Genomic DNA, 47,931 nt, shown 5'->3' with positions numbered 1-47,931 from the left:
ACACTTCGTCGCGGACGCGACGGCCACTCGGACGCGAGCCGGGCCGCGAACGGAACATGCACGGTCTCGCTTCGCTCGGAACCTGCGGTTGAGCCGGTGTGGTAGTGCTGGGCGATAGGTGCAGATTCGACCTTGCCGGATCGCTGGCGGCGGCGGGGAGGGCGGATACGCGTCTACGGGGTCACTCGGATGGGCAAGGTCCGACAACGAAGTTTGCCGGGCTGGACTTCGGAAGTTTGGGGGCCGCGTGGTCACGTCGACGGCGACTGCGCTTCTGTGCGCCCGAGGCGTTGGTCGGGTGGCCGCCATCCCCGCGGGCTGGATCCACGGTCGGGCTGCGGCCGGTTTCGCCGTCGGCGGAAACAGTGTGCGTCCGGAATCGACTTGAACTCAACCATTGTTGAGGTCTTAGTGTCGGTGGCCAGGTCTTGAATGGGGTGGGAAGCGAGAGGGAGAGCAACGTGAGCATCGAATCCGTGGCGTGGAGCCAGATGTACCGGCGGGTGAACGCGCCGCAGGAACAGCGGCCGTTCCGCTTCGCCACCGCCAGGCGCATCTTCCGGTTCGCGGCGCCGCACCGCAGGAGGATCGGGGCGTTCTTGGTGTTCAGCGTGGTGTCCGCGGTGCTCGCCGTGGCGACGCCGGTGCTGGCGGGCCGGGTGGTCAACGACATCGTGGGCGGCGCCGCGCCACGGGTGGTGGCCGTCCTCGCGCTGGTGATCGGCGCGCTCGCCGTATTCGACGCGGGGCTCGGGCTGGCGACCCGATGGATGTCGGCACGGATCGGTGAGGGCCTCATCCTCCATCTGCGCACCGCCGTGTTCGACCACGTGCAGAAGATGCCCGTCGCCTTCTTCACCAGGACCAGAACCGGCGCACTCGTCAGCCGCCTGAACAACGACGTCATCGGCGCGCAGCGCGCGTTCAGCGACACCCTGTCCGGCGTGGTGGCCAATCTGGTCACCCTCGCGCTGACGCTCGCGGTGATGCTCAGCATCTCGTGGCAGATCACGTTGCTCGCGCTGGTTCTGTTGCCGGTGTTCGTGTTCCCGGCGCGCCGGATGGGCAACCGCCTGGCGGACATGCAGCGAGAGGCGGCGCGGCTGAACGCGGCGATGAGCACCCAGATGACCGAGCGGTTCTCGGCGCCGGGCGCGACGCTGGTCAAGCTCTTCGGCCGTCCGGAGCAGGAGTCCGACGAGTTCGCGCTGCGGGCCCGCCGGGTGCGCGACATCGGCGTGCGCACGGCGATGCTGCAGACCGTCTTCGTCACCTCGCTCACACTGGTGTCGGCGCTGGCGATCGCCCTGGTGTACGGGCTCGGCGGCTGGTACGCCCTGCGCGGCCAGTTGGACGCGGGCGCGGTGGTCTCGCTGTCGTTGCTGCTCACCAGGCTCTACACACCGCTGACCGCACTGGCGAGCGCCCGGATGGAGATCATGGCCGCGCTGGTGAGCTTCGAGCGCGTCTTCGAAGTGCTCGACCTGAAGCCGCTGATCGAGGACGCGCCGGGCGCGAAGCCCGTCCCGGCGGGCCCGGTCGCGGTGGAGCTGGACGCGGTGAGCTTCGGCTACCCCTCGGCCGACAAGGTGTCGCTGGCCTCGCTGGAGGACGTGGCGAATCTGGACACTCGCGGTGGAGTGGAGGTGCTGCACAACGTGTCGCTGCGCGCCGAGCCCGGTCAGCTGATCGCACTGGTCGGCTCGTCCGGTGCGGGCAAGTCGACGATCGCCCAGCTGGTCTCCCGGCTCTATGACGTCGACGGCGGCGCGGTGCGGATGAACGGCACGGACGTGCGCGAGCTGACCACCCGGTCGATCCGCGAGACGGTCGGACTGGTCACCCAGGACGGGCACCTGTTCCACGAGACCATCCGAGCCAATCTGCTGCTCGCGCGACCGGAGGCCACAGAGGCCGAGCTGTGGGACGCGCTGGAGCGTGCCCGGCTGCGCGACCTGGTCGCGTCGTTGCCGGACGGACTGGAGACCGTGGTCGGCGAGCGCGGCTACCGGCTCTCCGGTGGCGAACGCCAGCGTCTGACCATCGCCCGCCTGCTGCTCAAGCAGCCGCGCGTAGTGATCCTGGACGAGGCGACGGCGTCGCTGGACTCGACCTCCGAAGCCGCCGTGCAAGAGGCGCTGTCCGAAGCACTGGAGGGCAGGACCGCGCTGGTGATCGCACACCGGCTGTCCACGATCCGCGCTGCCGACCAGATCCTGGTGCTGGAGGAGGGCCGGGTCGTGGAGCGCGGCACGCACACCCAACTGCTTGCCGCCGACGGCCGCTACGCGGAGCTGTATCGCACCCAGTTCGCCGAGGAACCCGTCACGGCCGCGGCCTGACCGGCCACCACCAGCAGCACCATCGAGAACGTGCCGGCGAAGTGCACCACCACGCCGTCGACGATCAGCGTCCTAGCTCGCCGTCCGGTCCGCGGTACAGGTGGTGTCGGTGTCCGGCAGGGTTCCCGCGCCGAAGTAGACGTTGATGGCGTTGTTCACGCAGCTGCTCAACTCGGGCCGGAAGGTCATATGGATGCGGACATCTTCCAGGGTGACCATCCGCGACGCCGACAGGTACTCGTGCAGCCGGACGGCGTGGGCGTAGGGAGTGCGCGGATCTCCCGTCGCCTGCACGATGAGCGCGGGCACCGCATTCCGGACCACCGTCGGCGGTTCGACCGGCCGAGGCCAGAAGGCGCACGGCTGGATATTGCCCGCCAGCGCGCCGAACACCGGTTGCGTGGCCCGGCTCTCCTCGATGTTGCGCCAGTACCACGTGGGATCGATGGGCGCACCGACATCGCCGCAGGCGATCTGCGCCAGGACGGAGTTCTCGTTGTCCCGCAGCGCTGCCACGATGGCGCGCAACCGCGGCGTGCGGGAGGTGGTGGGCGGACCGCCCGCGTCGTCGGCGAGCTCGCGCACCGTCGCGGCCAGTGGTTCGTTCAGCCGGAAGTTCCACAGCAAGGCGTGCAGGATGAACGGCAGCCAGTGGTCGTCGATCGCGAAATCGTCGATGACGATCGGCCGGCGGTTGACGACGCGGACCAACTCCTCGACCTTCGCGCGCACCTGCTGCGGCGTCGCGCCGAGCCGGAACTCTTCGTCCCTGGCCGCGGCCCACACCGCCCAATCGTCCAGCGCGATCTCGTCCGAGGGACCCCAATCCTGGACCAAGCCCTCCCAGTACCGGTCCGGGTCGATCGCGCTGTCGAGCACGATTCGATCACTGCGCTCGGGGAACATCTGGGTGAACACCGCCCCGAGATACGTGCCGTAGGACAAGCCGTAGAAATTGATCGTCTGTTCGCCCAAGGCGGCTCGGACGACGTCCATGTCCCGTGCCGTGTTGCGGGTGGTGAACTGCCGCACCAGCTCTGGATCGCGGATCACGCAACTAGCGGCCATGCCAGCGGACTGGACGGTGTCGTGCACGAAGCCGAGCGGGTCGAGTCCTGCCGACCGGATCATCTCGCCGACCGGCCACCCGCACCGCGGGCTCCGGCTCGACTCGCCGACCCCGCGCGGGTCCATCCCGATCAGGTCGTAACTCGCCAGCACGTCCGGCGACAGCACATCACCGAGCAGATCCACACTGTCCAGACCCGGGCCGCCCGGACCGCCCGGATTGGACAGCAGGATTCCCCGCCGCCGAGCCGGATCAGCCGCTTTCACCCGGGATATCGCCACGGTGACCGTGCGATCGCCGGGCCGCCCGTAGTCGAGCGGCACCAGGACGTTCGCGCACTCGCCACCGGCTTTGTCCAGATTCTCGACGCCACACGGCTGCCATTCGAGCGTCTGGTGATAGAACCGGTCCAAGCCGTTCGGCTGCGCGTCGGCCACCGGATCGGCCCGGCTGTATGTGGGCGCGGCGAGCAGTGCGGAAGCCGCCACTATCGACATCGAACGCCAGAACAGATTCGCGGACAACGAAGTTCGCCTCTCGGCCGGGTGCGATCACGTGCTTGCGGAAGAACCGTATCGGATCAGGGCCCGCGACGGTGGCAGCGTCTTCCCCCGCGCGGCGTGTTCCGATCGACGGCTGATCAGGGTTCCCGTCCGACCGCCACGTAGCGGTGAAGCGCGGTCGCCGCCGCATTCGAACGGGCACCGAGCGGGCGCCTGGGTCGTTCGAACCGGCGAAGCCCGGCTCGAACGCATCGAGCCGGGCTTCGCTCAGTGTCATGAGGCTGCGGTCCGTACATCCGAAACGGACACGGCGCAGTTTTCGTCCGAGTTCTACCGAAGCACGCCGAGAACTGGCGGGTCAGAATTCGCCCAGGACGCCGATCACGGTTCGGCCCCGGTGGCTGCCGCTCTGGATGGAGCGCAACACCTTCTCCGCCTCGGTGATCGGAACATGGTTCACCAGGGACGAAAGATGCTGTGGGCGCAACTCTTTGCCGAGCCGTGACCACACGTCGCGGCGACGGTCGATCGGGAGGTTGACCGAATCGATGCCCTCCAGCGCGACACCGCGCAGGATGAACGGCATCACCGTGGTGGGCAACTCGGCGCCACCGGTGAGCCCGCTGGCCGCGACTACGCCGCCGTAGCCGATGGCGCTCAGCACGTAGGCGAGCGAGGCGCCGCCGACGCTGTCCACGGCCGCGGCCCACCGCGCTTTGGTCAATGGTCGCGGCTTGGCATCCGGGTCCTCCGGCAGCCTGCCGATCACCTCGTTCGCGCCGATCTCGCTGAGCAGATCGTTCGCGTCGGCCTTGCCGGTGGAAGCGATGACTTCGAAGCCGAGACCGGAGAGGATGTCGACGCTGACGCTGCCGACTCCGCCGGTCGCACCGGTGACGAGCACCGGGCCCGCGTCCGGGGTGAGGCCGCGGTCGAGCAAGGCCTGCACGCTCAGGGCCGCGGTGAAACCCGCGGTGCCGAGCGCGGCCGCGTCGCGCAGGCTCAGGTCCGCCAACTTGACGACCCATTCGGCGGGCACCCTGGCGTATTCGGCGAAGCCACCGTTGCGCGAAACGCCGATGTCGTATCCGTGCGCGATCACCGGGTCACCGGGGGCGAAATCGTCGTCGGCGGAATCGACCACCTCGCCCACGAGATCGATCCCGGGCACGATCGGGTAGTTGCGCACCACCCCGCCGCCCTTGGTGATCGCCAGACCGTCCTTGTAGTTCGCGCTCGAGTAGTGCACCTTGATCGTCACGTCGCCCGGCCCGAGGAAATCCTCGTTCACCTGCTGCCGGGTCAGGACGATCCCGCTGTCCGTTTCGTGTGCCACCATCGCCCAGAACTCCATGCGGACGAGCATACGAGGGTCGGGAAGGGTCCGGGAGCTAGCGCGGCAGGAGTTCCAACCGGACGCCGAGCAGACGAACCGGGCGGTCGAGGTCGAACCGATCGATGATGCGCAGCGCGGTCTCGGCGATCCGCGCGACGTCGCTGGTCGGTTCCGGCAGTTTTTCTTGCTTGCTGCGTGTGTAGAAGGTGTTGGTGCGCACCGTCACGGAAACACGGGTGCCGATCCGGCCCGCCGCGGCCATCTCCTCGGTGACCTCGGTGGCCAGCCGCACCACCTGGGCGCGGATCTCACCGCGATCGGTCAGGTCGTGCGGGAATGTCTCGGACTTGCTGCGGCCCACGGGTATTCGCGGTTCGGTGGTGACGTCCGTATCGCCCTTGCCGTGGCCGAGCACCCAGAGGTACGGCCCGGTGTTCGGCCCGAACTCCGCGGCGAGTCGCTGCCGGTCGGCGGCCATCAGGTCGCCGACGGTTCGAATGCCCAGCTCGGCGAGCCGGGCGGCGATGCGAGTGCCGATGCCCCACAACGCGTCCGTCGGGCGATGGGCCATCACTTCGATCCAGTTCTCGGCGGTGAGCCGGAAGACGCCCGCGGCCGCGCCGGCGTCGGCGACGGGCTCGGCCGAAGCCTTGCCCGCCGATTTGGCGAACCCGGTCGCCAGCTTGGCGGTGAGTTTGTTGTCCCCGATACCGATCGAACAGGTCAGCTCGAGTCCGGCGATGGCACCGCGTACCCGCTGCGCGAGGGCCTCCGGGTCGTCGGTGTCCGCGGCGAGGAAAGCCTCGTCCCACCCCCACACCTCGACCCGTCCCGGAAACGTGCGCAGCAGCGCCATGACCTCGTCCGAGGCATCCTCGTAAGCGGTCATGTCCAACGGGAGAAACACGCCCTCGGGGCACTTGCGCTGCGCGCTGCGCAGCGGCATCCCGGCCCGTACGCCGAACCCGCGCGCCGGATAGGACGCGCAGGTCACCACCTTGCGCGGTTCGGTGGGATCACCGTTGCCGCCGACGATGACCGGCAGGCCGCGCAGTTCCGGATGACGGCGGAACTCCACCGCCGCCTGGAACTGGTCGAGATCGACGTGCAACAGCCATCTGGCCACCTTCCGTTTCTACCCCAGGGCTGCGACATCGCGCATTGCGCCGGTCACGAAACAGAACTAAATTCTGGATATGAAGATTCGAGATCGGTTACTGTTGTCGGCCGAGCGCCAGTTCGCCGAACACGGGGCCCTCGACGCGACGCTGACGCAGATCCGCGATGCGGCGGGCGCCAGCGTCGGCGCGCTCTACCACCACTTCCCGGACAAGGCCGACCTGTACCGGCAGGTGTGGGCCAACGCGCTCGCGGACTACCAGGAGCATTTCTGGGCAGCAATCGGCGACAGCACCGACGCGCGCGCGGGCGTCACCGCGGGGGTGCGCGAGCACCTGCGCTGGGTCGGCGAGAACCAATATCGCGCAACCGTGCTCACCTCCGCGCGTCCGCCAGGAGTGCGCGAGAGCGAGAGCAATCGACGCTTCCTGTCCGACGTGACGCGATGGTGGCGCACGCACGCCGGATACGGGGCGGTGCGCGATCTTCCGATCGATCTGGTCTACGCACTGTGGCTCGGCCCGGCGCAGGAATACACGCGACAGTGGCTCGGCGGCGAGATGCGCATCGCACCGGCCGAAGTCGCGGGCGAACTCGCCGACGCCGCCTGGCTAGCCCTCGCCGCCGATCGCACCCGAGCCGCGGCTGAGGTCTCTCGATGACGACCACCATGACCCTCGACCTCGACAGCGCCGAGAAGATACTGGCCGCGCAACCCTTCGCCACCCTGGTGGGCACCGAGATCACCGCGTTCGGCGACGGCGCGGCCACCCTGGTCATCCCGCTCCGTCGCGAATTGACCCAGCAGTTCGGCTATGTGCACGGCGGCGTGCTCGCCTACGCCGCCGACAATGCCCTCACCTTCGCCGCCGGAACGGTGCTCGGCGCGAACGTGCTCACCGGCGGTGTCACCATCACCTACCTGCGCCCCGCCGCGGGCGACCGATTGCGCGTCGAGGCAGCCGTCACCGGCGCGACACGCCGCCAGGCGGTCGCCCACTGCGAGATCTACGCGGAAAGCGAGGGCCACGAACCCGTTCTGTGTGCGGTGGCCCAGGGTACGACCCGGCTCGCGGAAGCCGATCTGACCGGTGCGGACACCAGCGGCTGACCAACGGTGCCGCGTACGAGAAGTGCCGTCCGAGCCGGAGCGCGTCGGCACCGGGCACCGGCTGATCATCGGCGGCGGCCGGCGGGGCTGTGCTTGCGCGAATTCCGGAGCGGTGAATGATCGCAACCGTCAGCTCGCCGCCCGTACATCGGCATGTTCGGCGGGATGAGCCGCACGACCCGTTCCGCTGCGGCGCCGCCGGGCGCGCAGTGGCGTACGCACGGCGATCGGTGAGCCGCCGTCCATGGCCGCACAGCGCGCGTCCGGCCGCACGCTCGGCAGCATGCGAACGGCCGGGCACGGAGTTACCGTGCCCGGCCGTTCCAGCCCAGGTCAGGCAGTCGCCGCGAAGGCGGGCCCCAACGCGGGTTCGGCGACCGGTTCGATGGCGTAGGCCAGGATGTCGGCCACGTCGGCGACGGGGCGGACATCCAGCGCGGCCAGCACTTCCGCCGGGACGTCGTCCAGATCCGGCTCGTTGCGCGCCGGGATGAACACCGTCTTCAATCCGGCCCGCTGGGCAGCGAGCAGCTTCTGCTTCACGCCGCCGATCGGCAGCACCCGTCCGTTCAGCGTGACCTCACCGGTCATGCCGACGTCCGATCGCACCTGCCGTCCCAGCGCGAGGGACACCAGGGCGGTGACCATGGTGACGCCCGCGGACGGGCCGTCCTTCGGCACCGCGCCGGCCGGGAAGTGGATGTGGATGTTGCGATCCAGCACCGTCGGCTCGATGCCGATCTCCTCCAGGTGCGAGCGCACGTAGGTCAGCGCGATCTGCGCGGACTCCTTCATCACGTCGCCGAGCTGACCGGTGAGGGTCAGCGAGCGCTCACCCTCGGCGGCGTTCGCCTCGATGTAGAGCACGTCGCCGCCCGCGCCGGTCACGGCGAGGCCGGTGGCCACGCCCGGGACGGCCGTGCGTTCGACCGAATCGGGGATGAAGCGCGGACGACCCAGGTAGTCCTCGAGGTCGTCCAGACCGATCGTCAAGGTGCCGGTGTCCACCTCGTAGCCCAATTCGGGGTCGTAACCCGCTGTGGCGGGAACGGTTTCACGCTCGGACAACCGGGTGGCCGCCTTGCGCAGCGCCTTGGCGATCAGCCGTTCCATCTGCCGAACGCCGGCCTCCCTGGTGTAATTGGCGGCGATCTCGCGCAGCGCGTCCTCGCCGACCGTCACCTCGTCGGCGGTCAACGCGTTGCGCTCCAATTGCCGCGGCACGAGGAAGTCGCGCGCGATGGCCACCTTGTCGTCCTCGGTGTAGCCGTCGACGGTGATCAGTTCCATCCGGTCCAGCAGCGGCCCGGGAATGGTCTCCATGACATTCGCGGTCGCGATGAACAGCACGTCGGACAGGTCGAGGTCCAGATCCAGGTAGTGGTCGCGGAAGGTGTGGTTCTGCGCCGGGTCCAGCACTTCGAGCAGGGCGGCCGCCGGGTCGCCGCGGAAGTCCGAGCCGACCTTGTCGATCTCGTCCAGCAGCACGACCGGGTTCATCGATCCGGCTTCCTTCATGGCGCGGACGATGCGGCCGGGCAGCGCGCCGACGTAGGTACGGCGGTGGCCACGGATCTCGGCCTCGTCGCGCACGCCACCCAGGGCCACGCGGACGAACTTGCGGCCCAGAGCGCGAGCCACGGACTCACCCAGCGAGGTCTTGCCGACGCCGGGCGGGCCGACCAGCACCAGCACCGCGCCGGACCCGCGTCCGCCGACGACCTCCAGGCCGCGGGCGGCCCGCCGCGCCCGGACGGCCAGGTACTCGACCATGCGGTCCTTGACCTCGTCCAAGCCGTGGTGGTCGGCGTCCAGCACGGTGCGGGCGGCCGAGACGTCGGCGCTGTCGGTGGTCTTCACCGTCCACGGCAGCTCCAGCACGGTGTCCAGCCAGGTCCGGATCCAGCCGGATTCCGGGCTCTGATCGCTGGCCCGCTCCAGCCTGCCGACTTCGCGCAGCGCCGCCTCGCGGACGGTCTCGGGCAGGTCGGCTTGCTCGACGCGGGTGCGGTAGTCATCCGCGCCGTCCGGCTCGTCCTCGCCGAGTTCCTTGCGGATGGCGTTGAGCTGCTGGCGCAGCAGGAATTCGCGCTGGCTCTTCTCCATGCCCTCGCGAACGTCCTCGCTGATCTTCTCGCTGATCTCGGCCTCGGCGATGTGCGCTTTGGTCCACTCGATCAGCGTGGTGAGCCGCTCGGCCACGTCGGGGGTCTCGAGCAGTTCACGCTTCTGCTCGGCGGTCAGGTACGGGGCATAGCCCGCGGTGTCGGCGACGGCCGACGGGTCGTTGAGCTGATTGACCGCATCGATGATCTGCCAGGCCTCGCGGCGTTGCAGCACCGAGACGACCAGCTTCTTGTACTGCGCGGCCAGTTCCTTGGTACGGCCGTCCGGGGTGGGCGTCTCGACCGGCTCGGCCTCGACCCACAGCGCGGCGCCTGGGCCGGTGACCCCGTGCCCGATCTTGGCGCGCCGTTCGGCCTTGAGGACGGCCGCCGGGGCTCCGCCGCGCATCCGGCCGACCTGTTCGATGGTGGCGACCACACCGTAGGTGGCGTAGCCCTCGTTCAGCCGTGGCGCGAGCAGCACGGCGTCGGTTTCGGCGGCGCGCGCGGCATCGATCGCGGCCTGCGCCGATTCGTCCAGTTCGATGGGCACGACCATGCCCGGCAGCACGATCGGATCGGTCAGGAACAGCACCGGCAGGTTCTGTGGTGTAGTCACGTCTTCGACCTTCCAAAAGTTGAGCGATGCCTACTCAACCCCGGGGCGTTCGGGTTTGTTCCACCCCGACCGGTCCGTTCGCTGACGGCGAAGTCCCGCTCCGCGTTGACACCCCCTCCAAGGCAATGAGAACGTGGGGACCTTGGTATCTCATACCGGCGGTACCGCCGGATCGGCTTAGGGAGTCCCATCGATGTCGTCGCTCGCCGCTGGCGTGTTCATCGACTGGGAAGGCTTGACCGGGCAACCGAAGTTCGTGGTCGACCTGATCACGTTTCCGATCTTCAGCGCACTGGCGGGCTGGCTGACCAACTGGACCGGCGTGCTGATGCTGTTCTGGCCGATCCGATTTCGCGGCGTCCGCATTCCCGGCCTGTACGTGCTTTACCCGTACTTCCCGCGCCGGGTACAAGTGTTGCCGACCTTCTCCGGCGACGGCCGCCGCCTCGGCTTCCAGGGCTTCATCCCGGCGCGCGCGGAGAAGATGGCCAGCATCTGCGTGGACAAGGCTCTGATGCGGATCGGCAGTCCGAAGGACTTCATCCACGAACTCGATCTCGACGGTATCGCCGACTACATCGCGGTGCTGGCGCGGGAGCAGGTGCGGCCGCTGGTGGACGAGCTGATGTACCGGGAGAACCCGGACCTGTGGCGCAGCGTGCCGCGCGCCGCCAAGCAGCTGATCTACCAGCGGGTGGACCGCGAACTGCCCGCTCTGTCGCGCCGCGCGTTCGCCTCACTCGGCGACAACGTCGACCAGCTGATCGGCATCAAGAGCTTCGTGATCCGCTACCTGCAGGACAACCCGACCATCCTCAAGGATCTCACCACCACCATCGCGGCGCCCGAGCTGCGCTTCATGGTGCGCATCGGCTTGCTCGGCGCGCCCTTCGGCCTGATGCTGGCGTTGTACCTGCATGTGCACCACAACATTCCGGTGCTGGGCTGGGTGCCGGGGTGGGTGATCGTACTGCTCGCCTCGGCGGCGATCGGTGTGGCCGTGAACGTCATCGCGGTGAAGATGGTGTTCGAGCCGGGCGACCCGCAACCGAGGTACAAGTACCTGTGGAAGCAAGCGCTGCTGGCGAAACGGCAGCCGCAGGCGGCCACCGACCTGGCGCACATCCTGGCCTACCAGGTGCTGACGCTGCCCAACTTGTCCAAGGAACTGCTGGAGGGCCCGAACGGCGACAAGACCAGGCAGCTGCTGGAGCGCTTGATTGCCGACGAGATCAATCGTCAACTCGGCCCCACCACCACTCTGGTACGGGCCGCGTTGGGACGGCGCCAGTTCGACAACCTCACGGTGGGCGCGGCGGGTGCCGCGGTCGGCTTGGCCCCGACCCTGGTCGAGGACGAGGAGTTCAACCGGGAGCAGGCCAAGACCATCGATGAATTCGCGGCGCGCAAGTTGCGGCGGCTCACGCCGGGGGAGTTCATGGAGATGTTCTACGCGTCCGTGGAACAGGACGCGTGGCTGCTATATCTGCACGGCGCGGTCCTCGGCCTCGTTGTCGGAGCCACCCACCTGTTGATTTTCGGCTGGTAGCAGGCCCGCGCGGCCAAGATAAAACAAGCACGCTTGCCTTTTTTTGACCTCGCTGCGATGCTGGACGACGGCGGCACACGAGGCGGTGTGCCCGTAGCGGCAGGGGAACGGATGGCTGACCTGGAGGCGCTGCTCGGCGACTTCGCCGACGAATGCGCGGACCTGGAACGACTCGTCGGCCCGTTGGCGCCGGAGGAGTGGGCGCGCGCCACACCGGCGCCCGGCTGGACCATCGCCCATCAAATCGGCCATCTGGCCTGGACCGACGAGGTCGCGACGATCGCCACCGCGGATGCCGCACGCTTCCAGGAGTTGCTGGCCGAAGCGGGGCCTCGTGCGCTCACGTTCGTCGACGAGGCCGCCGAGAAGGCCGCGACCGAACCACCCGCCGATCTCCTCGATCGTTGGCGCCGCGGACGCGCGTCACTCGCCGCCGCGCTGCGTGCCGCACCCGCGGGCGCCAAGTTGCCGTGGTTCGGTCCGTCGATGAGCGCGGCATCGATGATCAGCGCCCGCATCATGGAGACCTGGGCGCACGGGCAGGACGTGGCCGATGCACTCGGCGTGCACCGCACGCCGACGGGGCGGCTGCGCACCGTGGCCCACATCGGCGTGCGCACCAGGAACTTCGCCTACACCGTGCACCGAAAGACGCCGCCCGAAGCGGAATTCCGCGTCGAATTGACCGCGCCGGATCGCACGACCTGGTCGTGGGGTCCCGAGGACGCCGAACAGCGGGTGACCGGACCGGCGCTCGACTTCTGCCTGCTGGTGACCCAGCGCCGTCACCCGGACGATCTGGCGCTCGTGACGCACGGCGACGAGGCCACGGAGTGGCTTACTCTGGCACAGGCTTTCGCGGGTCCGACGGGTGCGGGAAGGACAGCGGGCCAGTTCGCCTGACCCGCCCACACCCGACCCGATCGACGACGATTCGGGAGCGGGCGAGCGCCACACTTGGGTGCGCCGTGTTCATGTCGACGGCCGGACGCCGTTGGCCGGGTGTCTCGAGTGGCAGTCGAGAATGGCGCTCGCCAGCTACCCGACTATTTACCCGTCCGTGCGTTCACGGAAACATCGACGCCATGTACGCCGCGGAAATTTCGGTCATTCCGATGCGCCCACGCTGAGCTGCGCGGACCGGCATTCGACGCCGCGCCTTCGCGCGCCCGCTGTGATCCTGCTCTCTTCGATGCGGCACCTCGCCGGACCACCGAGGTAATCTGGACGGGCGTACAGCTTCCCATGGTGCTGGTCGCTGTGGGGAGCAGCGTCGCAGCGAAAGGAACGCATCGTGACAGCACATCGACCTGCCCAGGTCGCGCGGCATGCCGCCATCGTGCTCGCCGGTGCCGCCAGCTTGAGCCTGACCGTCGTGGCCGGTACCTACGTCGTCCAGCAAATCGCCGGCATGCAACGCCCGGAGCCAAGGATCGCCGCGCCGGTCATCCCGCCCGCCCCGGATGAGCCCGACCACGGACGCCGCTACATTTCCTATCCGGTACTGACCGGCAGCAGCTTCGTACTGCCCGTGGCGGATTCGGTTCCGCGCGACACCGAGCCGGAAATTACCGAACCACACGCTGATTCGCCTGCCGCGCCGACCGCGCCAGTACCTGTCGGCGGCAAAGTGCGACTCGGCGACGCCTACGTCGGCGCGCATGTCGCAAACGTCGAGGCCGACACCGTCACGGTCACCGTGGACACGAACGCCTTGACGATGCTGCCCGGATATCTCCGCTCCGATCCCGCGTCGGAGAGGCCGGGCGTGACCACGATGCGCACCGACCTCGATACCCACAGCGGCGAAGTGCGAGTGGCGTTTTCCGATCCGCGTCTGGGCGAGCACGACCTGCGCTTGAACCGGCACACCACGCCCGCGCACGGCGGAGTGGATTCCGCCGCCGTGTGACCTACCGCTTACCCTGCTGGGCATGAGCGCCTACGACTTCTGCGTCATCGGCGGCGGCATCGTCGGGGTCGCGACCGCGCACCGGATCCTGGCGCGCAATCCCGGCGCGAGCCTGGTGCTGCTGGAGAAGGCCCAGCGGCTGGCCACCCACCAGACCGGGCACAACAGCGGAGTCATCCACTCCGGCATCTACTATCCGCCGGGCAGTCTGAAGGCCACGCTGTGCCGCCGTGGCGCTCGCTGGACCAAGGAATTCGCCGCAGCGCATGACATTCCGTACCGCGTCTGCGGGAAACTACTGGTCGCCACCGACGACGCCGAGTACGAACGCATGCTCGCGCTGCACGAACGCTCGATCACCAACGGCGTGGCCGTCGAGCTGATCGACGCCGCGGAACTCACGCGGCGGGAACCGCGCGTCACCGGCCTCGGAGCCCTCTTCGTTCCGGACACCGGCATCATCGACTTCACCCGGGTGACCGAAGCGCTCGCCGAGGAAGTCCGCCGCGCGGGTGGCGAATTGGAGCTGGGTGCCGAAGTCACCACGCTCACCGAGACTTCGGACGCGGTGATCGCCGCGGGGCCGGCCGGCTCGTGGACGGCTCGCCGCTCGGTAATCTGCGCGGGGCTGCAAGCCGACCGGATGGCACGGGCGGTCGGGCTGCGCACCAACTTTCGCATCATTCCCTTCCGCGGCGAGTACTACCAACTGCCGGCGGAACGCAACGGGCTGGTCAGCACATTGATCTATCCGATCCCCGATCCGGATTTACCGTTTCTCGGCGTGCATTTGAGCCCGACCATAGATGGAGTGCTGACCGTGGGGCCGAACGCCGTGCTCGGACTCGCCAGGGAGGGCTACCGCAAAGGCAGTGTCGACCTGCGGGACGCACGAGAAGTGCTCGAATTCGCCGGATTCCATCGCGTCGCCAAGGCGAACGTCCGCACCGGACTGCGGGAACTGCGCAACTCGCTGTTCAAGCGCGGCTACCTCGCGCAGTGCCGCCGCTACTGTCCGGAGCTGACGCTCGCCGATCTGCAACCCCGGGAGGCGGGCATTCGCGCACAGGCGGTCCTGCGGGATGGAACTATGGTGCATGACTTCATGATCGAGCGCACCGAGCGCTCGGTACATCTGCTCAACGCCCCCTCACCTGCGGCCACTTCGGCCATGCCGATCGCGGAGCACATCGTCGACCAGCTCTGAGGGCGCTGCGAAAGACTCCTCTCCCAAGCAACCATTCGGTCGCAACCTGGCGAAATATCGGACGAAAATCCCGCAGATCCCTCGAATAAAGAGGAGAGCTGTAGTACTTTTAACGCCAGTCGTGGGACAGGGAGGGCCTATGGGCCACATCAAGTACGCGAGTGACGTCGGAGCGCCCGTCGAGGTCGCTTTCAGCTACACGGACAACCATCTGTTCGTACCGGATTGGATGTTCGGCATCGCGGACTTCGCACCGACCGGCGACCGGGACCGCGGACTCGGCGCGGTCTTCGCCACCACCACCCGCCTGGCGCTCTGGCAGCCGACTTCTACCTGCGAAATCACCGAATACCGCCACAACGCGGTGATCGGGTACACGTTGCGTGGACATTTCTCCGGCACGCTGAGGCTGCGCTTCGACCCGCTCGGCTACGGGCGCTCGGTGCTGACCTCCGAGGCGGAATACAGTCCGCCTCGCGGAGTGGTCGGGCGCCTGAGCGCCGGCCTGGTGGACGCCGCGGTCAAATCGGCGCTGCGGCGTACGGAATCCTGTTTACGGAGGGAGATAGAGGAATTCCACGGTACCGATCTTGTCGGTCGGATTGCGTAGGGTGCCACCCATGATCATCGTGAGCACCGACGGATCCTGCCTCCGCAATCCCGGCGGCGCCATCGGCTGGGCTTGGGTCAATCATCAAGGCTCCTCGGCCAGCGGGGGAGCCGCGTCCGGAACCAACCAGGTCGCGGAGTTGCGCGCGGTGCTGGAGGCGATCGTCGCCCACCCCGGCTCCGAACCCTTGCTCATCGAGAGCGATTCGCTCTACGCGATCAAATGCGCCTCCGAATGGGTATCGGGCTGGCGGCTCAACGGCTGGCGCACGTCCACCGGTGGCGCGGTGAAGAATGTCGAACTCGTCCGGCAGATCGATCGGGCCATTGCGAGCAGGCCGGGGCCGGTCCGCTTCCGCTGGGTCCGCGGTCATGTCGGCAATTACTTCAACGAGCAGGCCGATGCACTGGCCGGAGAAGCGGCTCGGCAGGCCGCGGTCACCGCGGCTGTCGCCGAGGCGAACACCGTGGAAATGCTCGCGGTGACTGTGGAGGAAGCGTCGACGGCGCCGGAAGCGCCGAAAGACGAGGCCGCGGGGAAGGCGGCCGCGCCGTCGGCGCCACAGGCTTTGACGCTGTTCTGATCCGCCGAATCGGCGCAGGCTGCCCGAATGACCTCCGGCGGTGGTGGCTCGGCCCACCGCCGGAGGCGCTCGGCTAGTTGCCCGGCTGCGGCGCGGGCTGACCGGACGGTGCCTGCTGCGGAGCGCCGCCCGGGGCGGGAGCGCCCGGCAGGCCGGTGCCCGCACCCTTGAGCATCGGCGAATCGAGCTTCTCGACCAGCCACTTGTCGCCGGACTTCTGCAGCTGGGCGATCACCACGACGAACTGCCGCTCGGGGTTGGCCTGGGTGAAGTTGGTCCGGTACTGCGTGAGGGTCACCAGCACCTTGGCCGAGGTCTTGTCACCGGACTGGTAGCCGCACTGCACGTCGTCGGCCCAGGACTTGACCTGCGCCTGCACCATGGCATCTTTCAGCGCCTTGGTCGCGTCGTCGAACTCCTTGAGGAACTCGCCCGTCGAGCCGTCCTTCACCGTAGTGAAGTAGTCATCGAGATTCTTCGAGTAGTCGTAGACCGAGACGTCCTTGCCGAATGTGCACGCGGCGCTGGTCGAGTCGCGAATCGCGTCGAGCTTGTCGCCGCGATCCTTGCCCTGCATGAAGAACACCACCACCGCGGTGATCGCCGCGACCGCGAGCACGCCGGCCACGAACGCGGCCACCACCGGAAGCGAGGTGGATTTCTCCGACCGTGCGGGGGCCGCCGCCTTGGGCGAGTCGCTCTTCGCGGCCGGCTTCGCGCCGGCCTCGGCCTTGTCTGCCTTCTCCGCCTTGGACAGCTCGGGCTTCGCCGCGCCGGCGGCGTCCTCCGACTTCCCGGATACCGCGTCGGTGCCCTTGTCGGAGGTGGCGGCCGTGGTCTCGGCGTCCTTGTCGTTCTCGGCGTCGTCGGTAGACATCGATAAAACCTGCACTTTCCCGGCACGCATCGGTGCGCACCGATTGGCTTCAGCGGCCCGCGACAGCGAGCCTTACGCGTTCCACCGGCGAGTATGCCCGGCCGACGGGAGGACCGCCGGGCCGGGTACGACTCACCGCACCGGAGGCAGGGTCCGCTCGTTCGGATCCACACCCGGCGGCATGTGCGCGCCGTTGTTGGGCACGTCGGGCCGCGGTGCGTTGGCGGCACCGCGGATCTGCTGACCCGGCGGCGGGTTCTCGCAGTAGTTCCACATCGGAATCGTGCCGTCCTGCACGACCTCGTTGCGGATCTTCGGGGTGTTGTAGGTGCAGAACGGCCGCGGCCAGATGTCGATCATCGCGTGGAATTCGCCGTTGTGCGCCGGGACGCCGAGCGCCTCGCCACCGAGCGCGAGCGAGGGGAACAGCGCGCGCAGCGCGGGCAGCCGCAGCTGCGCCGCCTTCGTGATCGCCTGGAAGTTGGTCGCCAAACTGGTGATCGGATCGGCCGTCCGGTCCACCACGGCGCCGAGGCTGGTGAGCTGGCCCGGCGCTTGGTCCAGCACGCGTTGCAGTTCCGCGTTCGCGTTGTTGAACTGCTCGAACAGCACCCCGGAGTTGCGGGTCAGCGTGGCCAGGTCGGGCTGCGCGTTGGAGGTGGTGCTCGCGATGGTACGCAGGTTGGTGATCAGATTCGTGGTCTGCGGCAGCAGCGAGTCCAGACCCGCCATGGCCAAGCTGATCCCGTTCACCATGCCGCGCAGCTGATCCGGGCCGCCGCTGAGCGCGATGTCCAGCTCGTTCAGGATGACCTGGAAGTGCTCCGGATTGATCTGCGCGATCAAGGTGCTGGAGTTGTCCAGCACCGACCACACCGGCGTGGGCGTGTGGATCTTCTCCGGATCGAACTCGATCACCGCTCCGTTGGCCAGATACGGCCCCTGCTCGGCATTCGGCCGGAAGTCGATGTACTGCTCACCCGCGCCGGACAGGGCCTGCACCGCGATCTGGGTGTCCACCGGGATCTTGTACTTCGACTCGATCTGCGCGGTGGCGGCGATGGCCTGACCGCGATCGGTCAGCTCGATCGAGGTCACCTTGCCGATGCGCCACCCGCGCAACGTCACGTCGTTGCCGGGCTGCAGACCGCCGGAACGGTCCAGATTCACCGTGACGGTGTAGTCCGACCGCAGCGGGTTCACCCGCATGACGTTCAGCAGCAGGTACGTGGCGCCGATCAGCAGCACGAGCACCAGGCCCACGTTCGACAGGAAGATCTTGCTTCCGAACAGTTTGCGCGCGGAGGTCATCGGTGTCCTCCCCCTACCCGGCCCTGCACCAGTTGCAGCACCTGGATCAGGCTGCCCGCGAAGTCCTGTAGGTCGTTGAGGTCCTGGATCTTGCCGTGTTCCGGATCGGTGAGCGCGCTGATGTCCAGGTTGGTCGCGGTCGCGTACACCGCGAAGCTGCTGCCGCGGAAGGTCGCGTCGACCTTCGGCCGCAGTACCCGCAGGCGATCCAGCAGAACGCCGAAGCCGTCACCGGTCGCGGCTATCGCGTCCATCAACTGGTGGGTGTTCTCCAGCAAACCGTTCAGGTTCTCGGTCGAGGTGTTCGCGTAATCGCCCAGCGCGGCGCTGGCGGTGGACAACTTGGCGAGCAGATCGCCGAGAGCCCGGTTGTTCTCGGCGATGGCGCCGATCATCTGCGGCAGCGTGTCGGCCACCTCGCCGAGCTGCGACCGCCTGCCCTCCAGGGTGTTGGCGAGGGTGCTGAATTCACCGAGCACACTGTCCACCCGAGCGGAGTTGTCGTTCAGACTGCCGACTACGCCGGTCATCTCGGTGATCAGATGGGCGAGCTGCTCGCCGCGGCCGCCGACGATGGAGTCCAGCTCGGAGCCCAGCTTGGACAGGCTGGCGATGCCGCCGCCGTTGAACAGCATGGAGACCGAGATGAGCAACTGCTCGACGGTCGCGCCCGCGGAGGTGCTGTCGAGGGTGAGCGTGTCGCCGTCGTGCAGCATGGCCGTGCCGGGCTCGGTCTTGGGCTTGGACACCGCGACGAACACGTCTCCCAGCGGGGTGGCCTGACGCAGTTCCGCCGTGCTGCCCTCGGGCAACTCGATGTCCTTGCGGATGGTCAAGTCCACGACGGCCTGGAAGTTCTTGGTCTTGATATCGGTGACCACGCCGACGTCCGAACCACCGATCTTCACCTTCGCCTGGTCGGGCAGGTTCAGCGCGTTCTCGAAGACCGCGTGGATCGTGTAGGTCTCGCCGCTTTGGCCCGGCTCCGGCAGCGGCAGCTTCTCCACGGTGAGCCCGCAGCCGGAGGTGACCGCCACACCGGCCACCGCGGCCACGGCGACCAGCGCCCTGCGTGCCTTGATCGTCATTCGGTACGTCATTTCGTCAGTCCGAGCAGTGCTGCGGTGAGCCCGTAGTCGGGTCCGAAGTCCTGCATGTTTCCGGTGCGGCAGCCGTCGGCCTTCATCTGGATGCGCTCGCAGAACAGGCTGACGATCTCACCCGACAGTGCGGTGCCGATCACCGCGTGCAGCCGGACGTACCCGTGCTCGCGGTTGACGATGTTGTCGACGTTCTGCATGACCATCGGCGCCAAGTCGGCGACCTCGGTGAGGCCGTATGCGTTGTCGCGCAACTGCTGGGTCACGTTGGTCAGGCCGGTCATCGTGCCGGACAACTGACTCTCGTACTGCGTCAGCGTGGTGCTGGTGTTGCGCAGGAAGGCGAGCAGCTGATCGAGCGTGGCCTGCAGGCCCGGCGCTTGATCGGCGAGCAGGCCGGTCATCTGGGTCACCCGGTTGCTGAAATCGCGCACCGACTGGTCGTTCTCGGCCAGCATGGTGGTCAGGTCGTTCAGCTTGATGATGATGCTGGAGATCGCGTCCTTGTTGTCCACACCGACCTTCAGCGCGCTGGACAGCGCGTTGAGGGTGTCGCGGATCTTCTCGCCGTTGCCGTTGAGCATCGGGTAGAGCACCCGGCCCGACAGCGGGCCGATGCTCTCCTGGCCCGGCTCCGGCTTCAGTGCGGCGGCGAACTGATCGATGGTCTTGATCATCGTGTCCAGCTCGACCGGCGTCTTGGTCCTGGCCTTGGGCAGGTGCGCGCCGTCGGACAGGGACGCACCGCCGGTGTAGACCGGGGTGAGTTCGATGTGCCGATCTGTCACGATGGACGGCGAGATGATCGCGGCGATCGCGTCCTTGGGGATCTTCACGTCCTTGTCGATGGACATGTGCACCTCGATCAAGGTGCCCTTGGGCACGATCTTGTCGACTTTGCCGACGTCGAGCCCGAGCACCGTGATCGGATTGCCCTCGTAGATGCCCGCGATGTTGTCGAAGTCGGCGGTGATCTGCAGGGTGGTGCCCAGCGCGTCGTTCACCGAACTCGGCAGCAGTGAGCAGCTGCCGATCGTCAGTGCGGCGGCGCTGATCATCAGCGCCTTCGCGACGGTCTTCAGCGGAAAGCCCGTGCGGAATCTCATCCCTGGCACCCCTCGATGACTTGGGCGAAGCACAACCAGTTGTCCGGGAACAGCCACGGCAGACCGACGTCGCCGTACGGACCGCTGCCACCCCAGGAATTCGCCAGGTAGCGCAGGGTCGGCGGCATGATCGACAGCATCCGATCCAGGTTGTCCTTGTTCTTCTGCAGACCCTCGGCCATGGTGTTCAGCTGCTGGATGGTCGGGCCGAGCTGATCGTTGTTCTCCGCACCGATCGCCTCGAGCTGCTTGGTCAGCGCGGCGACGTTGTCCAGCAGCTGGCGCAGCAGCGCCTGGCGCTCCATCACCCGATTGGCGATGGCCTCGCCCTGGGTGATCACCAGCAGAATGCTGTTGCGGTTGTCGCCGAGGATCCGGGTGACCCGGTCCAGGTCCTTCAGCAGCGTGTCCACCTCGGCCTTGCGGCTGTCGATCACCTTGGCCAGCGCGCCGACGCTGTCCAGCGCCTGGGCGGTGAGCTGGGGCGAGCCGTTCATCTGCTCGTTGATCAGGTTCAGCGAGTCGGCCAGCTTCTTGGTGTCGAGCGCTTCGAACTTCGGCGTGCCGATTTGCACGACGTCGGCCAGGTTGTACGGCACCGCGGTGTTGGACACCGGGATCCGCTTGCCCTTCAGGCCGGAGCCGTCGCCCGGCTCCAGGTCGACGTACCTGGCGCCGAGCAGCGTGGCCATCTTGATCGAGGCGCGCGCGTCCGGGCCGAGTTTCACGTCGTCGCTGACGCTCAGCGTGAGCAGCACGTGACTGCCCTCGAGTTCGGCGTCGACCACCCGCCCGGAGGACACCCCCGCGATATTCACCTTGTCGCCGACCCTGATGCCCGCGGCTTGCACGAACTCGGCTTTGATCGACTGCTCGCCGACGCCGAGAAGCTTGTAGACGCTGGACACCACCAGCAGCACCACGATGAGAACACCGCCGATGACGCCCAACCAGAAGTACCGGTTGCTGTCGAACCTGGACCTGAGCTTCGTCATCATGGGCGGCACACCGCCGAGTGCGAAGTGCCACCGATCTGCGAGAACAGACCGCGGGGGAAGAGGACGCCGTAGAGCGACAAGTCCAACCCGCACAGGTAGGCGTTGGCGTAACCGCCTTCCGAGGTGTGCCTGCCCGCCGCGGACAGGACGTTCGGCAGGTCGATCGCCGCTTGATCGAGCTTCGCGCCGTTGTCCAGCAACAGCGTGAGCGCCGCGCTGGTGGAGTTCTGCGCGGTGCGCAGGCTCGGCTGGATCCGGTCCATCATGCCGACCAGCGACGTCGTCGCGGCCGCGATCTGCTCGGTCGAGCCGAGCAACGACTGTCCTTGTTCGTACAGCCCGCCGATCAAGGCCCGGGTCTGGGTCACCAGGGTCTCCAATTCATCACCTCGTTTCGCCAACCCCGACATCACGCCCGACAGGTTGGTGATCACATCGGACAGGATCGCGTCCCTGCGCTGGAAGTCGGTGGCCAGCTGGGCGGCCTGCACGATGAACGCGCTCAACGAGACGCCGTCACCCTGCAATGCCTGGATGAAGGTCTCCGACAGCCGGTTGACCTGCTCGGGCTGCAACACCTGGAACAGCGGCTGGAATCCGTTGAGCAGTCCCGACACGTCGAACGACGGCTCGGTCCGATCGATCGGGATGGAACCGTTGTTCTTCAGCGGCGCCGGGCTCGACGCCTTGCCGGGCGCCAGCGCCACATACCGTTGGCCGATCAGGTTCTGGTAGCGAACCAGTGCTTTCGTGTCGTTGTAGATGGTCTGGTCACGCTGCACGACGAAAGTGACCTTGGCGACCGACTTCTTCAGATTCGCGTCGCGGCCCCGCTCGATCTTCTCGACCTTGCCCACCCGCACGCCCGCCATGCGGACGTCGTCGCCCTCGTGCAGACCGAGCACGTCGGAGAACGTCGCGGAATAGGTGTAGGTGTCGCCGCTGACGATGCGCGCCAGCGTATTCCACACCACCACCGTGACCAGGACCGACACGATGGCGAAGATGGTGAAGCCGATCAGCGGCTTGCGAATGCTCATCGTCCGGCACCGTTGTCGGACACCTGCATGGTTCCGCCCTTCAGAATCGAACTCAGCAGCAGATATTCGGCGGTGGTCGGCTTGCGGCCGAGCAGCGCGGTGATCGCCGAGTCACCCCGGTAGGAGATCGGTGCCGCCGAGGGGGTGCCCTCGGGCGCGGCGGCCGGCGCGACGGGCGCCGGAGCCGCGGCCGGCGGAAGCAGCCCCGGCGGCAACATCGGGAACAGGCCTTCGAGCGGGGTACCCGCGAACGGAGCGGGCGCACCGCCGGTGGGAGCGGCCGCGGTGGCGCGGTTCGGATCCGGCGTGGTGACGCCGGGAATCAGCGGCAGGCCTGGCATCGGCACGACCGGCGGAAGCCCGGCGGCCGAGGCGAGCGCGCGCGGCTTCAGCTGTTCGGGCAGCTCGCCCACGTCGGCGACGGCAGGAGCGGTGTAGCAGCTCGGCCCGACCATGTCGCCGTAGCGCGGGCAGTCGGCCACGGTGTAGGGCCGGTACGGGGTGAGCGTGATGCCCGCGTCCCAGACTTGCTGCTTCTGCGGACCCCACTTGAAGGTGGTGTCCATCCGACGCATGGTCTCGCTGAGGTTCAGCAGGCTCCTGGTGATCGCCTCGGGGTCCGCGGCGAGTGCGCCGAACATGTCGTTCGTACCCGCGGTGACCTCGATGCCCACGTTGGGGTTGCGGGCGAACAGGCCGTTGACCGTGTCGATGGTCCCCGAGGTACCGGTGATCAGTGAGACCAGCTCGCTGCGGCGGTCGGCGATGGTGCGCGCGGTCTGCACCGAGGTGCCGAGCACGTCGACCAGCTCGGGCGCGGACTGGTTGAGCGCGTTGAACGACGCGGAGAAGTCACCGAGCAGCACACCCAGGTCGGGAATCGACTCGTCGACCGCCAGCAGCCAGCGGTCCAGCCGCTCGACGGTGGAGCCGGGCATCCGGCCGCTGCCGTCCAGCGCCTGCGACAAGGTGCCCAGCACCCGGCCGAACTGCACCGGATCGATCTTGTCGAGGATGTTGCGGACCGTGGTGAGCGTGTCCTGCAGCGCGATGGTGCCCTTGCTGCGGTCTTCCTCGATGACCGAACCCTCGTGCAGGTACTGGTCGGCGGGGCCGTTGAAGACGAGTTCGACCGAGGTGACGGCGAACAGGTTGCTGGGCACCACGCGAGCGGTCACATTGGCCGGGATGTCGTCGGCGAACTCCGGCTTCATCTCGATCCGGACCTTCTGCAGTTCGCCCTTCGCCGCGATGTCGACCGTCTTCACCGCGCCCACGAGCACGCCGCGGAACTTGACGTCGGCCTGCTCGGGCAGACCGTCACCGGTGGTGGTCAGGTTCGCGGTGACGTTGACCTTCTCCTGGAAGAACCCCTTGTAGCGCAGCATCAGGAAGCTCAGCACCAAGGCGAAGACGACCAGACCGGACACGCCTGCGATGAACAGCTGCCGCATGGTGGGCCCGCGCCCACTGGGATCGATGATCATCTGGTGTCTACCCCGAGATCCGGATGCCGGGGTTGATGCCCCAGATCGCCAATGTCATGAACAGGTTCGCGAAAACGACCGCGATGATGCACATCTTGATCGCGCGGCCCGCGGCCACGCCGACGCCCTCCGGGCCACCGGAGGCGAAGAAGCCGTAGTAGCACTGGATGAACGTGGTGATCGCGACGAACAGGATCGCCTTGATCAGCGAATAGACGACGTCGGCCGGTACGAGGAACTGATAGAAGTAGTGCTGGTAGGTGCCTGGGGCGGTGCCGCCGATCAGCTGCACGGTCACCGAGCAGGAGACGTACGCCATCGTGAGGCCCAGGCAGTAGAGCGGGATGATGGCGATCATCGCCGCGAACATCCTGGTACTGATCAGATAGGGCAGCGGCCGGATGGCGATGGACTCCAGCGCGTCGATCTCTTCGGAGATGCGCATGGCGCCGAGCTGCGCGGTGAACCGGCAGCCGGCCTGAGCGGCGAAGGCCAGGGTCGCCAGCAGCGGGCCGAGTTCGCGAGTGGTCGCGAACGCCGAGATCGCACCGGTGATCGGGCTCAGGCCGAGCAGGTTCAGCGAGTTGTAACCCTGGATCCCGACGGTCATACCGCCGAAGGCGCTCAGGATCACGACGACGCCGATGGTGCCGCCGCCGACGACGAGATTGCCATTGCCCCAGGTGACGTCCGAGAGCAGGCGCCACACTTCCTTGGGGTAGTGCTTGAGCGCCAGCGGAATCGAACCGATCGAGCGCAACAGGAAGAACACCTGGTGGCCGAGCCTGGCGAGCCAATCGACCGGCGCCTGGGCGGATTTCCGGATCGTCTGGAGAGGCCGCAGCAGCGGCGGTACATAGGTTGATGACACCGGCTCAAACCACCTGTGACGGGAATAGTGCGTTGTAAACCTGGGTGATGATGAGGTTCACCCCGAACAGCATGATGGTGGATCCCACCACCGCGGAATTCACCGAGTTCGCGACACCACCGGGACCACCGCGGGTGTTCAATCCGGTATCGCAGGCAATGATTGCCGCCAGCAGACCGAAAATCAGCGATTTCACCAGCGCGACAAGCAGATCGGTGGTCACCGCGAACGACGAGAAGGTGCCGACATAGGAGCCCGGCGTACCGTTCTGCGCGAAGATATTGAAGATGTAGCCGGTCAGGAATCCCACGAAGACGACGAAGCCGCACAGCAGCACACTCACCACCATCGCGGCGCCGAGCCGCGGAGCGACCAGCCTGCGCAACGGGTCGACGCCCATGACCTTCATGGCGTCGATCTCCTCGCGGATGGTGCGCGAGCCGAGATCGGCGCAGACCGCGGAGCCGACGGCGCCCGCGATCATCAACGAGGTGACCAGCGGGGCGCCCTGCTGGATGATGCCGAGGCCGTTGGCCGCGCCGATGAACGAGGTCGCGCCGACCTGGCCTGCGACCGATCCGACCTGGATGGAGACGATGACGCCGATCGGGATGGCGACCAGCAGCGTCGGCGCCGCGGAGACGCTGGCCATGAACGCGCACTGCCGGACGAACTCGGCGAAGGGGAAGCGCCTGCGGAAAATCGAGACGAACAGTTCGGCGACGGCCGCGAAGCCCATCGTGATCTGCCTACCGAAGGTCTCCAGCGAACGCTTCGGATGATCCTGCCAGTAAGACCTTGTCCAATCGACCGCACCACTGAACCGTGACCCTGATGGTGGACTCTCGGTCGACTGCACTGGCTAATCCTCCTCGACGCCGGTTGGCTGCCCCGGCGACTCGTTTGCTTGACGCACCTTACTACGGAGTAGTGCGGAACACACCATCCACTTGTGATCGCAGTCATAGATGCCGCTCACCATCGCCGGAAAGCAATGGTTAAGGCGCGGAACATTGGGAACGAACCCAAAGACAGCACCCCGACCTCTGGCACAAGCTACAGCCCAACTGCACGAATCCGGGATCGAGAGCGGTGATTCGGCGAATTTCTTTGGATAATTGTCATCGAAAATCAGATTTGTTTCCGGAGACCAACGCAACGGCTCCTTACTATCACCCGAGCACTAACGTTCACAGGCTTTTCACAATTGTGATAGCCGAATGCTATCGGGCGCGTAAGATACATTTCATCTCGGTTGTATGAAATAGGGTTGAAGCCAGGAGCAGTGGGGACAACCCCGTAGTGGTGACGCGCCCGAGATCGTTTACTGACACGATGGGTGCGACAGATTGATATCGTGCGGGCTTCCGACGTCTGGAGGGACATGTTCAGCAAACTCGCCAAGGTGGCCAACGCCGCCTTCGCCGTCGCCCTGGGCGCGGCGCTGCTCGGCACGGGCACAGGGGCCGCGAACGCCCAAACGGGCCCGCCGGTGTTGGGCGGTGGATCCGGCATCATCATCGACAACCAATTCGAGTGCACGGTCACGACTGTCGGCCACGACAACGCTGGACGTCTGGTCGGCCTGACCGCGGGCCACTGCGGCGACCCGGGCGCACAGGTCTACTCCGAAGCGGACCGAGGGGCGGGCGTGATCGGCCGGTTCGCCTACTCCAACCACGACCTCGACTACGCCGTCATCCAGTTCGATCCGGGCAAGATCACCCCGGTGAACCGGATCGGCAACGTCACCATCACCGGCCTCGGCGCACCGGCGAGCTTCCCGCAGATCGTGTGCAAGGAAGGGCGCACCACCGGCAACACCTGTGGTATCGCCTGGGGCGACGTCTTCCGGACGAACGTCGAGACCTGGAGCCAGATGTGCGTGGTGGAAGGCGACTCCGGTGCGCCGGTGGTCGTCGGGTCGACACTGGTGGGCATGGTGAATGCCTATCTGGCCCTCGCCTGCTTCGGCCCTGAGGTCGGTACCAACATGAGCGCGATCGTGGCCGACATCAACGCACGCGGCGGCGTCGGCACGGGTTACGTCCCGATCTGATCGGACCACACCCTCGATTCCCGGCCCGAACGGAGCGATCCGTTCGGGCCGCTTATTTTTCGCCGAGAGCCGGGGCCACCGCCGGACCCGCGACGGCGCACTGCGGCATGCAATCGACACTGTCCAACGCGGGTGCGTGCCGCTCGGGACGCAACAGCACGGCGGCGAGCACCGCGCCGGTCACGAGCAGCCCGGCGGACAACCACATCGCGGTGGCGAAGCCGTCGTCGAAGGCGACCGGATCACCCAGCGCACCCGAGATGCCCGCGAGCCCGGGCAGCGCCGCCACCGCGAGCAGTTGCGCGGTACGCGCGACGGCATTGTTCACCCCCGAGGCGATGCCCGCCTCGCTTGCCGGCACCGCGCCGAGCACCGCGCCGGTGAGCGGCGCGACCAGCACCGCGAGACCCAGCCCGAAGACCAGGACACCCGGAAGCACATCTATGAAGTACTCGGTCTCGGGTCCGATGCGCAGCAAGAGCAGCAGGCCCGCCGCCGCCAGCAGCGGTCCGGCGGTCATCGGGATGCGCGGCCCGTGCACTTGCGCCCAGCGGCCGGCGGGAGCCGAGAGCGCCAGCATGATCACCGTGATCGGTACCGTCGCGACGCCGGACATCAACGGCGAGTACCCGGCTACCAATTGCAGTTCCAGCACCAGCAGGAAGAACACGCCACCGAGGGCGGCGTAGACCGCGAGTGTCACGAGATTCGCCGCGGTGAACACCCGCGAGCCGAACAGGGCGGGCGGCACCAGGGGGTGATCGCTGCGCAGCTCGATCAGGACGAACGCCCCCAGCAGCACGACACCGGACACGATGAGCAAAGGCATGGTGTCGATCAGCCCGAGGGTCAGCGCGCCGAGCGCCAGCGCCACCACCAGTGCGCCGGGCACGTCGAGTTCGGCGGCGGCTCCGGGATCGCGGCTCTCGGGCACGTGCCGCAGCGTGACCAGGACGACGACCAGGGTCAGCGGAACATTGAGGAAGAAGATGGACCGCCAGCCCGCGAGTTCGATGAGCCAGCCGCCGAGGAACGGCCCGAGCGCCCCGGCCACGCCGCCGAAGCCGGACCACAGGCCGATCGCCGCGCCTTGATCGCGCCGATCGATGGACGAGGAGATCAGGGCCAGGCTGCCCGGGGTGAGCATAGCGCCCGCGACGCCCTGCAGGATCCGGGCCGCGACCAGCATTTCGATGGTCGACGCTGTGCCGCACAGCACCGACGCCAGCGCGAACGCCACGGTTCCCCACACGAAGATCCGGCGCCGGCCGAGCTTGTCACCGAGCGAGCCGCCGAGCAGGATGAACGAGGCCAGGGTCAGGGTGTACCCGTTCAACGTCCACTGCAGCCCGGCGACATCGGTGTCCAGCGATTCGCCGATCCGCGGCAGCGCGATGTTGACGACCGTCGCATCGAGCGAGGCGACCGACGAGCCGAGGATGGTGGCCAGCAGAATCCAACGACCGGTGCCGGATTGCAGCCGCGGTAGCTCGGTGGTGCTCACCCACCCAACCTAGCGGCCCACAGGCGATGGGAAGTCCCGGTCAGAGTTCCTGGACGCAGACGACGAAGCGGCGCTTGTCGTAGACGTATCCGGTGCCGCTGCCGCAGACGCTGACGTCATCGGCGCCCTGCTGGATCTTGACCACCTTCACGCCCTTCGACGGCGCCGAGCCGGTGCAGTCGATGCGCTTGGGGTCGTCACCGCCGACGTCCATGCAGCCGCCGACCACCCAGTCGATGTCCAGGCACAGCGCACCCTGCTCGATGCCGTTGACGGTCTCGGCGTAGTAGTTGTCGGCGTCGCTGCTGCACTGCGAGCTCTTCGCCTTCTTCTCGATCACCTTGTAGTTCGACTCACGGCTGCCGCACGACGCCTTTTCGATGGTGGCGTTGGTGGTGGTGCCGCCGAGTTTCACGCAGTCGTTGATGTTCGCGTCGAAGTCGGTGTCGCCGCTCGGCTTGCTCGTCGTCGGCTTGCCGGTGCTCGGAGTGGGCTTGCCCGAGGAGGGTTTCGGCGTATTGGTCACCGACACCGCGTCGATCGTCCCGTTGTCCACGGCGGGCTGGGCGGTACCGCTGACCGTGGAACTGCAGCCGACCAGCGACAATCCCGCCGCGATGGCGAATCCGGCGAAGGCGAGACGCCCCCAGGGCAGTTGACGAGACACGTACAGTCCTCCCGAGCTGTAACGCCGGCGAACTCACGCCCCCGTGATCCGAAGTTGCCTTGGCTGTGCTTGAAATACCACGCCATGAATACACCATGGACCGAGCGCACGTCGAGCCGACGGCGGAAACGAACCGCCGCCAACCAGTCTGGGTATGGTGGGATTTCTGGTCCGAGAGGAGTCCCCCGGTGAAGCTGATCAGCGCAATCGTGTGTTCGACCGCGGCGATCGGAGGCTCCTTCGTCGTTCCGGGGGTGGCTGTCGCTGCCGACGTGCACTGCCGGTCGGACCACGGGACCGACGTCACCGTCATCGATGGGGAGACGGCCTGCCGGGCGGCGACCGACAGTCACGGCTCGGCCAGGGCCACCGGGATCAATGGGGTCGGCTACGCCAACGCGACCCGCGGCGCCACGGCCATCGGCATCGGCGCGGCTGGCGGCGTCGGTGCGAGCGAAGGCGCGGGCGGGGTTCCGGTCGCGGTCGGTCTCGGCCCGGACGCAGTCGCGCTCACCTCGACCAACGATGACCCGGCAGCACGGACGTTCGCGGTCTCCATCGCGCTCGAAGGGTCGCGAGCGGGGGTGGAGACCGCCGAACAGTCGGTCGTCTGTCTGGGCGTCGCGGCCTTCGCCTGGAACGCCGACAGCGGCGACGCGTGCCTCGCCACCCCTTTTGGGCTCTGGCATACCCCCTGAACGGGTTACCCTGGTTGACCAGCCCGGATAACGGCGGTCAGGAGGTGACCCCATGGTTTCGGCAACGGCGGCGGACGACTTCGAGCCCACCGATTCGGCCCGCGAGAAACTGGCGGCACCGCGCGAGATGCTGGTCGACCCGCGTTTCATTCGGCTGGCGGATCAATTCTTCGGCCTGTTCGCCCAACCCGCACGCGGTGGCGGCGCACTGGCGGTCTACCTCGACGGCAGACCCGTGGTCGACGTCTGGGCAGGCTGGGCGGACAAGGAGCGGCGCTGGAACGGCGACACCGTCGCACTGACCTTCTCCACCGGCAAGGGCGTGGCCTCGACCGTCGTCCATCGCTTGGCCGAACGGGGTCTGATCGGTTACGACACGCCGGTGGCCGAGTACTGGCCGGAGTTCGCCGCGCACGGCAAAGACGACATCACGGTTCGTGACGTGCTCTGCCACCGCGCCGGCTTGCACCGGGTGCGCGGCCTGGTCCCCGGTCGTGAAGGCATCCTGAACTACGAGGCCGTGGTCCGGGCGCTGGCCGACAGCCCGCCGGATCCCCGGCGTATCCGCACCTCCGGCTACCACGCGATCACTTTCGGCTGGTTGGTCGCCGAGATCGTGCAGCGGGTGACGGGCACGCCGTTCACCGAGGTGTTGCGCACCGAGATCGCCGAGCCGCTCGGCCTGGACGAGTACTGGTTCCGCGTGCCGGAGTCCGAACGACACCGGATCGCCAAGATCTTCCGTCCGCTCGGCCCGCCGGGCATCCGCTGGAACACCGCCTCCTCGGTGCTGTCCTGGGTGCGGCCGGTGCGCGGACTCGCCGAGGCCGGTATGCCGGAGAGTTTCGACGAGTTGGTCCGCGACCCCCGGGTGCACGACTCGGTGATGCCGGGCTGGAACGGCGTCTTCTCGGCGCGCGCCCTGGCGCGGATGTACGGCGCGCTGGCCCACGACGGAGTGGTCTACGCCCGATCGGAGGGGGGCGGGCACGGTGTCGGCCCGACCGGATCCGAGCAGGTCGTGCGGCTCCTGACCCCGGAGACGATCGCGACGATCGGGCGGGTGCAGTCCGCGCACACCCGTGATTACGTGCTCGGTTTGCCGATCAGCTTCACGCTCGGCTATCACCGCCCCGTACTGATGTCCAAGCAGCAGCCGCGACACGCGTTCGGCCACTATGGCGTGGGCGGCTCCGGCGCGTACGCCGACCCGGATCTCGGCATGTCGATCGCGTTCGTGACCAACGGGCTCGGCAGCATGGTGACCGCGCTCGGCGACGCGAGGCTGGCGCGACTGGCGGCGACGGCGCAGACCTCGGTGCGCAAGCACAAGCAGACCGATAGCTAGTGCCGAGCCGCTCCGGCGGGGGCTTGGTGTTTCTCGGTATGGACGGGCACATGGGCAACATCGCGACCGGTCCGCATCGCCCGATTTCGCTCGACGTGATCAGTGAGCTTCGTCACTAACTGGTTTGTGGTGAACCATCTTTCACGTTCCCGCCGACTCCGGGTAGATGGTGTCCGATCCGTCGTGACCGGGCGGTTTGCCCGCACCGATACCCGACCGAATTGATTGTGATGCGGACCACATCAAGCACCGTTGCTGAATCACTCCGAAACGCCGGTGGCTCGGGGCATGCCGGGACGGGTAGGAATGGACGACGGGTCGGGCCGTCGATACCAGTGGGGCGCTCCTCTGGCTCCGCGCTGAAATGAAAAATCTCGCTTTGCGCGCGCGTACGCGTGTGCGCGAGAGATGGAATGGACGAGAAACCTATGCATGCCGCTTTGCACACCGGATCGTTGCCTGCTCGCCGCAAGGGAGCGCGGCTGACCCGCCGGATGCGCGAGGGCGTCCTGCTGTCCGCCGCGATCGCGGCGGCCGGTGTTCTGCTCGTCGCGCCTGCTCAGGCCGAACCGATCCCCGGTCTCGGCACCGGATCGGCCGCCGCGGCCACCGAGCCCGCGCCGCAGGCGAACTTCGCCCCGCCCTCGATCAACATCGCCGACGGCGAGGTCGTCGGCGTCGCCCAGCCGATCATCATCACCTTCAAGGAGCCGGTGACCGACCACGCCACCGCCGAGAAGGCCATTCAGATCACCTCGTCGAAGGCCGCTCCCGGCCACTTCTACTGGCGCGGTGACAAGCAGGTGCGCTGGCGGCCGGACGAGTTCTGGCCGGACAACACCGACGTGCAGGTGCAGGCGGGCGGCACCACCAGCTCCTTCCGCATCGGCGACGCCTTCGTGACGACTGCCGACGACGAGACCCACACCATCACCATCACCCGCAACGGCGAGGTGGTGAAGGAGATGCCCACCTCGATGGGCAAGCCCAAGCACGAGACGCCGAACGGCACCTACATCGTGGGCGAGCAGCTGCGCAAGATGACCATGGACTCGTCGACCTACGGCGTGCCGGTCACCGACCCGGAGGGCTACAAGCTCGAGGTCGAATACGCCACCCGCATCTCCAACAGCGGCATCTTCGTGCACGCGGCTCCCTGGTCGGTCGCCCAGCAGGGCGTCTCCAACGCCAGCCACGGCTGCCTGAACGTCAGCACCGAGGACGCCAAGTGGTTCTTCGAGAACGCGCGCCGCGGCGACCCGGTGGTCGTGCAGAACACCCAGGGCGGCACGCTCAGCACGAGCGACGGTCTGGGCGACTGGAACTGAGGAAACCGAAGACTCGGTAATCCCGAGTCGGCGCGAAGCCGAAAACTGCGGTCGATTGCTCGAAGTAGTCGATCGCAGTGTTCGGCTTTTGCTATATCTCGGAGGCCACACCGCCGAAGGTGCCGAAGCGGCCGCTCGGGACCGCCTCGGCCGGCGCAATCACCAGATCTTCACGCGCTCGGCGGGTTCCAAGTACAACGCATCGCCGGGTCGCAGGTCGAACGCCTCGTGGAAGCTGTCGAGGTTGCGCACTACGGCGTTGCAGCGGAACTCCGCCGGGGAATGCGGATCGGTGGCGAGCCTGCGGACGGCTTCTTCCGCACGGGCTTTCGTGCGCCACACTTGCGCCCAACCGAAGAACACCCGTTGCAGGCCGGTGAGCCCGTCTATCTCCGGTGCGGCGGCGCCGCCCAACGAGAGCTTGTACGCCTCCAGCGCGATGGAGAGACCGCCGAGGTCGCCGATGTTCTCGCCGATGGTGAACTGTCCGTTCACGGTGTGCTCGTCCGGCAGGTCCTTGGGGGAGAGCACGTCGTACTGATCGATCAGCGCCTTGGTCCGCTTACCGAATTCGGTGCGGTCCTCGTCGGTCCACCAGTCCACCATGTTGCCGTCGCCGTCGTATTTCGAACCCTGGTCGTCGAAGCCGTGCCCGATCTCGTGGCCGATCACCGCGCCGATACCGCCGTAATTGGCAGCGTCGTCGGCGTTCATGTCGAAGAACGGCGGCTGGAGGATGGCGGCGGGGAAGACGATCTCGTTCATGCCGGGGTTGTAGTAGGCGTTCACCGTCTGCGGAGTCATGAACCACTCGTCCCGGTCGACCGGACCACCGAGCTTCTTCAGATCCCGATCGTGTTCGGCCGCATAGCCTCTGCGGTAATTGCCCACCAGATCGGCCGGGTCGATCACCACACCCGAATAGTCCCGCCACTTGTCCGGGTAGCCGATCTTCGGGGTGAACTTCTCCAGCTTCGCCAGCGCGGCGAGTCTGGTGCCCTGGCCCATCCACTCCAGCTCGGCGATATTGCGGCGGTATGCCTCCTGCAGGTTGGCCACCAGCTCGACCATGCGCGCTTTGGCTTCGGGCGGGAAATGTTCGGCCACATATAATTTGCCGACCGCCTCGCCGAGCAGACTTTGCACCAGCGCGACGCCGCGCTTCCAGCGTTCCCGGTTCTCCTCGGCGCCGGTGAGCGTGCGGCCGTAGAAATCGAAGTTCTCCTCGACCACCGCGTCGGTCAGATACGGCGCACGCGAGCGGAGCACCCGCCACGCCGCCCATGCCTGCCAGTCCGCGAGCGGCTCGTCGGCCCACAGGCGCGCGAACGTGCGCAGATAGTCCGGCTGATGCACCACCGACTCGGCGAAAAGCTCGGTCCCGGCCGCGTCCATGCCTTCGGCCAGGGCGGAAGTCCATGCGGCCCAGTCGAACTCGGGGTTGGCCGCGACCAGCGCGGCGAAGGTGGTCAGGTTGTACCTGAGTTCGGCGTCCCGGCGGCGCACCACGTCCCAGTGACCAGCGGCCAGTTTCCGCTCCAGCTCGAAGACACGTTCACCGACGGTGCCGAGGTCTTCCGGTAGCAGCCCGGCGACCTGCGGGTCGGCGGCGGCCAACGCGAACATGCGGTTGATGTGCGCGATGTACTTCGCGCGGATCTCGGCGAACTCGTCCTGCCGGTAGTACGACTCGTCGGGCAGGCCGATGCCGGACTGGGTGGCGTGCGCCAGATAGCGGTTGGAGTCCTTGTCGTCGGTGTCGACATAGACGGCGACGGCGCCCCCGACGCCGGTGCGTTGCAACCGGCCGAGCAGCGACGCGAAAGCCCCCTTGTCGCCGACTTCGGCGATCGCCGCGAGTTCGGCCGCGATCGGCGCGAGCCCGAGGGCGGCCACCGTGTCGGTGTCCATGAAGCTGGAGTACAGATCACCGATCTTGCGGGCTTCGCTGCCCGGCTCCGCGTCGGCGGCCGCGGCGTTCTGGATGATTGCCTGTACGTGCAGCTCCGCCTGGTCGTACAGCGCGCGGAAGGCGCCGTCCACCGCCCGGTCGGCGGGAATCTGATAGTCGGCCAGCCATTTGCCGTTGACGTGCGCGAACAAGTCGTCCTGCACCCGCACGTCCTCGTCGAGGTAGGACAGATCGATACCAGAAGGACGGGTCAGTTCGGAAGTCACGATGTCCAGTATGCCGACAAGCGCGTGAGTCGGCCCCCGGGCGCGGCCGGCCCGGGGACGGCGAGCAGGGAAAATCAAGCAGGCACGACGGCGCGATCGAATTCGCCGTCGTGTGCGCCGAGCAGAAAGGCGTCCCACTCCTCTCGGGTGTAGGTCAGGGTGATCTCGCCGTGGCGCAGTGCGGTGTGACCGTTGGCGGCGGGGTGCGCGCGCAGTTCGCCATTCGATCGCCCGCGGGTGCGCACGGCGTCGAGGAAAGCGGTCCATTCGGCTGCGGTCACGGTGATGACGGGCTCTTCGTCGGGGCGGTTCGCCGGGTCGCGGCGATATTTGCTGTCGCGGATGAGCACCGCATCACCATCGAACCTGACCTCGACGCATTGGTTGCCATTATTCGATCTGGTCGATGTGAACCAGCCGGTGCGTGCCGGCCGTGCGGTGATGGCCATGGGCAGGATTTTACACGCGGGAATAGCGTCTGATCAGGGCTAATGACTCCGCTCGTGAGAGCGACTGGTCTACCGCGCGCAGGTACGCGAAGCGTAGATCGCGGACCAGATCCGGGTCTTCGACGGCCCCGCCGAACACGGCGCTCTCCACCCAGCCGAACGTGGGCAGCTGTTCACCGGCGAAGTCGATGAGGTGGAAGCTGGAGCCGCCGAGCACCGCGCCCGCGGTGGCCGCGAACGGGATCACGCGCACTTCCACGGTGTTCAGCTCCTCGATCAGCTCGGCCAGGTAGGTCAACTGCCCGCGCAGCACATCCGGACCTCCGGTCTGCTGCAGCAGCGTGCCCTCACCGAACACCGCGGTGAGTTCCACCGGGTCCGCGCCGCGCAGCCGCTCTCGGCGCCGCATCCGGATCGCCACCAGTTGCTCGACCTGGACCGGTCGGATCATCACATCGGCGCTGATCAGCGCACGGGCGTAGTCCTCGGTCTGCAACAGGCCCGGCACGACGAGGCTGTCGTAGCTGCGGATGCTCTGCGCGCCGTATTCCATGCCGTAGAGCCGCTGCAGCTCCGGTCCGATCAGCGCCGAGGACTTCGCCCACCACCCGCGCTGCTTGCTGGCCTTCAGCAGGGCCAGCAGCTCCGCACGCTCCTCGGCTTCCACCTCGAGCAGTTCGAGCACGGGGCCGATGGTCTCGGTGGTGAGTACCCGTCTGCCTTTCTCCACGTGTGACCAGTTGGCCGGTGTGAACCCCACCCGCCTGGCGAAGCCCGCCGAGTCGAACCCGCGCTGTTCGCGCAGTTCACGCAGCCGGAGCACCAACTCCCAGCGGGCGACGGTGGGCGATACGGGTGCCATGGGCAGGGATGGTACGCCGACACTTCGTGCGCCTCGAGTGACTATTGTCAAGCGACTTGCCCAGGACTAGGGTCGAGGCAGCGATCGATTCTTCCGAGCACGCGTCCACCACAGCGAGGCGAGGTTGTTCGACATGAGTACATCGCGCATCGAATCGAGCAGGCATCTCGCGTCCACGGACTTCCCGTCGATCCAGGACGCGTTCGCTCGCTGTCGCGGCTATCGCGAGAACAACGGGCTATACGGTCTGGTCGATCCGATCCTGGGTCGCATCATGCTGGAAGTCGGCTCGGTCGGAGCGGTCGTGATGCCCGCCGCGTTCGGTCGCCGGGTGCGCGAGCGCTTGATCGCCGGACCCGAGGCTCGGCCTGGTCCGATCATCGCGCATCCGCGCGCCGACCGCTGGACCTTCCTGACCGGCCCCAACGACAACTCCTACCTCGACACCGGGCTGTTCGCCGACCTGTTCCGGGTCTGCGCCTCCATCGCACTGCCGGGCAGCCACATCGTGCTGCCGTCACCCGCCGACGAGCACGGCGCCTACCGAACCTGGGTCGTGGCGCCCGACGGCGACTTCCGCCGCGAATTCGCCGAGGTGATCGCCACGACCCGAGCCTGCGCCGCGGCTACCGGGGTGTCGGCGCGGGCGGCGGAGTGAGCGTGATGCTGTATTTGTCCTGCAGTTTCTCGTTCCAGTCGCGCTCGCACTGTTCGATCTTGGACTGGTCGTTGCCCGCTTTGTTCACGCAGTCCACGAAGTCCTTGCCGCCGGAGTCGACGAAGAAGTTGTAACCCACGATGGTGAGCAGAACGGCGCCCACGATGCCCAGCACACCGAGGACGACACCGGCGATCGCCATGCCCATGCCCCCGGCAGTGCCGGCGCGGGCCTTGAAGATCGCGACGATACCCAGGATTACGGCGAAGATGCCGCAGACATAGCCGCCGATGATCGTCCAGAAGAACAGCAACGCGAGGATGCCGAGCACCAGCGCCGTGATCGCCAGGCCTCGGCCCTTCGGCGATTCCTGCCAGTAGGCGGGCTGGCCGGAGTACTGGCCGCCGGGTGGCGGCGGCGGGTACTGCCCCGGCGGCGGGTAATGGCCGGGCGGCGGGGGCGGATACTGCGACATGGACTTCCTCTCCGTCGGTGCCTCGCGATGCTCGCTCCGGACGAGGTGGTCCGGGGTTGCGCGGCGGTCGCCTACTGATCGCACACCCCGCGGACGGATGTTAATGCGAACCGGCTACTGGGCGCCCAGCCGCGCGTGCATCTCCCAAACCAGGATCTCCGAAGGCTGACGCGCCACCACACGCTGCCCGCCCGACCTGGTCAAACGTACCGCGTCACCCTCGTAGAGCGGGCCGACTCCTTCCATGTCCACCTCCCCGCGCGCCACGAACAAGTGCAGGTACGGCGCATCGGGCAGATCGATCACCTGCTCGGCGCCCGGCTCCGCGCCGGCCATACGCGCCACGTGCAGCGCCGAATGGCTGCTGTTGATGGCGATGGCGGTGCGATCGCGGTATCGGGGCAGCCCAGAGGCGACCGTGACCAGACCGCCTCCCGCTAGTTCGTCATCGATCTCGAGCTGCTGATAGCCAGGAGTCAGACCCGGCTCATCCGGCACGACCCACATCTGCACGAAATGCACGGGCTCCTCGTGTTCGGAGACGCGGCCGTCCAGCCGCCACGAGTCGTTCTTCTCCGAGTGCAGGATGCCGGTGCCCGCGCTCATCCGCTGAGCCAGCCCGGGATAGATAACACCGGTGTGGCCCAGAGAGTCCTGGTGCACCAGACTGCCACCCAGCACCCAGGTGACGATCTCCATGTCCCGGTGCGGGTGGGTGTCGAAACCTTGCCCGGGCGAGACGACATCCTCGTTGTTGACCAGCAGCAAGCCGTGATGGGTGTTGTCGGGATCGTAATGCTCGCCGAAGGAGAACGAGTGCTTCGAATCCAGCCAGGAGACCCGCGTCTTCATACGGTCGCCGCCACGGTGGACATCGATGTGTGGTGTCGTGAGTGTGGACATCATGGTCCTCCTCTCGGGACCGTGCACCGATCGCCATTCAGGGTAGGAGCACTTCCGCCGCGGTACTCCGCGTTCCTAGTAAATTGTGCCGCACTCGGCATTTTACGCGAGCGACCGGAAGGTGAACGGGAGGCGAGCAGAACCAACCGGTACGTCGAAACGTCGGGCCACCTCGCCGGATATCGCGGTCCGGCCCCGATTACCAAGCGCCACAACGCCGACCGGAGGGAACGACGTGCTGGAATCCGATGACCTGGCCCGGATCGAGCAGCAACTCCGTAGCGAAGCACACCGCGATGGCGTCGCGCACTTCGTGGTCGGCGTCGCGGTGTTCCGCGAAGGGCGGCTTCTGGTGGTGCGCCGGGTCGCCGACGACTATCACGGCGGTATGTACGAACTGCCCGGTGGAGGAGTCGAATCGGGGGAGACATTCGCCGAGTGCGTCGAGCGGGAATTGCTGGAGGAAACGGGGCTGCGGCTGCGCGCCGTCCTCGACTTCCTCGGTGGATTCGATTACGCCACCCGCACCAAGTCGAAAGTACGGAAATACAGCTTCGTGGCGGAGGCCGAGCCGGGTGATGTCGTCCTCGCGCCAGGGGAGCACGACGCGTTCGCCTGGATCGACGCGAGCGCGCTCGACGAGCTGCCGATGGCGCCGGATATGCGCACGACGGTGAGCGCGCTGGTCGACCGGGTCTGACTCGGGCGCCGCGAGGTTCACGGGCGACGCGCGGTTGTGCGTCGTCGTCGGCGAACGCAGTACGCTCGCGGACGTGTCGACTGGTCACGCCGAAGGCCTCACTCCCGCGGAGCAACGGCCGGGTGGACTGCGCGCCACACTTCGGCAAAGCCCGGGCGTGTCGCGTCTGGCCGTGGTGCGTTTCGCCGGGCAATTCGGCGACGGGATGTTCCAAGCCGCGTTGTCGGGCGCGATCCTGTTCAACCCCGAACGGCAGACCGATCCGCTGGCCATCGCGGCGGGCTTCGCGGTGCTGTTGTTGCCGTATTCGCTGATCGGACCGTACGCGGGCGCGCTGCTGGATCGCTGGGACCGGCGGGCCGTACTCCTGGTGGCCAACGTGCTGCGCGCGGTGCTGATCGCACTGATCAGCGTAGGGTTGCTCGCCGGCGTCGGTGAGACACCGCTGCTGTTGCTGGCCTTGGCGGTGGTGGGCGTCAGCAGATTCGTCCTGGCGGGTGTCTCCGCCGCGCTGCCGCGGGTGCTGGCGCAAGCATGGCTGGTGCCGATGAACTCGGTGCTGGCCACGGTCGCCTCCGGGTGCGCCGGTGCGGGAGCGGCCGTGGCGGTGGGAGTGATCGGGCTGATCGGGGCGGGCGACTTCGCCTCGGCGGTCGCGGTCGCGATCAGCGGGACCGGGTCGCTGCTCGGCGCGGCGCTGGCCGCGGGGTTCCAGCCACGGGTGCTCGGTCCCACGCCCGACGCGGCGAAGGGCGAGAACACCGTGCATGCGATCGCCACCGGTCTGCGTACCGGTACCACCGCGGTGTGGGAATCGCGAGCGGTCACGACGGCGATGCTGGGCATCGGCACCCACCGAATCGTGTTCGGCTTGAATTCGCTGATCATGGTGCTGGTGTTGCGCCAGGCCCCGGTGGACGGCACCGGACTCAGTGGTGGCCTGGTCGGTTTCGGCGTCGCGATCGCCGCCACCGCGGCGGGCATGCTGGTGGCGGCCGTCGTCGCGCCACTGCTCATTCCCCGGCTGGGGCGGGCGCGCACCGTGGTCGCCGGTTTGGTCACCGCCATGCTGGTGCAGCTGACGCTGGTCACGCCGATCGCGTTCGCCGATTCGGGCGCCGCGGTGGAGCGTGCGCACGAACTCCTTCTGGCCGGCGCCTTCCTGCTCGGACTCGCCGGGCAGACGATCAAACTGACCGGCGACGCGACCATGCAGATCGATATCGACGACGCTCGCCGCGGTCAGGTGTTCGCGCTGCAGGACACGGTTTTCAACATCACGTTCGTGCTGGCGATCGCGGCCGCGGCCCTGATCATTCCAGACGACGGCCGATCGGCGGTCGTGGTGCTGACCGGCGCCGCGATCTATGCCGCGGGAATCGGGGGCATAGCGTTGAACACGCGCCGCGCGATCAGCTGATGTACGGTTCGTCGCCGAGATTGCGCACGCCGCGGCTCAGCCGGTGCGTCAGGTGCTCGGGCATCGTGTCGGCCGCCGGATCGCCGGACGGTACGGCCGCGGAATCGGCAAGCGCCTGCGAATCCGATAATCGCGTGTCGCCGAGCGCACGATCCGGCACTTCCGCCTCCGTGCGCACGATCCAGTCCAGCTGCTCGCTCGCCGCATCGCCGGGCAGACCGGTGATTTGGTGATTCCACGTGCCGAGGCCGGTGGGATCGGTGAAGAAGTGGTCGGGCACACCGTCGTCGTCGAGATCCAGCGCCGCGATGTCGGCGCTGCCCGAACCAGCCGGATCCCACAGCGCGTCATCGGCGATACCGTCCCCGTCGAAGTCCAGCCGCACCGCGTCGGCCGCACCCGTGTCGCCGAGTTCCAGGTCGGCCTGGCTGGTCCAGACGTGCACGGGTCCGTCACCGGTACCGAACACGTACTCGATCTCGTTCATATGTCCTTTGACGCGCGCGGTACGGCGCCGGTTCCATCACGCGGCGCTTTTTCGATTCGCCGTCCCCCGTTCACCGCGATTGTTCCGGTAAGTTGACCTGTCAGCCGCCGACCGACAGGAGTCAAGACGACATGGGTTCTCCGGTGCACAATCCCGATGCGGTCGGACAACTGCTGGGCGCGTGGGCAACTCGGACCGTCGCCGGGCATCCGACCGCCTGATGACCGCGGCCGGGCCGACCTGATGCGCGCCTCCGGAATCAAATCCCCTTGTGCACCGGTCTTGTTCGGCGCACTGCTCGTCGGCGCCCTCACCGTGCCGCTGCCCACCGCACCGGCCGCACCCTTCCCGTGGGCGCCGCCGCCGGTGAACAGCTGCGGTGAGGTCGGGTTCGACCCGCTCGATCGCGAGCCCGATCCCGCGCAGCCGCCACCGTCGCCGCTGCCGCCGCAGATCGACATCCCGGTGCCGGTCCCGGAACTCACGCCGGTTCCGGTGCCCGACCCGCCGCAGGACAACACACGGATCGTCCCCGATCCGCTGCCGGAGAATCCGTGCGACAACCCATGCCCGGACATCAGGGACTATCCCGAGCACCCCGAACCCGATCCCGATCCGAGCCCGACGCCCGAGACCGGCACCGACGAGGGAACCGGTTCCTCCGGCTCGGCCTCTGGTCCCGATACGGGCAGTGGTTCCGGTTCCGCCTCGGGGTCCGGTTCGGACAGTGGCTCCGGCTCAGGTTCCGGTGCGCCGGTCAAACTGCCGCGCATCGAGTTCAAGCCGGAGGTCGAGCCGATTCCCGTCCCGGTGCCCGGTGGCCCCGGCGAGAAGCCGCAACCGGCTCCACCGGAGGTGGTGCATCCGGCCGAGCCGGGTCCGCTCGCGGCGCCGGTGGCCGCGCCGACCGTCGAGTCGGTCGAGCTGGTCGAGCAGGTGACCGGGCACGGTTCGCCCAACCGCACCGATATGCGCTGGCAGGTAGACGGCACGGATCTCGGCCTGATGTGGGAGACCGCGCCCGGTGAGGTCGCCGTCGTCTTCGGTGACACCTTCGGCAAAGGCTGGGGCGTGGGCGGCGCGGGCAACGACGACCAGGACTGGCGCAGCAACGTCATCGGTTTCAGCACCGACCGCGAGCTCTCCGACGGCCTGGCCCTGGATACCTTCGCGCAGGACAGCCGCTGCCACGCCGCGGAGATCCTGGGCAGCCGCAAGATCAAGAACTGGGAGACCACCACCATCCCCACCTCAGGGTTCGCCGTCGGGAACCGGCAGTACCTCAGTTATATGTCGGTGAACAGGTGGAGCCGCATCCCAGGCCTGTGGTGGACCAACTACGGCGGCATCGCGTACTCCGACGACCGCGGCCGCACCTGGAAGAAAGATCAGCATGCCAGATGGGACAACCTGTTCGGTCTCGGTAAATTCCAGGTCGCGGCGATGGTGCCGCACGGTGACTACGTCTACATGTTCGGCACCCCCAACGGACGCATCGGCACGATCGCGCTGGCGCGGGTCCCGAAGCGTCAGATCCTGAACAAGTCCGCCTATCAGTACTGGGTGGGCGGCAGCTGGGCGCCCGCAGCCGAGAACCAGGCCACCCCTTTGGTGCTCGGTATGGCGAGTGAACTCTCGGTGCGCTACGACCGGGAGACCGAGCAGTGGCAAATGGTCTACTTGGATTCCGCCCGGGGCGCGATAGTGCTGCGGAGCGCGGCGAGCCCGCAGGGGGCGTGGACGGACGCGATCCCGCTGGTGTCCACCGCAGATTATCCGAAGTCCTATGGCGGCTTCATCCATCCGTGGTCGACCGGCGAGGACCTGTACTTCATGCTCTCGGCGTGGGACAGCTACAACGTGTATCTCATGCATGCCCGGTTGCAACCGGGCGCGAACCGCAGTCAGCCCACCCGCACGAACCGGACGGGCTGACCGGGCCGGGTCTGCGCGATGGCGTCGACGTCGGCGTCGACGACCACCGCGATCACCGGATAGCCGCCCGTGACCGGGTGATCGGCGAGGAAGACCACCGGCTGCCCGCTCGGCGGCACCTGGATCGAGCCGAGTGCCATGCCTTCGGTCGGCAGTTCGCGACTGACCTTGCGGGTCAGCGGTGGGCCGGTACGGCGAGCCAATCGGGCGCCGACCCGGTCGGTGTCGGTGGAGACCTCCCACTCGCCCTCGAACAAGGCCATGGCGTCGGTGAACCAATCATCGCGCGGACCGAGCACGGCCCGTACGGTGACGACGTGCGCGGGTAACTCGGCGACGGGGGCGAAGTCCACCACCGGAATCGTGCGCGGAGAAAGCCCGATCGGGAGGCGATCGCCCTTCTCCAACGGCTCCGGTCCCAAGCCCGACATGGTGTCGCGGCTGCGGGAACCGAGCGTCTCCGGTACGTCGATGCCGCCGCGCACCGCGACGTAGCTGCGTAGGCCGACGGTCGCGTAGTCCAGCCTGAGGATTTGGCCCGGTTCGAGCTCGAGCACACTCGCGTGACCCACGGGTCTGCCGTCGACGGTAGCGGGCGCAGGAGCGCCGGTGACCGCCAGCATGACGTGTTCCTCCGCATGCAGCGCGAGGCCACCGATCAGCACTTCGACTGCCGCGTGTCCCTCGGGGTTGCCGACCAGCCGATTGGCCAGCCGCAGCGACCCGCGATCCACCGCCCCCGCGAGACCGACACCGGAGTCGAACCAACCCGGCCGTCCGAGATCCTGGATGGTCGCGAGGGGACCGACTTGCTCGACAACGATCATCGGCCGTCCCTCGCGTCGACGAACCGAACCGTGGCGCCCGCGCGGATCAGCGCGGGTGGGTCGCGCTCGGCATCCCACATCCTGAGGTCGGTGGTGCCGATCAGCTGCCACCCGCCGGGTGTGCTCCGTGGGTACACGGCGCTGTATCCACCGGCGAGTGCGACCGCGCCCGCCGGAATCGACGTGCGCGCCTGCGCTCTACGCGGAACGGACAACCGGCCGTCGGGTGATTCCAGGTACCCGAAGCCCGGCGCGAATCCGACGAAAGCGCAACGCCACACCGTGCCGGTGTGCGCGGCGATCACTTCCGCGGTCGTGACTTCCAGCATCCGGGCCACCTCGTCGAGGTCGACTCCGTCGTACCGCACCGGGATCGACACCGGGTCGGCGCGGGAAGCGTGCGATGTTCCACGGGAAACAGCGGTCGTCCCTTCGGCGTGCAGTGCGATCAAGAGCGTCGTCAGCGCTCGGCGGACCGGTTCCGCGGCAAGCGTTGAATCGAGCGTCAGCAATACGGTTTCCGCGGCCGGAAGCAGATCCTGCACACCGGGTACCGGGCGATCCCGCAGGGCGGCGACGAGTTCCGCGACCACCGCACGCCGCTGAGGAGTGATCAGCAGCGCCCGATCACCCGCCGCGCGGATCGCCTCCTCGGCCGCCTGGCGCTGCGCGTGCGTCACCGTGTCCTTCGTCTTCATGTCCCGGCCTCAGCCGAACGGCTCCACCGGCACGCCGACTTCGTCCAGCGCGGTCCGGATGTGCCGGGCCATCTCCACCGCCGCGGGCGAATCACCGTGCACGCAGATGCTCGCGGCGCGTACCGCGACCTCGCCGGAACCGTCGGCCGTCCGCGCGGCTCCCGACTTCGCGATCGAAATCGCCTGGTCGACCGCGTCCCGCGGCCCCAGCACCGCCCCGGGCGTACCGCGCGCGGCCAGCGAGCCGTCGGGCGTGTAGGCACGGTCGGCGAAGCCCTCGCCGACGAAGCGCACCCCGGCGGCCTCGGCTGCCCTCTCCAACTGAGTGCCGGCCGGGCCGAGCAGGGCCAGCCGCGGGTCGTACTCCGTGATCGCGGCCGCGACGGCGTCGGCCAGTTTCCGATCGCGCGCGGCCGAGTGATAGAGCGCGCCATGCGGTTTCACGTAGCGCACCCGATCCCCGGCGGCTTTCGCGAAAGCATCGAGGCCGCCCATCTGATACAGCACCTCGTCGCGCAGTTCTCCGGGCGCGACGGCGATCTCTCGCCTACCGAAACCGGCCAGGTCGCGATAACCGACGTGGGCGCCGATCCGCACTCCCTTCTGCACCGCGAGTGCGCAGGTTTTGCGCATGATCGCAGGGTCACCCGCGTGGAATCCACAGGCGATGTTCGCACTGGTGACGATGTCGAGCATGGCGGCGTCGTCGCCCATCGTCCACGGTCCGAAGCCCTCGCCGAGATCACTGTTCAGATCCAGCGCCATGTGCGTCCTCCCAGCAGTGCGTGACAGACGGCCTCTCGATTCTCGTGCCCGACCCTTGCCCCGGGCAAGACAGCCGGTCCGCGCGACCTGGGTCACAGCGCGCCGATTCGAGCCCACGCGCCCAGTACGCTCGTTCCAATCATGGCCACGTATTTCGATCCGAAGTCCTGGTCGCCGCTGCGGGCCGTCGATCTCGGAAAGCGCCTGTTCGATCAATCCTGGCTGGAGCAGTGGGTCGCGCTCAGCACCGCATGGGTGGATCCGGTCGCCGATCTCGGCGCGGGCACCGTCACGGCGCTGCTGCCCGATGTGCTGATGACCATGCTCAGCGAGGGCATCCTGAGCCGGTTCGGCGGGCAAGAGGTCAGCGCGACACTGCTCGGCCACGACCTGCACGCCACCTTGCAGGTGCTGAAGGTGCGCCGCCGCGGCGCGCATTTCCAGACCAAGACGGTGCTGTCGCGGCTGAGCTGGGACGATCACCCGATCGAGTCCGTGACCGTCATCGCACACGGCGTCCGCCTGATTCCGGGCGTGCCGACCAAGGTGCGCACCGCCCGGCTGGACCTCGACGGCACCGTCACCACGGCGGCGCTGGTCGGGTGGCTGAACACCCAGCCATTGGACTGGGACCTGGACGTGCGCCCGAACGGGCTGATCCGAGCCAGGCACCGCAGGCGACTGCTCACCGCCTTGGTGGACGCGTCGGTCACCGACAACCGCCTGCACATCGAGATACGCCGAGTGACCTGGTTCGGCGTGCGCATTCCGCGACGCGTGATCGACGTTCCCGCCCTACCGCTCGAGCACCTGCCCAAGGACGCGCGGATCGTGCGTGCCGAGCGCGAGGACGACCTGATCCGTTTCCGCGTCGAACTGCCGGAGATCTCCGGGTCCTTCGATCTCGCCCAGATGCGCTCCGCCATCCTGGCCGGCACCACCCTGATCGTCTTCTGACCTGATCAGCTCTGCGTCTTCCACCACTCGAGCAGCGCCGCTTCGGCTTCGTCCCGGCTGAGGGGGCCGCGGTCCAGCCGCAGTTCCTTCAGATGGCGCCAGGCTCGTCCGACCTCGGGTCCCGGGGGCAGGCCGAGCAGCTCCATGATCGCGTTGCCGTCCAGATCGGGGCGGAGCTTGGCCAGATCCTCCTGCTCACGCAACCGCTCGATCCGCACCTCGAGCTCGTCGTAGGTGGCGCGCAGCGCGGCGGCCCTGCGCTTGTTGCGGGTGGTGCAGTCGGCGCGGACGAGTTTGTGCAGGCGGGGGAGCAGGTCCGCGGCGTCGGTGACGTAGCGGCGGACGGCGGAGTCGGTCCACTGGCCCTTGCCGTAACCGTGGAAGCGCAGATGCAGGAACACCAGCCGGGCAACGTCCTCGGTGAACTGCTTCGGATATTTCAGCGCGCGCATCCGTTTGCGCACCATCTTCGCGCCGACCACCTCGTGGTGGTGAAAGCTGACGCCGCCGCCCGGCTCGTTGCGCTTGGTGTCGGGCTTGCCGATGTCGTGCAGTAGCGCGGCCCAGCGCAGCACCAAGTCTGGGTCGCCCTCCTCTTGGTCGATCGCCTGCTCCAGCACGGTGAGCGAATGCCAGTAGACATCCTTGTGCTGGTGGTGCTCGTCGATCTCCAGCTTCATCGCGGGTACCTCGGGAAGCACCCGCTGCGCCAGCCCGGTCTCGCACATGACGTTGATGCCGTCGATCGGATGCGCGCCCGCGATCAGCTTGTCCAGCTCGACCCGGACCCGCTCGGCGGTGATGCGGTCGATCTGGTCGGCCATCGCGGTGATCGCGGCCCGCACCCGGGGATGCGGCTCGAATCCCAGCTGGGAGACGAATCGCGCGGCGCGCAACATGCGCAATGGATCGTCGTTGAACGAATCCTCCGGCGCGGCAGGCGTATCCAGCACGCCCTCGAGCAAGGCCGTCATGCCGTCGAGCGGATCGACGAACTCCAGCGCGCCGTCCGCACCGACTTTCACGGCCATCGCGTTCACCGTGAAGTCCCGGCGCACCAGGTCTTCGGCGAGCGAGTCGCCGAAGGTCACCTGGGGGTTGCGCGACACCCGGTCGTAGTTGTCGGCGCGGAAGGTGGTGATCTCCAGCTGCTGCCCGGCCTTCGACGCGCTGACCGTGCCGAACGCCAGGCCGCCGGTATCCCACAGATGGTCGGCCCAGCCGCGCAAGATGTCCTGCACCACCTCCGGCCGTGCGTCGGTGGTGAAATCCAGATCGGTCCCCAACCGGCCGAGCACCGCGTCCCGCACGCTCCCGCCGACCAGGTACAGCTCGTGCCCCCGCGCCGCGAACATCTCACCCAGAGGCGCCAGCACATCCGCCAGCCCCCCGAGCGTCACCGCCGCGGCGGCCAGCAATCGGGTACGTCTATCCAGCGCAGCGTCCTGCGACTTCGGCGAAACCACGAAGCAGCAGCTTACCGAGCCACGACAACGGTCAGCGCGCCGCAGGCCCGTGCAGCAGACCAGATATATAAGGACACCGGCATCAACCCAGCCAGCGGCATCCGATTGCCGCGCGACCACCTCGCCGACTACGCGCGATCCGCCCACCCGCGCCGCGCGGAGTCGAAGAACAACGCTCGCCGTCGAACGCGCCACAGAGCATGCGGTGGTCGCCGCCCAGAGGCGAGCCCGAATTCGCGATCGACTCACGGTCGGCCGCCGTACATGCCGTGCACCCTCGAGTGCCGATGCGCCGTACCACCCCACGATCTCGAATGAAGCGGAGGCCCCGCTGCGCCCAGCCGCCCCCATCCAGTCGCCGTGCACACTGCCGAGCATCGCCGTTGCAGATCATCCGCTCCGAGCGTGCGCCGCACACCCCCACCACGTCATTCCGAGCGCAGCAAGACCGAACCTCCACCGCTGACGCCGGCCAAAACCCAACCCCCTCGCCCCGAACGACCCACGCTGCCCCGACCAACCACCAGTACCGATCGACCTCGACGATCCACTCCGAGCCGCGTGCCCAAGTCCGAACGCGCATACCGACGCACCCAGCACACCTCAACCCCCGCTTCCGAGCGAAGCGAGACCGAGCATCCGCCCGTTGGCGGCCCGGCTCGCGTCCGAGTGGCCGTCGCGTAGGCGACGAA

The 47,931-nt window shown here is 67.7% G+C and carries 43 protein-coding genes; 18 read left to right on the top strand and 25 right to left on the bottom strand.

Annotation, left to right across the window (positions count from 1 at the left end):
• Nucleotides 1-461 precede the first annotated feature (461 nt).
• Nucleotides 462-2,342, top strand: a complete 1,881-nt coding sequence (locus ACFU5M_RS21430; protein WP_379051849.1) for an ABC transporter ATP-binding protein — start codon at nucleotides 462-464, stop codon at nucleotides 2,340-2,342.
• A gap of 72 nt (nucleotides 2,343-2,414) precedes the next feature.
• Here the strand turns inward: ACFU5M_RS21430 and ACFU5M_RS21425 are convergent, their stop codons facing one another.
• From ACFU5M_RS21425 to ACFU5M_RS21415, 3 genes are all read right to left on the bottom strand, one after another.
• Entirely contained in the window at nucleotides 2,415-3,908 is a 1,494-nt protein-coding gene (locus ACFU5M_RS21425) for an alpha/beta hydrolase (protein WP_379051860.1), read from the bottom strand.
• Nucleotides 3,909-4,272: 364 nt separating this feature from the next.
• Nucleotides 4,273-5,268, bottom strand: coding sequence for an oxidoreductase (locus tag ACFU5M_RS21420; RefSeq protein WP_379051847.1), 996 nt, complete (start codon nucleotides 5,266-5,268; stop codon nucleotides 4,273-4,275).
• A 37-nt stretch (nucleotides 5,269-5,305) separates the two neighbouring features.
• The gene (locus ACFU5M_RS21415; RefSeq protein WP_379051844.1) at nucleotides 5,306-6,376 is read right to left on the bottom strand and encodes a DNA polymerase IV; all 1,071 of its coding nucleotides are present in this window, start codon (nucleotides 6,374-6,376) and stop codon (nucleotides 5,306-5,308) included.
• 70 nt (nucleotides 6,377-6,446) lie between these two features.
• Here ACFU5M_RS21415 and ACFU5M_RS21410 point away from each other — a divergent pair, with 70 nt between their 5' ends.
• Together ACFU5M_RS21410 and ACFU5M_RS21405 are read left to right on the top strand one after the other, a co-directional pair.
• On the top strand, nucleotides 6,447-7,031 hold the full coding sequence (locus ACFU5M_RS21410; protein WP_379051841.1) for a TetR/AcrR family transcriptional regulator: 585 nt from the start codon (nucleotides 6,447-6,449) through the stop codon (nucleotides 7,029-7,031).
• Nucleotides 7,028-7,480, top strand: a complete 453-nt coding sequence (locus tag ACFU5M_RS21405) for a PaaI family thioesterase (RefSeq protein WP_379051838.1) — start codon at nucleotides 7,028-7,030, stop codon at nucleotides 7,478-7,480. The genes ACFU5M_RS21410 and ACFU5M_RS21405 overlap by 4 nt, the downstream gene beginning before the upstream one ends.
• A 333-nt stretch (nucleotides 7,481-7,813) precedes the next feature.
• On the opposite strand, the gene lon is transcribed toward ACFU5M_RS21405, so the two are convergent.
• Complete coding sequence (gene lon / locus ACFU5M_RS21400; RefSeq protein ID WP_379051858.1) at nucleotides 7,814-10,144, bottom strand: endopeptidase La; 2,331 nt, start codon at nucleotides 10,142-10,144, stop codon at nucleotides 7,814-7,816.
• A gap of 253 nt (nucleotides 10,145-10,397) precedes the next feature.
• Here lon and ACFU5M_RS21395 point away from each other — a divergent pair, with 253 nt between their 5' ends.
• The 6 genes from ACFU5M_RS21395 to ACFU5M_RS21370 all read left to right on the top strand — a co-directional run bounded on the left by ACFU5M_RS21395 (nucleotide 10,398) and on the right by ACFU5M_RS21370 (nucleotide 16,065).
• Nucleotides 10,398-11,753, top strand: a complete 1,356-nt coding sequence (locus ACFU5M_RS21395) for a hypothetical protein (RefSeq protein WP_379051836.1) — start codon at nucleotides 10,398-10,400, stop codon at nucleotides 11,751-11,753.
• Between the two features lie 111 nt (nucleotides 11,754-11,864).
• Nucleotides 11,865-12,656 carry a TIGR03084 family metal-binding protein gene (locus ACFU5M_RS21390; RefSeq protein ID WP_379051834.1) on the top strand — a complete coding sequence of 264 codons (792 nt, stop codon included), beginning with the start codon at nucleotides 11,865-11,867 and terminating at the stop codon, nucleotides 12,654-12,656.
• A gap of 391 nt (nucleotides 12,657-13,047) precedes the next feature.
• Nucleotides 13,048-13,665, top strand: coding sequence for a hypothetical protein (locus tag ACFU5M_RS21385; protein ID WP_379051831.1), 618 nt, complete (start codon nucleotides 13,048-13,050; stop codon nucleotides 13,663-13,665).
• Nucleotides 13,666-13,687: 22 nt separating this feature from the next.
• Entirely contained in the window at nucleotides 13,688-14,872 is a 1,185-nt protein-coding gene (lhgO, locus tag ACFU5M_RS21380; protein ID WP_379051829.1) for an L-2-hydroxyglutarate oxidase, read from the top strand.
• 139 nt (nucleotides 14,873-15,011) lie between these two features.
• Nucleotides 15,012-15,482, top strand: a complete 471-nt coding sequence (locus ACFU5M_RS21375) for an SRPBCC family protein (RefSeq protein ID WP_379051827.1) — start codon at nucleotides 15,012-15,014, stop codon at nucleotides 15,480-15,482.
• 10 nt (nucleotides 15,483-15,492) lie between these two features.
• Nucleotides 15,493-16,065: a ribonuclease H gene (locus ACFU5M_RS21370; protein ID WP_379051825.1), complete on the top strand. Its 573-nt coding sequence runs from the start codon at nucleotides 15,493-15,495 to the stop codon at nucleotides 16,063-16,065.
• Nucleotides 16,066-16,138: 73 nt separating this feature from the next.
• Here ACFU5M_RS21370 and ACFU5M_RS21365 read toward each other — a convergent pair whose 3' ends face one another.
• The 9 genes from ACFU5M_RS21365 to ACFU5M_RS21325 all read right to left on the bottom strand — a co-directional run bounded on the left by ACFU5M_RS21365 (nucleotide 16,139) and on the right by ACFU5M_RS21325 (nucleotide 25,714).
• Complete coding sequence (locus ACFU5M_RS21365) at nucleotides 16,139-16,942, bottom strand: hypothetical protein (protein WP_379051823.1); 804 nt, start codon at nucleotides 16,940-16,942, stop codon at nucleotides 16,139-16,141.
• A 132-nt stretch (nucleotides 16,943-17,074) separates the two neighbouring features.
• Complete coding sequence (locus ACFU5M_RS21360) at nucleotides 17,075-18,253, bottom strand: MlaD family protein (protein ID WP_379051821.1); 1,179 nt, start codon at nucleotides 18,251-18,253, stop codon at nucleotides 17,075-17,077.
• Nucleotides 18,250-19,341 (bottom strand): MCE family protein, encoded by a 1,092-nt coding sequence (locus ACFU5M_RS21355; RefSeq protein ID WP_379051818.1) that lies wholly within the window; start codon nucleotides 19,339-19,341, stop codon nucleotides 18,250-18,252. The genes ACFU5M_RS21360 and ACFU5M_RS21355 overlap by 4 nt, the downstream gene beginning before the upstream one ends.
• A gap of 8 nt (nucleotides 19,342-19,349) precedes the next feature.
• Complete coding sequence (locus ACFU5M_RS21350; RefSeq protein WP_379051815.1) at nucleotides 19,350-20,459, bottom strand: MCE family protein; 1,110 nt, start codon at nucleotides 20,457-20,459, stop codon at nucleotides 19,350-19,352.
• Entirely contained in the window at nucleotides 20,456-21,454 is a 999-nt protein-coding gene (locus ACFU5M_RS21345; RefSeq protein ID WP_379051812.1) for an MCE family protein, read from the bottom strand. Before ACFU5M_RS21345 ends, ACFU5M_RS21350 begins: the two co-directional genes overlap by 4 nt.
• Entirely contained in the window at nucleotides 21,454-22,497 is a 1,044-nt protein-coding gene (locus tag ACFU5M_RS21340; protein ID WP_379051810.1) for an MCE family protein, read from the bottom strand. The genes ACFU5M_RS21345 and ACFU5M_RS21340 overlap by 1 nt, the downstream gene beginning before the upstream one ends.
• The gene (locus ACFU5M_RS21335; RefSeq protein WP_379051809.1) at nucleotides 22,494-23,984 is read right to left on the bottom strand and encodes an MCE family protein; all 1,491 of its coding nucleotides are present in this window, start codon (nucleotides 23,982-23,984) and stop codon (nucleotides 22,494-22,496) included. Before ACFU5M_RS21335 ends, ACFU5M_RS21340 begins: the two co-directional genes overlap by 4 nt.
• Nucleotides 23,985-23,991: 7 nt before the next feature.
• Complete coding sequence (locus tag ACFU5M_RS21330) at nucleotides 23,992-24,855, bottom strand: ABC transporter permease (protein WP_379051806.1); 864 nt, start codon at nucleotides 24,853-24,855, stop codon at nucleotides 23,992-23,994.
• A gap of 4 nt (nucleotides 24,856-24,859) precedes the next feature.
• On the bottom strand, nucleotides 24,860-25,714 hold the full coding sequence (locus tag ACFU5M_RS21325) for an MlaE family ABC transporter permease (protein ID WP_379051804.1): 855 nt from the start codon (nucleotides 25,712-25,714) through the stop codon (nucleotides 24,860-24,862).
• Between the two features lie 525 nt (nucleotides 25,715-26,239).
• Here ACFU5M_RS21325 and ACFU5M_RS21320 point away from each other — a divergent pair.
• Nucleotides 26,240-26,914, top strand: a complete 675-nt coding sequence (locus ACFU5M_RS21320; protein ID WP_379051802.1) for a S1 family peptidase — start codon at nucleotides 26,240-26,242, stop codon at nucleotides 26,912-26,914.
• A gap of 52 nt (nucleotides 26,915-26,966) precedes the next feature.
• Here ACFU5M_RS21320 and ACFU5M_RS21315 read toward each other — a convergent pair whose 3' ends face one another.
• On the bottom strand, nucleotides 26,967-28,418 hold the full coding sequence (locus tag ACFU5M_RS21315) for an MFS transporter (RefSeq protein WP_379051799.1): 1,452 nt from the start codon (nucleotides 28,416-28,418) through the stop codon (nucleotides 26,967-26,969).
• A 40-nt stretch (nucleotides 28,419-28,458) separates the two neighbouring features.
• On the bottom strand, nucleotides 28,459-29,085 hold the full coding sequence (locus ACFU5M_RS21310) for a hypothetical protein (RefSeq protein WP_379051797.1): 627 nt from the start codon (nucleotides 29,083-29,085) through the stop codon (nucleotides 28,459-28,461).
• 188 nt (nucleotides 29,086-29,273) lie between these two features.
• Between ACFU5M_RS21310 and ACFU5M_RS21305 the strand changes: the two genes are divergently transcribed.
• The 3 genes from ACFU5M_RS21305 (at nucleotide 29,274) to ACFU5M_RS21295 (ending at nucleotide 32,459) form a co-directional block, all read left to right on the top strand.
• The gene (locus ACFU5M_RS21305) at nucleotides 29,274-29,783 is read left to right on the top strand and encodes a DUF6764 family protein (protein WP_379051794.1); all 510 of its coding nucleotides are present in this window, start codon (nucleotides 29,274-29,276) and stop codon (nucleotides 29,781-29,783) included.
• A 127-nt stretch (nucleotides 29,784-29,910) separates the two neighbouring features.
• Entirely contained in the window at nucleotides 29,911-31,131 is a 1,221-nt protein-coding gene (locus ACFU5M_RS21300) for a serine hydrolase domain-containing protein (protein WP_379051855.1), read from the top strand.
• A gap of 413 nt (nucleotides 31,132-31,544) precedes the next feature.
• Entirely contained in the window at nucleotides 31,545-32,459 is a 915-nt protein-coding gene (locus tag ACFU5M_RS21295; RefSeq protein ID WP_379051792.1) for a L,D-transpeptidase, read from the top strand.
• 159 nt (nucleotides 32,460-32,618) lie between these two features.
• Here the strand turns inward: ACFU5M_RS21295 and ACFU5M_RS21290 are convergent, their stop codons facing one another.
• The 3 genes from ACFU5M_RS21290 to ACFU5M_RS21280 all read right to left on the bottom strand — a co-directional run bounded on the left by ACFU5M_RS21290 (nucleotide 32,619) and on the right by ACFU5M_RS21280 (nucleotide 35,948).
• Nucleotides 32,619-34,646: a M13 family metallopeptidase gene (locus ACFU5M_RS21290; protein ID WP_379051852.1), complete on the bottom strand. Its 2,028-nt coding sequence runs from the start codon at nucleotides 34,644-34,646 to the stop codon at nucleotides 32,619-32,621.
• A 65-nt stretch (nucleotides 34,647-34,711) separates the two neighbouring features.
• Entirely contained in the window at nucleotides 34,712-35,086 is a 375-nt protein-coding gene (locus tag ACFU5M_RS21285; RefSeq protein WP_379051790.1) for a DUF397 domain-containing protein, read from the bottom strand.
• A 10-nt stretch (nucleotides 35,087-35,096) separates the two neighbouring features.
• The gene (locus tag ACFU5M_RS21280; protein WP_379051787.1) at nucleotides 35,097-35,948 is read right to left on the bottom strand and encodes a Scr1 family TA system antitoxin-like transcriptional regulator; all 852 of its coding nucleotides are present in this window, start codon (nucleotides 35,946-35,948) and stop codon (nucleotides 35,097-35,099) included.
• Nucleotides 35,949-36,081: 133 nt separating this feature from the next.
• Here ACFU5M_RS21280 and ACFU5M_RS21275 point away from each other — a divergent pair, with 133 nt between their 5' ends.
• The gene (locus ACFU5M_RS21275) at nucleotides 36,082-36,606 is read left to right on the top strand and encodes a hypothetical protein (protein WP_379051785.1); all 525 of its coding nucleotides are present in this window, start codon (nucleotides 36,082-36,084) and stop codon (nucleotides 36,604-36,606) included.
• Here the strand turns inward: ACFU5M_RS21275 and ACFU5M_RS21270 are convergent.
• Together ACFU5M_RS21270 and ACFU5M_RS21265 are read right to left on the bottom strand one after the other, a co-directional pair.
• Nucleotides 36,575-37,081, bottom strand: a complete 507-nt coding sequence (locus ACFU5M_RS21270; RefSeq protein ID WP_379051781.1) for a DUF4190 domain-containing protein — start codon at nucleotides 37,079-37,081, stop codon at nucleotides 36,575-36,577. The two genes, ACFU5M_RS21275 and ACFU5M_RS21270, sit on opposite strands and share 32 nt — an antisense overlap.
• Nucleotides 37,082-37,195: 114 nt before the next feature.
• Nucleotides 37,196-37,984 carry a pirin family protein gene (locus ACFU5M_RS21265; protein ID WP_379051778.1) on the bottom strand — a complete coding sequence of 263 codons (789 nt, stop codon included), beginning with the start codon at nucleotides 37,982-37,984 and terminating at the stop codon, nucleotides 37,196-37,198.
• Between the two features lie 235 nt (nucleotides 37,985-38,219).
• Between ACFU5M_RS21265 and ACFU5M_RS21260 the strand changes: the two genes are divergently transcribed.
• Nucleotides 38,220-38,684 (top strand): NUDIX domain-containing protein, encoded by a 465-nt coding sequence (locus tag ACFU5M_RS21260; RefSeq protein WP_379051776.1) that lies wholly within the window; start codon nucleotides 38,220-38,222, stop codon nucleotides 38,682-38,684.
• Between the two features lie 73 nt (nucleotides 38,685-38,757).
• Nucleotides 38,758-40,104: an MFS transporter gene (locus tag ACFU5M_RS21255; protein ID WP_379051775.1), complete on the top strand. Its 1,347-nt coding sequence runs from the start codon at nucleotides 38,758-38,760 to the stop codon at nucleotides 40,102-40,104.
• On the opposite strand, the gene ACFU5M_RS21250 is transcribed toward ACFU5M_RS21255, so the two are convergent.
• Nucleotides 40,097-40,591 (bottom strand): hypothetical protein, encoded by a 495-nt coding sequence (locus tag ACFU5M_RS21250; RefSeq protein WP_379051773.1) that lies wholly within the window; start codon nucleotides 40,589-40,591, stop codon nucleotides 40,097-40,099. The genes ACFU5M_RS21255 and ACFU5M_RS21250 overlap by 8 nt on opposite strands.
• 243 nt (nucleotides 40,592-40,834) lie before the next feature.
• On the opposite strand from ACFU5M_RS21250, the gene ACFU5M_RS21245 reads away from it, so the two are divergent.
• The gene (locus ACFU5M_RS21245; RefSeq protein WP_379051770.1) at nucleotides 40,835-42,526 is read left to right on the top strand and encodes a DUF4185 domain-containing protein; all 1,692 of its coding nucleotides are present in this window, start codon (nucleotides 40,835-40,837) and stop codon (nucleotides 42,524-42,526) included.
• On the opposite strand, the gene ACFU5M_RS21240 is transcribed toward ACFU5M_RS21245, so the two are convergent.
• The 3 genes from ACFU5M_RS21240 to ACFU5M_RS21230 are packed head-to-tail and all read right to left on the bottom strand — an operon-like array spanning nucleotide 42,496 to nucleotide 44,816.
• Nucleotides 42,496-43,353: a biotin-dependent carboxyltransferase family protein gene (locus ACFU5M_RS21240; RefSeq protein ID WP_379051767.1), complete on the bottom strand. Its 858-nt coding sequence runs from the start codon at nucleotides 43,351-43,353 to the stop codon at nucleotides 42,496-42,498. The two genes, ACFU5M_RS21245 and ACFU5M_RS21240, sit on opposite strands and share 31 nt — an antisense overlap.
• Nucleotides 43,350-44,051, bottom strand: coding sequence for an allophanate hydrolase subunit 1 (locus tag ACFU5M_RS21235; RefSeq protein ID WP_379051764.1), 702 nt, complete (start codon nucleotides 44,049-44,051; stop codon nucleotides 43,350-43,352). Before ACFU5M_RS21235 ends, ACFU5M_RS21240 begins: the two co-directional genes overlap by 4 nt.
• Before the next feature lie 9 nt (nucleotides 44,052-44,060).
• A complete protein-coding gene (locus ACFU5M_RS21230; protein ID WP_379051762.1) occupies nucleotides 44,061-44,816 on the bottom strand; it encodes a LamB/YcsF family protein in 756 nt (251 codons plus the stop codon).
• 141 nt (nucleotides 44,817-44,957) lie between these two features.
• Between ACFU5M_RS21230 and ACFU5M_RS21225 the strand changes: the two genes are divergently transcribed.
• Complete coding sequence (locus ACFU5M_RS21225; RefSeq protein WP_379051760.1) at nucleotides 44,958-45,773, top strand: hypothetical protein; 816 nt, start codon at nucleotides 44,958-44,960, stop codon at nucleotides 45,771-45,773.
• Nucleotides 45,774-45,778: 5 nt separating this feature from the next.
• On the opposite strand, the gene ACFU5M_RS21220 is transcribed toward ACFU5M_RS21225, so the two are convergent.
• Complete coding sequence (locus ACFU5M_RS21220; protein WP_379051758.1) at nucleotides 45,779-47,239, bottom strand: CCA tRNA nucleotidyltransferase; 1,461 nt, start codon at nucleotides 47,237-47,239, stop codon at nucleotides 45,779-45,781.
• Between the last annotated feature and the right edge of the window lie 692 nt (nucleotides 47,240-47,931).

The organism is Nocardia sp. NPDC057455 (assembly GCF_042802775.1).
GTDB lineage: Bacteria > Actinomycetota > Actinomycetes > Mycobacteriales > Mycobacteriaceae > Nocardia.
This window is presented reverse-complemented; position numbering and strand designations above follow the sequence as displayed.

Bases quoted from the DNA above. Each gene is read 5' to 3' on its own strand.
- ACFU5M_RS21370 (WP_379051825.1), top strand. From the start codon at position 15,493: ATGATCATCGTGAGCACCGACGGATCCTGCCTCCGCAATCCCGGCGGC.
- ACFU5M_RS21365 (WP_379051823.1), bottom strand. From the start codon at position 16,942: ATGTCTACCGACGACGCCGAGAACGACAAGGACGCCGAGACCACGGCC.
- ACFU5M_RS21405 (WP_379051838.1), top strand. From the start codon at position 7,028: ATGACGACCACCATGACCCTCGACCTCGACAGCGCCGAGAAGATACTG.
- ACFU5M_RS21250 (WP_379051773.1), bottom strand. From the start codon at position 40,591: ATGAACGAGATCGAGTACGTGTTCGGTACCGGTGACGGACCCGTGCAC.
- ACFU5M_RS21340 (WP_379051810.1), bottom strand. From the start codon at position 22,497: ATGAGCATTCGCAAGCCGCTGATCGGCTTCACCATCTTCGCCATCGTG.
- ACFU5M_RS21355 (WP_379051818.1), bottom strand. From the start codon at position 19,341: ATGACGATCAAGGCACGCAGGGCGCTGGTCGCCGTGGCCGCGGTGGCC.
- ACFU5M_RS21265 (WP_379051778.1), bottom strand. From the start codon at position 37,984: ATGTCCACACTCACGACACCACACATCGATGTCCACCGTGGCGGCGAC.
- ACFU5M_RS21420 (WP_379051847.1), bottom strand. From the start codon at position 5,268: ATGGAGTTCTGGGCGATGGTGGCACACGAAACGGACAGCGGGATCGTC.
- ACFU5M_RS21300 (WP_379051855.1), top strand. From the start codon at position 29,911: ATGCTGGTCGACCCGCGTTTCATTCGGCTGGCGGATCAATTCTTCGGC.
- lhgO (WP_379051829.1), top strand. From the start codon at position 13,688: ATGAGCGCCTACGACTTCTGCGTCATCGGCGGCGGCATCGTCGGGGTC.
- ACFU5M_RS21335 (WP_379051809.1), bottom strand. From the start codon at position 23,984: ATGATCATCGATCCCAGTGGGCGCGGGCCCACCATGCGGCAGCTGTTC.
- ACFU5M_RS21225 (WP_379051760.1), top strand. From the start codon at position 44,958: ATGGCCACGTATTTCGATCCGAAGTCCTGGTCGCCGCTGCGGGCCGTC.
- ACFU5M_RS21275 (WP_379051785.1), top strand. From the start codon at position 36,082: ATGAGTACATCGCGCATCGAATCGAGCAGGCATCTCGCGTCCACGGAC.
- ACFU5M_RS21360 (WP_379051821.1), bottom strand. From the start codon at position 18,253: ATGACCTCCGCGCGCAAACTGTTCGGAAGCAAGATCTTCCTGTCGAAC.
- lon (WP_379051858.1), bottom strand. From the start codon at position 10,144: ATGGTCGTGCCCATCGAACTGGACGAATCGGCGCAGGCCGCGATCGAT.
- ACFU5M_RS21345 (WP_379051812.1), bottom strand. From the start codon at position 21,454: ATGACGAAGCTCAGGTCCAGGTTCGACAGCAACCGGTACTTCTGGTTG.
- ACFU5M_RS21245 (WP_379051770.1), top strand. From the start codon at position 40,835: ATGCGCGCCTCCGGAATCAAATCCCCTTGTGCACCGGTCTTGTTCGGC.
- ACFU5M_RS21285 (WP_379051790.1), bottom strand. From the start codon at position 35,086: ATGGCCATCACCGCACGGCCGGCACGCACCGGCTGGTTCACATCGACC.
- ACFU5M_RS21390 (WP_379051834.1), top strand. From the start codon at position 11,865: ATGGCTGACCTGGAGGCGCTGCTCGGCGACTTCGCCGACGAATGCGCG.
- ACFU5M_RS21280 (WP_379051787.1), bottom strand. From the start codon at position 35,948: ATGGCACCCGTATCGCCCACCGTCGCCCGCTGGGAGTTGGTGCTCCGG.
- ACFU5M_RS21425 (WP_379051860.1), bottom strand. From the start codon at position 3,908: ATGTCGATAGTGGCGGCTTCCGCACTGCTCGCCGCGCCCACATACAGC.
- ACFU5M_RS21350 (WP_379051815.1), bottom strand. From the start codon at position 20,459: ATGAGATTCCGCACGGGCTTTCCGCTGAAGACCGTCGCGAAGGCGCTG.
- ACFU5M_RS21235 (WP_379051764.1), bottom strand. From the start codon at position 44,051: ATGAAGACGAAGGACACGGTGACGCACGCGCAGCGCCAGGCGGCCGAG.
- ACFU5M_RS21375 (WP_379051827.1), top strand. From the start codon at position 15,012: ATGGGCCACATCAAGTACGCGAGTGACGTCGGAGCGCCCGTCGAGGTC.
- ACFU5M_RS21410 (WP_379051841.1), top strand. From the start codon at position 6,447: ATGAAGATTCGAGATCGGTTACTGTTGTCGGCCGAGCGCCAGTTCGCC.
- ACFU5M_RS21395 (WP_379051836.1), top strand. From the start codon at position 10,398: ATGTCGTCGCTCGCCGCTGGCGTGTTCATCGACTGGGAAGGCTTGACC.
- ACFU5M_RS21270 (WP_379051781.1), bottom strand. From the start codon at position 37,081: ATGTCGCAGTATCCGCCCCCGCCGCCCGGCCATTACCCGCCGCCGGGG.
- ACFU5M_RS21240 (WP_379051767.1), bottom strand. From the start codon at position 43,353: ATGATCGTTGTCGAGCAAGTCGGTCCCCTCGCGACCATCCAGGATCTC.
- ACFU5M_RS21295 (WP_379051792.1), top strand. From the start codon at position 31,545: ATGGACGAGAAACCTATGCATGCCGCTTTGCACACCGGATCGTTGCCT.
- ACFU5M_RS21320 (WP_379051802.1), top strand. From the start codon at position 26,240: ATGTTCAGCAAACTCGCCAAGGTGGCCAACGCCGCCTTCGCCGTCGCC.
- ACFU5M_RS21230 (WP_379051762.1), bottom strand. From the start codon at position 44,816: ATGGCGCTGGATCTGAACAGTGATCTCGGCGAGGGCTTCGGACCGTGG.